Raw genomic sequence first — 57,477 nt, 5'->3', positions numbered from 1 at the left:
TCATCGACGAGCCGGCTCATCAGCCTGCCGAGCCGTTCATTGCCGGCCTCGACCTCGCGCAGCGCCTGGAGAATCTGCGGCTCGAGCTGGGTGAGCTGGGTGGGATCGCCCTGCACGCGGAGCTGCTTCAGCTCCCTCGCCGAGCGCTCGATACCGTCGAGCACGGGCCTCAAGCGTCCCGCGCCCAGCGAGACCTGGTCGGCGGTGGCCTTCAGCTCGTTGGCGATGACGACGAAGGCGCTGCCGCGGCTGCCGAGATGGCTGGCCTTGAGGCCGGCATTCATGCCGATCAGCGTGATGTCGACGGTCGCCTCGGCGAGCCCGGCGATCGCCTGGCGGAATTTCGTCAGCGTGTCCTCGACGATCGCGAGCGCCTCGTCGACCGAGCGGCCGGCGCCTTCGCAAGTCATGATCAGCGTCGAGGCGTGCGCCAGCGTCTGCTTGATGCGCGCCAGGAACGTGGACGAGCTGCCGTCCTCGCCGCCAAACAACGTGCGGCCGTGGCCGACGACACTGCCCGCGTCGTGCAGGATGGCGGTCAGCGCGCGAACGATCTGGCCGATGTCGCCGCCGAACTCGCGTTGGGCATCCCTGAGCTGGGCCGCCTGCAATTGACAGATCGTGCGCGCGCCGTCCTCGCTCGCGACAGGTTCGGGAACGAGGCCCGGGGCAGGCCCCAAAGCGAGGCTGAGGCCGTGAGCGACATGCTCCAGGCGCTGGCGCGTGCTGTCGCCGGCCTGCAAGGAGATGATCGCGCTGCCGACCGCCTCGGCGATCTTTCTGGTGCTGGCGCTCGCGAGATCGGCGAGATGGCTGCTGCTGCTGCGCTGATCGCGCAATCCGGCATAGGCGGAGCCGAGCTCGGCGCTCTCCGCCGCCAGTTGATTGCGGTAACGGCCCTCGAACTCCTTCTGCCGGCCAGATGCGGTGGCGACCGCCTCGGACAGCCGCTGCTGATCGCGCGCGCAGCCCTCGATCGCGCCCTGCACCGCCTTGCCGAGATCGTAGGCCTCCTGCGTGAAGGCGAGGAAGCCCTCGCGATCCCCGTCGAGCGAGGCCGCCTCGATCCGCGCGCTGCGGGCGATGATGGTGATCATCTGGATGTGCTTGAACAGCGGCTTGAGCAGAGCAGACGCCTCCGCCGTGCTCTTGCCGATGGTCTCGAGCAGGGCGGTCTCGGCCGGCAGCGCCTGCGCCAGCTTGCTGAGCCGCGCAGCGATCTCCTGCAGCGCCGTCGCGGCGCCCTCGATCTCCGCGCCGGAGAGCTCGGCGGAAAGCGCCGCGAGACCCTGGTTCAACTCCTTGAAGATGAGATGGCCGCGTCCGAGCTCGTGGCCGACGCGCGCGAACACGTCCTCGATGCGCGAGGAGACGCCCTCGATCCCTGCGATCGCCTCGGTGAGCGTATTGGCTGGCATGAGCGACATTGCCGTCAGCCTGCCACCGCGGGATGTCCGGCCTGGTACCAGAGCATGATCTCGCGCGGGATCTGGTGCAGCGAGACGACCTTCTCGACACCGCCATGGGCGATGGCTTCCTTGGGCATGCCGAATACCACGGAGCTGTCTTCATCCTGCGCGCGCGTCGCGGCGCCGAGCTTCTTCATCTCCAGCATGCCGCGCGCGCCGTCATCGCCCATGCCGGTCATGATCACGCCGAGCGCGTTGGCGCCGGCATGCTGGGCGGCGGAGCGGAACAGCACGTCGACGGAGGGGCGATGCCGCGACACCGGCGGGCCGTCCTTGATCGCGATCTGGTAGCGCAGGCCGATGCGCTGCAGCAGCATGTGCCGCGCGCCGGGTGCGATATAGGCCCAGCCCGGCAGCACCGGCTCACCGTCCTCGGCCTCCTTGACCCCGATCTGGCAGATGCCGTCGAGACGCTTGGCAAAGGCGGCGGTAAAGCCCGCAGGCATGTGCTGGACGATGAGAAGCGGCGGGCAATGCGGCGGCAGCATCTCCAGGACATCGTTGAGCGCTTCGGTGCCGCCGGTCGATGCGCCGATACAAACGATGCGTTCCGTGGTCGGCCGCACCTTGCCCTGCACCGGCGGCGGGATGATGGCATCGGCGGTCAGCTTCTTCTCGATGGCACGGCGCTCCGCCCGCGGGCGCACCCGCGCGCGCGCAGCCGACTTCACGGCCTCGCGCAGCCGCGTCGAGCATTCGAGCAGCGCCTGCCGCGTGTCGATCTTCGGCTTCGGCACGATGTCGACGGCACCGGCCTCGAACGCCTCGAACATCACGTTCGAGCCCGCTTCCGTCAGCGAGGAGCAGATGATCACCGGGATCGGATGCTGCGCCATGATCTTGCGCAGGAAGGTCAGGCCGTCCATGCGCGGCATTTCGAGATCGAGGATGATGACGTCGGGCAGCTCCTTCTCGAGCCGCCTGGCTGCAACGAACGGGTCGGACGCCGTCGCCATCACCTCGATCTCGGGATCTTCGGACAGGATCGTCAGCAGGATTTGGCGCACCGACGCCGAATCGTCCACGATCAGCACGCGAACTTTCTCCCTCGGCATTGTGGTTGCGCTCCGCCTAGACCTGGAAGATGGTTGGCTGAACCTGCTTCAGCCCGGGCACCGCACTGTGAATCATCGACTCCGAATGCCCGACCAGCAGGTAGCCGCCCGGACGCAAATGGCCGCACAATTGCTCGACCACCTTGCGCTGGGTCTCGCGCTCGAAATAGATCAGGACGTTGCGGCAGAAGATGATGTCGACGTCACGATCGACGGGATAGGACTTGTCCATGAGGTTCATCCTCATGAAGTGCGTCACGCGCCGCAGCTCGGGTATGATCCGCACTTCGCCGCGCGATTTGTCGCGCGAGGACGAGAAATAGCGCTTCACGAACGGCTCCGGCACCGGCGCGAGCACGTCGCGGGTGTAGATCGCCGTCCTGGCGAGGCGTAGCACCGCGGTCGAGATGTCGGTGCCGAGGATACGGTACTGGAAGCGCGAGCCGTTCCGCGTCATGTCGTCCAGCACCATCGCGGTGGTGTAGGCCTCCATGCCGGTGGAGCTCGCCGAGCTCCAGATCTTCAGGTTGGCATCCTTGCGTCCATGCGATCTGAGCAAAGCGGGGACCGCGACGTCCCTCATGAACGTGAAGTGCTGCGGCTCGCGGAAGAAGTCGGTCTTGTTGGTCGTCACCACATCGATGAGATGGGTCAGCTCGGTCTCGAAATGATCCACCTCGAACAGGTTCTCGACATATTCGTTGAGGCCGGAGAAGTTCAGCGCACGCACGCGCTTGTGCAGCCGCCCCTCCAGCATCAGCCGCTTGCCCTGCGGCAACTTGATGCCGACCTGGCTCTCGATCAATTCGGCGATGGTCCGGAAATGGCGGTCGGACAGATGCACGGCCGTATCCTGCAGGGCGGGCATCATGGCCACACCCTCCGGTCCAGGATGACCGCCTGCACTGAATGTAGGGCCGAACGGGCCATCTTGAATCCTACACGTCTACGCAATGACTGAAGACAGATCGGCCCCCAATTGGGAGGCCGATCCCACAAAGACAATCAGCGCTGGAAATCGGCGTCCCGGTCGTCTTCGCCGTCGTTCATGTCGAAAGCGAAGCCGCCGCCGCCGGCGACCTTCAGCGCGCGGGCCGGCTTGGCCTGCGGCTTCTTGGCCGGACGCTCGGCCGCCGCCATGGTAGCCGCCATGGTAGCTGCCTTGGCGCGCAGCTGGTTGACCGCGCGGTCGATCGGCGCGGCCGCCTGGCTCTTTGCGCCCTGCTCGATGCGGAAATAGGCGATGGTCGACTGCAGCTGCTCGGCCTGCGAGGCCAGCTCCTCCGAGGTCGAGGACACCTGCTCGGATGCGCTGGCATTCTGCTGGCCGACCTTGTCGAGCTGCTGGATCGCCTGGTTGATCTGGGCCGAACCGACGTCCTGCTCGCGGCAGGCCGCGGTGATCTCCTCGACCAGCTCAGCCGTCTTCTTGATGTCGGGAACGAGCTTCGCCAGCATCGCGCCGGCCTCCTGCGCGACCTTCAGCGTGTCGGTCGAGAGCGTGCCGATCTCGGCCGCAGCCGCCTGGCTGCGTTCGGCGAGCTTGCGCACTTCGGAGGCGACCACTGCAAAGCCCTTGCCGTGTTCGCCGGCGCGCGCGGCTTCGACCGCCGCGTTGAGCGCGAGCAGGTCGGTCTGGCGCGCGATCTCCTGCACGATCGTGATCTTCTCGGCGATGGTCTGCATCGCGTTGACGGCGCGGCCCACGGCGGCGCCGGAAGCTTCCGCGTCCTTGGCGGACTGCGCGGCGATCTTTTCGGTCTGGTTGGCGTTGTCCGCATTCTGCTTCACGTTGGAGGCCATCTCCTCCATCGAGGGGGAGGCCTCCTCGGCGGACGAGGCCCGCTCGGTCGCACCCTGCGACAGCTGCTCGGCGCTGGCGGAGAGCTCCTGGCTGCCGGCGGAGACGTTCTGCGCCGCGGTCAGCGCTTCCGACACGATCTGCCGGAGCTTCTCGACCATGCGCTCGAGCGCGAGACCCAGCGTGTCCTTGTCCGACAGCGGCTTGGCTTCGACCATGAGATTGCCTTGTGCGATCTCGTTGGCGACCGCCGCCGTGGCATTCAGGTTCACCGTCATCGCATTCAGCGACTTGATGAGGTCGCCGATCTCGTCATTGCCGGAGGACTCGATCTTGCGGCTGAGATCGCCGATCGCAACTGCATCGGCAAGCCCGACGGCCTGCCCCAGCGAGCGGCTGATATTGAGCGCGATCCAGGTCGCCGCAACGGCAGCGATCACGAGCGAGGCGAGAACCAGGCTCATCAGTATGATCTCCGCGCGGGAGCCGTCCTGTCTGGCCTGCTCGGCCTGTTCAGCCATGTTCTTCTTGACGTTCAGGATGTAGGCGTTGGCCGCGTCCAGCGCGTCCGCGACAACCTTGCGGCCGTCATGCATCGAACGATCCATCGCCTTGGCCTTGTCGGTCCTGGCCAGCTTGACCGTCTCGTCCTGATAGGCGTTCATCTTGGAATACGCAGCAGAGAAGCCGTCGATCAGCTTCTTGCCGTTTTCCGAGGCCGCGGCGTGGATTTCCTCCTTGAGCTTCAGCAGCTGCTCACGGGTCTTGGCGAGGTCCGCGACGAACTGGTCATATTCGGCGTCCGAAGCCAGGATGGAGTTCTTCTCGGCGCGAAGCTGAAAGAGGATACCCTCCTTGAGCCCGGAGGCCTTCTCCATGCGGCCCGCGCGGCTCACCAGACTTTCGGTGGTGCCGACCATGTCGGCCAGCTTCATGTAACCGACCGCGCCGGCGATGATGGATAACAGGATGACGACGCCGAACGCGCTGGCAAGCTTGGCTTTGACGGTGAATCTCATGTCAGTCTCGTTGGTTCGAATTGGGGTGCTTACGCTTGACCACGCTTCACTCTTGCAAACTCAGGCGGCGCGAGGCGCGTCCGCACCGGCGTCGCGCCCTTCCGGAATCTTGTCGTTCGCCATCAGCTTGGCGAGGTCGAAGATGACGACGAACTTCTCGCCCTTGCGGCCGATGCCGGCGGCGTAATCGGATTGCCATTTGCCGCCGACCTCGGGGATGGGCTCGATCGCCTGCTCGTCGATGTCGGTGACCTCGAATACGCAATCGGCGACGAAGCCGACGCCGACCAGGCGGTCCTTCATCGGCACGTCGAGGATGATGATGCGGGTGGCTTCGGTGGCCGGCACGCTCGGCAGGCCGAGCTTGGTCCGGAGGTCGACGATCGGATAGCCGCTGCCGCGCACGTCGATCATGCCGAGCAGGAAGTTCGGGGCGTGCGGAAGCCGCGAGATCGGCCGCATGTCGAGGATCTCGCGGACATTGCGGATGCTGATGCCGAACGTCTCGCCGGCGAGCCCGAGCGTCAGATATTGCGAGGTTGCGGCCATGATGCAGTCCAGGGATCCGATGGTTGCAAATGAATGCGGTCCGGCATGAGAGCCGGACCGGCTGATCAGCGTTGGAACTCGGCGTCGCGCTCGTCCTCGCCGTCGTGCATGTCGAAGGCGAAGCCACCGCCACCGGCGACCTTCATCGCACGGGCCGGCTTGCGAACGGGGGCCGGCTTCCTGGTGCCGCGATCCGCCGCCGCCATGTGCGCGGCTTTGGCCCGCAGCTGGCTGACGGCGCGGTCGATCGGCGCGGGCGCAGCAGCTTCCTCCCGCCCGGCATGCTCGATGCGGAAGAACGAGATGGTGGACTGGAGCTGCTCGGCTTGCGAAGCGAGCTCCTCGGAGGTCGAGGATACCTGCTCGGAGGCGCTGGCGTTCTGCTGACCGACCTTGTCGAGCTGCTGGATCGCCTGATTGATCTGGGCCGAGCCGACGTCCTGCTCGCGGCAGGCCGCGGTGATCTCCTGCACCAGCTCCGCGGTCTTCTTGATGTCGGGCACGAGCTTGGACAGCATTTGTCCAGCCTCCTGCGCGACCTTCACGCTCTCGGTCGACAGCGTGCCGATCTCGGCGGCCGCGGCCTGGCTGCGCTCGGCAAGCTTGCGCACCTCGGAGGCGACGACGGCAAAGCCCTTGCCGTGCTCGCCGGCGCGCGCGGCCTCGACCGCGGCGTTGAGCGCGAGCAAATCGGTCTGCCGCGCGATCTCCTGCACGATCGTGATCTTTTCCGCAATCGTCTGCATGGCCTCGACCGCGCGGCTCACCGCAGCGCCGCTGGCTTCCGCGTCCTTCGCCGACTGACCCGCAATCTTCTCGGTCTGGTTGGCATTGTCGGCGTTTTGCTTGACGTTGGACGCCATCTCCTCCATCGAGGACGACGCCTCTTCCGCCGAGGAGGCCTGCTCGGTCGCGCCCTGCGACAGCTGCTCGGCGCTTGCCGAGAGCTCCTGGCTGCCGGCGGAGACGTTCTGGGCGGCTGTGAGCGCCTCGGATACGATCTGCCGAAGCTTCTCGACCATGAGGTTGAGCGATTTGACGAGATCTCCGATTTCGTCGTTGCTGCCGGTGTTGATGGTCTGGCTCAGATCTCCCGCCGCGACCGCGCCGGCGAGACCAACCGCGCGGCCAAGCCCGCGGGCGATGCTGACGGAGATCCAGACTGCGGCGATGATGCCGATCGCGAGCGAGCCGAGAACGAATGCGATCAGCATGAACTGCGCTCTGCTGCTCTCCTCGCGGGCATGGGCCGTCTGCTCGTCCATCGCCGTCTTCACGTAAGCGATATAGGCCTCGGCAGCCTCCATCGATTCCCCAACGGCGCTGCGGACGGACGTCATCGACAGCTCCGTCGCCTTGACCTTGTCGGTCTTCGCGACCTTGAGCGTGTCGTCTTCCACCACGTTCATGCGGGCGTAGGCGGTGCCGAACCGTTCCAGAAGCTTCTTTCCTTCCGGCGTCGCCACCGCGTAAATCTCGTCCTTCGTCTTGAGGACACCACTGCGCAGTTTGGCGATCTCCGCGAGGAACCTCTCGGATTCCGACTCGGGCACAAGGATCGCGTTCTTTTCCGCGCGGACCTGGAACAGGATGCCTTTTTCAAGGTCGGCGGCATGCGCTATTCGTGAAGCACGCGAGACCAGCCCCTCTGCGGCGACGATCATGTCGTTGAGCTTCACGTACGCAACGCCGCCTGCGGCCATGGACAGCACCAGGACGACGCCAAACGCGCTTGCAAGCTTAGCCTTGACCGTAAATCGCATGTGCAGCCCCTCAATCTTTGCGATTGGATTTGCTTTCAATTCAGAATGCGTTCCATGTTCGGAACGATGACGAACTCTTCACGCCACTTCGCGATGAAGCGGATGAATTCCGGCTTCCAGTGCATGCCGACGCGCGGCGTCTGCTGCACGTCGGTCTGCGAGATCTCCGTGACCTCGTAGACCTTGTCGGCGGTGACGCCGACCAGAACCGGCTCGCCGTCCAGCTCGAGCTCGATGACGACGATGCGCGTGTCGGCCGAGTTGTCGAGCTGCGGCATGCCGAAGCGAATGCGCAGGTCGGCGAGCGGAATGACGTTGCCGCGCACGTTGATCACGCTGGGAACGAAGGCGCGCGCGCCGGCCACCTTGGTCACGGGGACGGGATCGATGATCTCGCGCACGAGACCGGCGTCGAGTGCAAACTTCTCCTCACCGAGGCCGATCATCACGACCTGCATCGCGCCGGACTGATGCTCGCCCGCCAAACCGTCGTTCATCACGCCGCCTCGCTGATATGCTGCTTCTCGACCTTCGACTGCGCCATTGCGACGAGCTGCGCGACGTCGAGGATCAGCGCGGCCGTGCCGTCACCCAGAATCGTCGCGCCGGAGAAGATTGTGACGTCGGAGTGCAGCTTGGAGAGCGACTTGATCACGGTCTGGTGGTTGCCGATGATCTGGTCGGCGACGAGGCCGACACGGGTCTCGCCGGTCGAGATGATGATCGTCTTCTGATGCCGGTCCGGCGCGCCGGAGGCGGCCATCAGCTCGCGCAGGCGCAGGAAGGGCACGAGATTGCCGCGCACGTTGAGGAAGTTGCGGCCGCGCGAACGCTCGTCCTCGGCCGTCAGCTCGACGCATTCCTCGACCGCCGACAGCGGAATGATGTAACGGCCTTCGCCGACGCGGATCAGGAGGCCCTCGATGATCGCGAGCGTGAGCGGCAGCCGCAGCGTCACGGTGGTGCCCTGGCCCGGGCGGGTCGACAGGTCGATCGAGCCGCGCATGTTCTCGATGGTGCGCTTGACCACGTCCATGCCGACGCCGCGGCCCGACAGCGCCGAGATGGTCTGCGCGGTCGAGAAGCCCGGGTGGAACAGGAATTGGTGAATCTCGTGATCGCTGAGCACGGCACCGGCTGCGATCAGCCCCTGCTCTTCCGCCTTCGCGCGGATGCGCGCGGTATTGAGACCACCGCCATTGTCCTTCACGGTGACCAGCACCTGGGCGCCGGAATGCACGGCGGCGAGCTCGATCCGGCCCTGCTCGGTCTTGCCACTGGCGGCGCGCGTGGCGGTGTCCTCGACGCCGTGGTCGATGGCGTTGCGGATCAGATGCACCAGCGGATCGGCCAGGGCCTCGATCATGGTTTTGTCGAGCTCGGTATCCTCGCCCGAGGTGACGAATTCGACCGGCTTTGACAGATCCCGCGACAGATCGTGCACGAGGCGGCGGAAGCGGCCGAACAAGGAGCCGATCGGCACCATGCGCGCACCCATCGTGGTGTCGCGCAGGGACGAGGCAAGGCGCTCGATCTCCTCGGCGATCATCTTGATCGAGAGATCGGAGCCGGAGGCGGCGAGCTGGGTCAGCCGCGCCTGGGCGATGACGAGCTCGCCGACGCGGTCCATCAGCTCGTCGAGGCGCTCGGCCTGGACGCGAACGGTGGCGATGCTACGCTCTTGCTTGGCGTCCTCGCGGCGGGCGGGTGCCGCCTCGCGCTTGACCTCCGACTTGACGTCCGGCTTGACGTCCGACTTGGCCTCGAATTCGGGCCCGGCCTTTGCGGCGGGCAACTCGGCGACGGCCTCCACCACGGGCGCAGCCATTTCGGCGATCGCCGGCTCTTCGTCGAGCAGCTGGAACAGCGGGGCCGGCGCGGGCGCTTCGACATGCTCCAGAGGCGAGAGCGTCAGCTTCATCTCGTCCTCGACGAACATGAAGACGTCGGCGATCGCATCCTTGTCGCAGGCCGCGTGCAGCTTGACGTCCCACTTCAGATAGCAGTCTTCCGGATCCATCTCGTCGAGGAACGGGATGCCGTCGGTGACTGGCACGACGAAGCAGGGACCGAGCTTGCAGAGGTCTTCCAACAGGTCGAGCGGATTCGAGCCGTTGCGCAGGATGTGGGATTCGAACTCCAGATAGAGGTGCCAGCCGGCCTGCTTGCTCTCGGCAGGCGCCAGCGGAGGGGCCTCGACCTCAAGGGCGACGGGCATGTCGGCCGCGACGAAGCGCTTGAGGTCGTCGAGGATGGCTTCGCCGATGATGTCGTCGGTCGACTGCGGATCCTCGATCAATGCGCGGATGTAGTCCTTGGCGGCGAGCGCGACCGAGATCAGCTCCTGCGTCGGCTTAATCTCGCCCTTGCGGACGCGGTCGAAGGCGGTCTCGAATTCGTGGGTGAAGGAGGCGACCTTGTCGAAGCCGAACATGGCGCCCGACCCCTTGATCGTGTGCAGGGCGCGGAAGGCGGAATCGACCAGCTCGCGGTCGTCGGGACGCTGGCCGAGATCGAGCAAGGCGCCTTCAAGAACTTCGAAGAGCTCGCTGGCTTCCTGACGAAAGACCTCGGTCGGGTCCATTGCGCTCATGTGCGCACCAGCTTGCCGACCACGGCGAGCAATTGTTCAGGCTTGAAAGGCTTGGTGATCCAGCCGGTGGCGCCGGCGCTCTTGGCTTCCTGCTTCACCGTATCGTTGGATTCGGTGGTCAGGAACACGATCGGCATGCCGACCGCACTCGGCAGCTTGCGCAATGCGCGGATCAGCTCCAGCCCGTTCATGACGGGCATGTTGAGGTCGGTGATGACGAGGTCGAGCTTGCCGGCCTGCGCCTTGGCGAGCCCTTGCGCGCCGTCGCCGGCCTCGATCACGTTGTGACCGGCCGGCTCGAGCACGACCTTGATCATTTGCCGAATGCTGGGAGAATCATCGACGGTCAAAATCGTGGCCATCAGGTGCCATCTTTCTTTTGCGGGAAATGCTGATCGATCATCGCCTCGCTGGCGAAGCCGGCGCGGCGAAGGGTGTTGCGCAAAGATTGTGAAAAGGAGGTCAGGACCACCGGACGGCCCTGGGCCTCGCCGGTCTTGGCGGTCGACAGCAGAAGCTGGATCGAGGTCACGTCGGCCTTGTCGACGCTGGAGCAGTCGATCTCGAGCCGCTCCTGGCGGCCGAATGCCTCGCGAATGAGATCATAGACATTGCGGATCGCCGCAATGCTGCAATCGGCGGGCAACCGCAACGACCACTTCGGCTCCGTGGGATTGAGCGACATCGCTGCATCCGCCTTTGCTAAAATTCCACTACTCGTTTGACGCGAATCCGGTGAGCAAACTCCTAACGCGGGTATCCGTACAACTACGGGTCACATTTTTCCGGAATTCGCGCAACCGCATGCAGACGTGCACAACCTGCCACATTGTGGGCTGGACACGCACATCCGCGTCGAATTTGCTTGGTGTTAAATCCGCTTCGGTAATGGTTTGGGTTCGTGCCTTTGCCAGCGAACGGAGCCCGATGCTCACCCAAGCGCTCCTGGTTGACGACAGCCGCTCCGTCCTCAACTTCCTGAAACGCCACATCGAGGCTGAAGGTCTGGTCGAGGCCACCACCTTCCTCGATCCTGTGGAGGCGCTGGCCTGCGCCCAGGAGCGCGCCTTCGATCTGGTGCTGGTCGATTACGAGATGCCGCACATGGACGGCATCAGCTTCATCCGCACCTTCCGCAGGCTTCCCGGCCGCGCCGACATCCCGATCGCGATGATCACCTCGCGTCAGACCGATGACGTGAAGATGGAAGCGCTGCAGGCCGGTGCAACCGATTTCCTGCCCAAGCAGCCGCAGAGCGTCGAGATGACGGTGCGCCTGCGGAATTTGGTTCAGCTTGGTGCAGCCGTACGCAAGCTGAACGACCGCGCCGCGCATCTGGCCAGCGAAGTCGCGGTCGCGACACGAAAGCTCGGCGAGCGCGAGGAGGAGATCATCCTGCGGCTCGCGCTCGCGGTCGAATACCGCGACAACGACACCGGCGAGCACACGCTGCGGGTCGCTCGCTACAGCCGCATCATCGCCGAGCAACTCGGCCTGCCGGCCCGGCTTTGCCGCGACATCTATCTCGCCGCCCCCCTGCACGACGTCGGCAAGGTCGCCATTCCCGACAAGATCCTGCTCAAGCCGGGCAGGCTCACCGAGGCGGAGATGGCGGTGATCCGGACGCATGCGACGATCGGCGAGCGCATCCTGGCCGATTCCAGCTGCGAGTTGATCCGGCTCGGTGCACAAATTGCCGCAGGCCATCACGAGCGCTGGGACGGCGCCGGCTATCCGAGCGGCCTGAAGGCGGATGAAATCCCGATCGCCGCGCGCGTGGTGGCGGTCGCCGACGTCTTCGACGCCCTGACGACGCGGCGGCCGTATAAGGAGCCGATGCCGCTCGAGGTCGCGCGCGGCTACCTGGTCGAGAACGCGGGGCGCCAGTTCGATCCGGCCTGCGTGACGGCCTTCCTGTCGCGCTGGGACGAGGTGGTCGAGATCGCCGGCGCTCCGCGAACGATTCCTTTGCCGAGCGCCGAGGCCCTTCTCGCTCCCAGTCAGGAGAGTGCGGCGGAAAGCTCTTCAGACGAGGACACCCCGACCGAGGCCGTCCCGACCGCCTGAGCCGATCAATCCGCCAACATCTTGCCGCGGCTTGACATTTTTCTCCGGTCGCCGGCTTGAACCTGTTCCTGCTAAAGTGGCACCAAGACCTATGAGTGATTCTGGTCACACTTGCCCCGGCGTCCTGCTGCTAGGCATCGAACCAGGACGGGGCACCAGAGCATCGTCGAATTGGATGAGAATTCCCATGAAAAGCCTGATCGGCGCCTGTGTCGGCGCATTCTGCCTTGCGGTCCCCGCTTTGGCGGAGACTCCCGCTGCGATCGTCGAGGACGTCCAGGGCAAGGTCGACGGCATCGCGTTCATGGACTACGTGGCGCCAGGCAAGATCATCAAGCTCGGGCCCAAGGCGAGCATCACGCTCAGCTACCTGAAATCGTGCCAGCGCGAGACCATCAGCGAAGGAGTCGTCCTGGTCGGCGCCGACCAGAGCACCGTGCAACTGGGCGAGGTCAAGCGGGAAAAGGTGCCGTGCGATACCAACGCGGCAAAACTGTCGGAGCGCGAAGCGAACCAGAGCGCCGCGACGACCTTCCGCACCATGCGCTCGGACGCCAAGGGCGGGCCGGCCAAGCTGCCGACGCTTTACGGCGTCTCGCCACTGGTGCAAGCCAAAGCCGGCGGCACGCTGGTGATCGAGCGCACCGACGGCAAGGAGCCCACGATCAGCGTACCGCTCAAGAGCGACGCCATGGTCGGCGGCAAGTTCTATGATTTCGCCAAGACCGGGAAGACACTGACCCCGGGCGGCAGCTACCTCGCCATTCTCGGTGCCAAACGCTACACCTTCCAGATCGACGCCAGCGCCACCTCCTCGCCGACCCCGATCATCGGCCGCCTGCTGCGGCTCGAATAGGCGGACCTAGCGACGGGGCGATGCGGCGGATCGGGGGACGGGACATCGTTGCGGCGATTCTGATCGCGCTCCTTGCGGGCGCGATCTTCACGTCCCCGCCGCTGCAGACGCTGCAAGGCCTCTCGCTCGACATCCTCACCGCGCTGCGCGGCAAGCTCATCGGCGAGCGCCGCGATCCCGCGACATCGCCGGTTGTCGTCGTGGCCATCGACGGCGAAACCTACGAGACTCCGCCGTTCAAGGGATCGCCGACGCAGACCTGGACGCGCGAGATCGGCCGGGTGCTCGGCAGCATCAGCGACGGCGGCGCCAAGGTGATCGGCTTCGACGTCATCTTCAAGAACTCGATCGAGCAGTCCGAGATTCCCTTTGGCGACACATCGTTTGGCAGCCGTGTGAGGGGATTTGACCGGGACTATCTGATCGCGCTGCGGCAGATCTCGGACAATGGCAAGCTGGTGCTCGGCGAGATCCTGAGCAACGACCATCCAGAACCGCCCTACCGTGCGCAGCAGCTGGCGGTGCGAAACAACGTCCGTGCGCTCAATGTCCACACCGATACGGACGATGTCATCCGGCGGATGCCGCTCACCTTCGACATCGACGGCAAGCCGGTGCCCGCAATGGCGGTCGAGCTCGCCGCCCGCGCGCTCGGCGCCAAGCTCGAGATTGCGCCATCCGGTGCGGCCGAGCTATCCGGCTACGCGATCCCGAGCGCCGTGCCGAACACGCTGACGCTCAACTTCCGCGGCCTCAGCCGCGACGTTCCGACCTTCTCCTTTGCCGATCTGCGCGCCTGCGTCGAAAAAGGCGATCGCGATTTCTTCCGGCGCGCCTTCGAGGGCAAGGTCGTTCTGCTCGGGACCGTCCTCAACTTCGAGGATCGCAAGCTCACCTCGATGCGACTGTCCGGCGGCCATGACGGCACACCGTCGGCACGATGTGCCCTGCCCGCGCCCGCCAGCACCGCGCAAAAGGCCCGCAGCGACGTCGCCGGTGTGTTCGTGCACGCCGCTGCGGTCCGAAACCTGATCAAGCGCGATGCCGTGACCGAGCTCGGCTTCCCCGCGCGGACCCTTCTCACGATCGCGTTCGCGGCCATCATCGCCTGCGCGGCCGGCATGCTCGCACCGAGTGGCGCGCTGATCGCCTGGCTCGGCCTCACCATCGTCTACCTGGTCGTTGCCGTCGGCGCATTCGTCCACGCCTTGGCGCTGCCGCTGACCGAGCCGGCGCTCGCCAGCCTTGCCGCGCTCGCGATCATGATCGGCTATCGCTTCGTGCTGGCCGACCGCGACGAGCGCTTCCTGCGCAAGAGCTTTGCCCTTTACCTCGCGCCCGAGGTGATCGAGACCATGGTCGCCTCCGGCAAGATGCCGGCGCTCGGCGGCGAGACTCGCAACGTCACGATGTTCTTCTCCGACCTCAGCGGATTCTCGTCGATCGCCGAGACGATGACGCCGGGCGAGTTGGTGACGCTGATGAACGAATATCTGTCCGCCATGACCGACATCATCGAAGGCCATGGCGGTTACGTCGACAAATATATCGGGGATTCCATCGTCGCCATGTTCGGCGCACCGGTCGACGATCCCGCTCACGCGCGCAACGCGGTGCGTGCCGCGCTGAAGTGCCACGACAAGCTCGCCGAGCTCAATGCCGGCCATCCCGCCTTCGCCGGTCACGGCCTGTCGCACCGCATCGGGCTCAACAGCGGCGAAGCCGTGGTCGGCAATATCGGCTCGCGGCGCCGCTTCAACTATACCGTGATGAGCGACACCGTGAACGTCGCCTCGCGCCTCGAGGGCGCCAACAAATATTACGGCACCGCGATCATGGCCTCCGAAACCACGATGGCGCAGACCGGCGATAGCTTCGCCTGGCGCGAGCTCGATGCGATCAGGGTGCAGGGCCGCGGCGAGGCGATCAGGGTGTTCGAGCCGCTGGCGGAAATCGGCGCGCAAAGCGCCGAGCAGGCGAAGGTAGCCGCAGCATATGCGGAAGGGCTGGCGTGCTGGCGGGCACGGGAGTTTGCGAAGGCGGCCGATGCGTTCGGGCGGACGGCGGAGAGCGATCCTGCGTCAGCACTTTTTGCGAAGCGCGCCCAAGCATTCACTGCCAGTCCGCCGCCGCCGGACTGGACACCCGTGAATGCGCTGGAGGGAAAGTAGCGGTTCTTACCCTCCCCTGGAGGGGCCCCTCCAGGGGAGGGTGAAGAGAGGCCGCGTTAAAACGGCAGCCCCGTGTAATTCTCCGCAAGCAGCCGCTGCGCCGTCTCGGACGAGAGCAGATAGTCGAGCTCGGTCTGCTGCAGCCGATCCTCATATTCGATGCGGTCGGGGAAGCGGTGCAGCATCATCGTCATCCACCAGGAGAAGCGTTGTGCCTTCCAGATCCGCGCGAGCGCCTTGGCGGAATAGCCCTCGAGACCGGCATCGTCGCCGCTCTGATAATGCGCGAGCAGCGTGTGATAGAGATAGTAGATGTCGGACGCGGCGCTGTTCAGCCCGCGCGCGCCGGTCGGCGGCACGATGTGCGCGGCATCGCCGGCGAGGAACAGGCGGCCATAGCTCATCGGTTCGGCGACGAAGCTGCGCAGGGGTGCGATGCTCTTCTCGATCGACGGGCCGGTGATCAGGCGGCCGGCGACCTCGTCCGGCAGGCGGCGCTTCAGCTCGGCCCAGAACGCATCGTCGCTCCAGTCCTCCACCTTGTCCGTCAGTGGCACCTGGATGTAATAGCGGCTCAGCACCTGCGAGCGCAGCGAGCACAGCGCAAAGCCGCGCTCGTGCTTCACATAGATCAGCTCGGGCGATACCGGCTTCGTGCGCGACAGCACCCCGAGCCAGCCGAACGGATAGACCTTCTCATATTCGCGCAGCACGTCCTTCGGGATCGACTTGCGGCTGACGCCATGGAAACCGTCGGCGCCGACGACGTAGTCGCAATCGACGCGGATCGTCTGCCCGTTCGAGCGATACGTCACATATGGCCGATCCGACGTCAGATCGTGCGGCGTGACGTCCTCGGCATTGTGCACGACCTTGCCGCCGACCCGGTCGCGCGCCTCGTAGAGATCGCGCGTCAGCTCGGTCTGGCCGTAGACCAGCACCGAATTGCCGCCGGAATGCTTGTGCAGGTCGATATGCGACAGCACGCCGTCATGGGCGATCTCGAACCCGTTGTGGATCTCGCCCTCGCGGTCCATCCGCTCGCCGCACTGCGCCTCGCGCATCAGCTTCGCAAAGCCGTGCTCGAGCACGCCGGCGCGGATCCGGGCCAGCACGTGGTCGCGGCTGTATTTCTCCAGCAGGATGGTGTCGATGCCCTTGAGGTGCAGCAGCTGGGACAGCAGCAGCCCGGACGGCCCGCCGCCGATGATACAGACCTGCACTTTCATTTTTGCGTCCTCCCGTCGGCATTTTTTTGCATATTCTACGCCGCAGACCGATGGAGGGTTTCGCCTTTGTCTTGTACTATTCGAACATGAGAAGCGCGGTCCCCGCCCCGGCGATCCGGGTCTACAATCTGTTCGGCGAGTCCGGCGATCTGCCTGACGTCGTGCATTGCGAGACGATCGCGTCGCGTTCGGTGCTGCACGACTGGACGCTGGCCGTGCACCGCCATGCCCGCTTGCACCAGGTGCTGCTGATCGAGCGCGGTGGCGGCGAGGCGACGCTCGACGGGCGCGTGGTGCCGCTGAGGCCGATGCAGATCGTCAACGTGCCGGTCGGCCACGTCCACGGCTTCCGCTTCGAGCCCGATACGCAAGGATGGGTGTTGACCATCGCCGCCGAGATTCTCGATGAGGCGCTGCTGGCCGCCGAGGGCCTGCGCGGTGCGCTGTCGCGGTCGGCGGTGGTGCGCGGCACGCCGCAGATCCGCGCCACCATGAAACAGATCTTCGCCGAGCACGCCGCGCGCGACTTCGGCCGTGCGCATGTGCTCCGCGCCCTGTCGTCGGCCATGATCGGGCTGGTGGCGCGCGCGCTCACGGGCGAGAGCGGCGGCAACGGCACCGCGGAAAGCGGGTTGTTCCGCCGCTTCGAAGCGCTGCTGGAGCAGCATCATCTGGAGCGCTGGAGCGTCGCCGGCTATGCCAGGGCGCTGTCGGTGACACCGACGCATCTCAACCGGATCACGCGGGCGGCGACCGGGGACACCGCCTCGCATCTGATCCTCAACCGCCTGATCCGCGAGGCGCGGCGCAACCTCGTCTACACCAACCTGCCGGTCTCGACGATCGCCTACGCCCTCGGCTTCGACGACCCCGCCTATTTCAGCCGGGTCTACGCCGCCGCCACGGGCGTGTCGCCACGCGCGTTTCGCGCGCGGCTCCATGGCGGCGAAGGCTGACGCGCCGCGGAACCGCGATATCTCTCGTTGCCACTACCTTCGTATATAGCGCCCCATCCTTTGGATAGAGGCGCCTTACCTCCGTACAATTGAGCGGGGCATGCCCAGGCCCTAGCGTGACGGCATTCGGCGCCCTGGCGCTGGTGGCATGCAACCTCCCTACCCTCGGCGCAAGGCGGCCAACCCTGTCCGGTCGTCTGCGCCGCTTTTTCGGCAAGCCATCGGCGCGCTGAGGTATTTTCCTGCCGACACGCCGCGCCATTTCGGCTGGACGGTCGGCTTTCGCGCCGAACCCGGGAGTTGTGGATAATGTCTTCGCTTGGGAAGAGCGCGCTCTTCATCGACGGCTCCAATTTCCATGCCACCGCCAAGGCGCTCGGCTTCGAGATCGATTACAGACGCCTGCTCTGTGAATTTCAAAGCCGAGCTACGCTGTTACGGGCTTTCTACTACACGACCATCATCGAGGATCAGGAATATTCGTCGATCCGCCCCTTGATCGATTGGCTCGACTACAACGGCTTCACCGTCGTCACCAAGCTCACCAAGGAGTTCATCGACGCCACCACCGGCCGCCGCAAGGTGAAGGGCAGCATGGATGTCGACCTTGCCGTGAGCGCGATGGAGCTCGCCCAGCACGTCGATCAGATCGTGTTGTGCTCGGGCGATGGGGACTTCCGTTCGCTGGTCGAGGCCTTGCAACGCCGTGGTGTCCGCGTGACCGTCGTCTCCACACTCTCCACTCAGCCGCCCATGGTCGCCGACGACCTGCGCCGGCAGGCCGACGCATTCATCGATTTGGTGGAGCTGAAACCAAAAGTGGGGCGCGATCCACCCGATCGGCCGGGATCGCGCGAGGTGCGGCAGCCGCCGCAATTCCTCGCGCGCGGAACGATCAAGCGCGACGACCAGGTGGAATGATCGGAGGACGGCCGCCCCGGCGCCTCACACGTCGAAGAACACCGTCTCCTCCGGCCCCTGCAGATTGATCGTGAAGGCGTACACGGTCTTGCCGGCACGCTCGCTGCGGGTTGCGATCAATGTCTTGCGGCGCGCCGGCTGCTCGATCAGGTTGAGCACGGGATCGGCGGCGTTGGCCGCATCTTCGTCCGAGAAATAGAGCCGCGTGTTGAGGCCGATGTTGATGCCGCGCGCGACGATCCAGATATTGACGTGCGGCGCGCATTTGCGGCCCGTCCTGTCGGTGATCGCGCCCGGTTTGATGGTCTCGAAGGTGACGAGGCCGCTGTCGAAGTCGGACCCGGCGCGGCCCCAGCCGCGAAACTCGTCGTCCAGCGCGCCGGCCGAGCGATCGGCCGGATGGTTGTAGCGGCCGGCCGCATTGGCCTGCCAGATCTCCAGCAGCACGTCGCGCAGCGGCGTGCCGGCGCCGTCGAGCACCTTGCCCTCCAGCGTGATGCGTTCGCCCCTGGTGTTCGGCGTCACCAGCACGTTGGAGAAGTTCTTCTCGAAGATGTCGAAGCCGGCCATGGCCGGGATCAGGCCGATATGGACGTAGGGCCCGGCGGTCTGCGAGGCGGTTTCCTTGAGGTAGTTGAGCGGCTGCGGCATGGGCCTAGTTCCCCGCGGTGCGATTTTCGAAATAGGTGGAGCGCTGGCCGCGCAGCACGATGTCGAAGCGGTAGGCGAGCGAGTCGAACGGCGTCGAGGCGTTGAGGTCGAGCGGCGCGACGAGGCGGTCGAGCGCGTCCTTGTCCGGAATCGTCGTTAGGATCGGGCAGACCGGGATCAGCGGATCGCCCTCGAAATACATCTGCGTGATCAGCCGCTGCGCAAAGCCCGAGCCGAACACCGAGAAGTGGATATGGGCGGGGCGCCAGCTGTTGACGTAGTTGCGCCAGGGATAGGGACCCGGCTTCACGGTGCGGAAATAATAGTACCCGGTGTCGTCGGTGAGCGCACGGCCGCAGCCGCCGAAGTTGGGATCGATCGGCGCCAGATAGGTGTCCTTCCTGTGCCGGTAGCGGCCGCCGGCATTGGCCTGCCAGAACTCGACCAGCGTGTTCGGAATGCCGCGACCGGTCTCGTCCAGCACGCGGCCGTGGACGATGATGCGCTCGCCGACGGGATCGCCATCCTTGGCGTAATTGCGGATCAAATCGTTGTCGAGCGGGCCGAGATCATTATGCCCGAACACCGGCCCTGACATCTCCGAGATCGAGTTCTCAAGGGACAGCAGCGACTGGCGCGGCGAGCGCAGCACCGAGGACTTGTAGCCTGGCGCATGTGCCGGCGGATGGATCGCGCGGTCGCGCTGGAAGAAGCCGCCGTCGCCGAGCGGCGGCGTGAACGGCTCGGGACGGTTGAGGCGGGGATCCCGCAAGGCTGGCGCCTGGGCATTCATCGGCGTTGTCTCTCCCTGGGAGCCCGGGGTCGGGCCCGGCTTATCGGGAGAGCATGAGCCACCCTATTCTCAAGATAAATAGATGAATTATAATGAATTACATGAAGGAAATCGATCATTTGGCCCTCGACGGCCACGCCCTCGAACTGTTCCTGGCCGTGCTGGAGGAGGGATCGGTCACCGCGGCGGCGACGCGGCTCGGCCTGACGCAATCGGCCGTGAGCCACGCCCTGAACAAGCTGCGGCGCATTGCCGGCGATCCGCTGTTCGCCAAGTCCGGCCGCGGCATCGTCGCGACGGCTCATGCCCAGGCGCTGGCCGGCAAGGCACGCGCGCTGATCGACGAGATGCGCAGCTTTGCCGGCGGCGTCAGCTTCGCGCCGGAGGAGGCTCAGCTGTCGCTGACGATCGCCGCCAACGACTTCCAGCGCGACCTGCTGCTGCCGCGGTTCTTCGATCACGTCGCCGCACGAGTGAAGAGCCTGAACCTGCGCGTGATCCCCTCGCAATCGCCCTCGCCGGCGATGCTGCGCGAGAACCGCTGCGACCTCCTGATCACGCCGCTGCCGCCCTCCGGCGTCGACATCGTGCAGAAGCGGCTGCTGAGGGATGACTACGTCTGTTACTACGACGCAAAGGCACGTGCCGCGCCGGCCAGCCGCAATGCCTATCTCGCGGCGCGTCACATCACCGTGGTCTATACCGACAATGAGCGGCTCGACTTCGACCGCCGGCTGGCGGCGAACGGGCTTCATCGCGACATCGCGATCTCGGTGCCGAGCTTCTCCGGCGTGCCGTCCTTCCTGCGCGGCTCGCAGATGCTGGCGAGCATGCCGAGCCTGCTCGCCTCCGCCGTGATGCGCGGCTTTGCGCAAACGCCGATCCCGCTGGCGTCCCGCACGAAGACCCTGGCCGAGCTGCCGATGTTCATGGTCTGGCACCAGCGCTACCAGAAGGACCCGGCCCATCGCTGGGTCAGGAACCAGCTCGAGGCCGTCGCTGCGACGGCCGCCAAGTCCTGACCTCCAGTTCTCAAGTCCTGATATTCTCAAGAGTCCTGATATCAGGTTCCGCGCTTCGTGGGGACTGCCCTTCCCAAACCCACTGGTTGCGCCGGGGGAGCCGCGCTAAAATCCCCTCATGACAGTGACTGACATTGCGAGCCGGACCTACAATCACAGCTGGCGGCTGGATCCCATCATCCGCAGCCTGCTCGATACCGACTTCTACAAACTATTGATGTTGCAGATGATTCGGGAGGATTACCCGGATCAGCAGGTGACCTTCTCGGTCATCAACCGCTCGCGCCATGTGCGGCTTGCCGAGATCATCGACGAGGGCGAGCTGCGCGCCCAGCTCGACCATGCCCGCACCATCCGCTTCACCAAGAAAGAGCTGATCTGGCTGGCCGGTAACACCTTCTACGGCAAAACCCATATGTTCTCGGCGGATTTCATCCGCTGGCTGGCGGAATTCCGCCTGCCCGAGTACGAGCTGCGCAAGGTTGAGGGCCAGTACGAGCTGCATTTCCACGGCCCCTGGACCCACACCACGATGTGGGAGATTCCGGCACTTGCGATCCTCAACGAGCTGCGTTCGCGTGCGGCCATGAAGGGCCGCGGCCGCTTCGAGCTCGACGTGCTCTACGCCCGCGCCAAGGCCAAGCTGTGGACCAAGGTCGAACGGCTGCGCCAGCTCGAGGGCCTGCGGCTCTCCGACTTCGGCACGCGCCGCCGTCACGGGTTCCTCTGGCAGCGCTGGTGCGTCGAGGCGGTGAAGGAAGGCCTCGGCCCCTCCTTCATCGGCACCTCCAACGTGCTGCTCGCCATGGACAACGATCTCGAAGCCATCGGCACCAACGCGCACGAGCTGCCGATGGTGGCGGCCGCGCTCGCCAGGGATGACGAGGAATTACGCTGGGCGCCCTACCGCATTCTCGACCAATGGCGCCAGACCTATGGCGGCAATCTGCTGATCGCGCTGCCCGACGCCTTCGGCAGCAAGGCGTTCCTGCGCGATGCGCCGGAATGGGTCGCCGATTGGACCGGCTTCCGCCCCGACAGCGCGCCGCCGATCCAGGCCGGCGAGGAGATCATCGCCTGGTGGGAAAAGAAGGGCCGCAACCCCAAGGACAAGCTGCTCGTCTTCTCCGACGCGATGGATGTCGGCTCGATCGAGGACACCTATCGCCACTTCGCAGGGCGCGTGCGGCTCTCCTTCGGCTGGGGCACCAATCTCACCAACGACTTCGTCGGCTGCACACCGGACGGCTCGATCAGCCTCGATCCGATCTCGCTGGTCTGCAAGGTCTCGTCTGTCGACGGCCGTCCGGCTGTCAAGCTCTCCGACAATCCGGAGAAGGCGACCGGCCTGCCCTCGGAGATCGCGCGTTACCTGCGCGTGTTCGGCGACGCCGGTCGCGTGCGCAAGCCGGTGCTGGTGTAGCCCCTCGCCAATTCTCTCCATCGGGTAAATCGCGCATGACGAATGCGCGGCAACGTTCGTCGATGCCGCGCCAGTTCCCCGTTCACCGCATTTGAAGCGAGTTGCTGGCGCCTGCTTCACAACGGCTTCACCCTGGTACGGAGTCCTCCGCGCCTTTCAGGTCGAGTTAAGCAACCATCTCGTCTACTTTGCGTTGCAGGCGCAACGCCCCTGCCGGGCGCGTCGATCGACTTGGGGACTAATGTGTTTCGCAGAACAGCGGCGTCGGCGAAGGGCGGCAACTTCCTTCACGTCATCAAGCTCGTCTTGCCTTTCGTGATGGTCGTCCTGCTGCAGGCGGCGATTGCCGGATTCAGCCTCGAGGTGATGTCGTCGGTCCGCGCCTATGTCGCCGGCGAAGCACTCTGGTCACGCTCGCAGAAGAATGCCGTCTATTTCCTCAATCTCTATCTGCATTCGGGCGAACCGAGCCAGTTCGCGCAATATCAGGCTTCACTCGCCGTTCCCATCGGCGACGAGTTCGCGCGCTGGGCGCTCGAGCGCGATCCGGTCGACGTCGAGGCCGCCCGCATCGGCTTTCTGCAAGGCGGCAACCATCCCGACGATGTCCCGGGTTTGATCTGGCTGTTTCGCTATTTCAACCGCGTCAGCTTCCTCCAGGACGCGATCAGGGAATGGGCCGCCACCGACCCCATGCTGCTGGAGCTCAGCGTGTTCGGCGAGGTCATCCGATCCGAGCTGGAGAAAGGTCCCATTCAGGACGACGGCCGCCTGCAATTCCTGTCGTCGCGGCTGTCGGAGCTCAATGCCCAGTTCACGGTGCATGCCAAGCGGTTCTCCACCGTCCTCGGCGAAGGCTCCCGCGCGATCAAGCTGACGCTGACGGGCATCAATGTCCTCACCGCCGCGATGCTGATCCTGCTCCTGATCTGGCATACGCGGCGGCTGGTGCTGCAACGGCAGTCATTCGAAGACGCCTTGCATGCCGAGAAGGAGCGGCTGGCCTGGCAGGCATCGCACGATTGGCTGACCGGCCTTTGCAACCGCCGCGCCTTCGAGGCGCGCCTGCAAAGCGAGCTGGACAATGCCGCAGCGGGTGCGCTCGCCCTCATCCTGATCGACCTCGACCAGTTCAAGAGCGTCAACGACAGCTGCGGCCATCTCGCCGGCGACCGCCTGCTCTGCCAGGTCTCGCGCCTGCTACAACAGGACCGGCATGTGCATGATCTGGTGGCCCGGCTCGGCGGTGACGAATTCGGCCTGATCCTGCCGCGATGCTCCCCCTTCGATGCCGTCGACATCGCCGAGCGCCTGCGCCGGTCGCTGGAGCGTTTCAATTTCACCTGGGACGACCGCGGCTTTGCCGTGACCGCCAGCATCGGGGTCGCCTGCATCGCCGACGGCAACATCACGCTCGAGGATGCGATGCGGCGCGCGGATGCCGCCTGCTACCGCGCCAAGGAAAAGGGACGCAACCGCGTTCAGGTCGAGAGCGGAAAACCGGACGTCGTCGTGGTCGCGCACCGGCCGCGCGAGGTCATCGCTGCAAAGGGCTGATTGCCGCCTAGCCCCCAAATTCATCTCCAGCGCCATCGCAATCAGGTTGAGGTGCCTCAGGCCCACCGAAGGCGCCCCGATCCATCCCGGCGCGCCCGACAATGCGGTGACGCAGCACAGTTGTGACGCTGCGGCCACATCGCTCCGAAAAAGCGGCGCCCTTCGCATTCGGACACGTCGCATTGCGCCCCGGTCCACGATGGCCGGAACCTCCCTCGCTAAGCATGGCTGCGCCCGATGCTGCGGGTGCGAATCCACCCGGATCGCGCCGCGAGAGGAGTTTGGAAGTGCCTTGGAATGATTTGATTGCCCCGCGCAATATCGTCCGCTCAACGACGTCCAGGCGGCGCGCGCTGCTCTTGAGCACTACGATCGGTGCCCTGGGCAGCGCGTTGCCGGGGTTCATCACGCCGGCACAGGCGGTGTGTGTGGTGACCGGGAGCGGCACGCTAACGACGCTTCAATCGGGCGATTCAATTACCTGCGTCGGGAGCAACACCCGGATCAAAACGGCAGCCGTGGTCACCGGCGTCACCGTCAACATCGGGGACGGCACTACCGCGACCACGGTGAGCGATCCCACCTTTGCGAGTATATTTCTTCAGTTCGCATCCAACAGCGCAGTCAGGGTCTTCGGCAACGCGTCGATCACATCGAGCAGCAACGACGGCATCGACGTGAGCGGTGGAGGCAACAACACCATAACGATCGATGCCGGGGCGGTGGTTGCATCGACAGCCTTTCCCTCGTCGAGCATCGCCCTCGCCAATTCGAGCAACAACGTTGTCGAGATCGCCGGCACGGTGGGAAGCGGCGCCCTCGGAGCTATCGGAATCAGCATCGGCGCTGGAGCGGCGAACAACCAGGTGAACATCTCGTCGAGCGGCCTCGTGAAGTCAGGCAATGTCGCTGCCATCGATCTCAGCGGCGCGGCTGACGGCAACGTCATCAACAACGCCGGCACGATCTCGAGCGTCGGCACAGCAATTACGGGCTCGAACAGTCAAGACACCATCGTCAATTCGGGCGCGATCAGCAGCAGCGGGGTCAGCACCGCTGTCGACCTCAAAGACGGGAGCGACGTCTTCGAACTGCGTGCCGGATCGAACGTCATGGGATATGTCAAAGCCGGCAACGGATTGGACACGCTGCGCCTGGGCGGGACTGTCAACAGTACTTTCGACCTCGCCACATTCGGCTTCACCAGCCAGTTCCAGGAATTCGAGGTTCTGGAAAAGACCGGCAGCTCCGCCTGGACGCTGACGGGCATCACGATGGACGCGGCCGCCATGGTCGTCCAGACCGGCACCCTCATCGTCAACGGCTCGATGCCCAACATCGGGACGGTCGTCAGCGGCGGCACGCTCAGTGGCAGCGGCACGATCGGATCACTCACAGTGGTGTCGGGCGGCAGGGTCGCGCCCGGCAATCTCGGTCAGCTCGTCGTCAACACCAATGCGGCGTTCCAGTCAGGGTCGACCTACGCGATCTCGGTCAATGCGGCCGGGCAATCAGACAAGATTGCCGCCGTGAGCGCGACGCTGACCGGCGGCACCGTCGCCGTCACCACACTTGCAGGCGCCTACAACCCCTCGACACAGTATACCATCCTCAGCACGACGGCTGGCCTCACCGGCAGCTTCGCGGGCGTGACCGTCAGCGGATACAATCCGCAGCTGTTCGCGTCCTCCCTCAGCTATGACGGATTCAACGTTTTCCTGACGCTCAACTACAACAACGCCGCGTTCCTCTCCATCGCACAGACGCAAAACCAAAAGGAAGTGGCCGGCGCGCTGAGCGCATTCGGCCCCAATCTGCCCTTCCTCTCGTCTTTCGCAGGGCAAAGCGACGCCCACCTCCGCTACAATCTCGATCAGCTCTCGGGCGAAGCTGCCACCGGCGCGCAGCAGGGCGCGTTGCAGTTCACGAGCCAGTTCCTCGGCCTCATGCTCGATCCGTTCGTGAGCGGACGCGGTACCACGAGCGCCAGCGACACTGCGCTCGGCTTCAGCCCCGAGCGCGCCGCGCTGCCGGAGGATATTGCCCTCGCCTACAACAAGGTTCTGGGCGCCCCGCCGAAGGCGCCGACCTTTGCCGAGCGCTGGACCGCCTGGGGCGCGGCGTTCGGCGGCACCAATCGCACCAGCGGCGACCCGGTCGTGATCGGCAGCCACGACCTCAGCGCCCGCGCGGCCGGCGTCGCGGCCGGCGCCGACTACCATTTCAGCCGCGACGCGCTGGTCGGCTTCGCGCTCTCGGGCGGCGGCACCAAATGGGATCTTGCGCAGGCAATCGGCGGCGGCAAGAGCGAGGCGATGCAGCTCGGCGTCTACACCGCGGTGCGTAGCGGTCCGGCCTATTTCGCGGCTTCGCTCGCCGTGGCCAATCATTGGATGTCGACGGACCGCCTGGCACCGTTCGGCAACCAGCTCACCGCAAAGTTCGATGCTCAGACCGTCGGCGGCCGCATCGAGGGCGGCTATCGCTTCGCCACGCCGATCGGCGGCTTCACGCCCTACGCGGCTGCGCAGGCGCAGGCATTTCGCACGCCGACCTATACCGAGACTGATCCGGCCGGCAGCGGATTTGGCCTGACCTATCAGGGACGCACGGCCTCCCACACGAGGAATGAGTTCGGCGCACGCTTCGACCGGGCGACGCTGGTCTCGCCCAGTGCGGTCCTGACGCTACGGGCTCGCGCCGCGTGGGCCCATGATTGGGTGAGCGATCCGACGCTCGTCGCCGCGTTCCAGGCTCTGCCCGGCGCCAGCTTCATCGTCAATGGCGCGACGCCGGCGAAAGACGCTGCCCTCGCATCCGCCGGTGCCGAGCTGAAATTTTCGAACGGTGTTGCCCTGTCGGCCAAGTTCGACGGCGAGCTCGCGGCTCACAGCACCACTTATTCCGGCACCGCGAGCCTGCGCTACACCTGGTAGCGGCGGCGCCTCATCGAGACAGCCCTGCACCGACCGGCAGAATGCCGAGACCTCTGAGATGGGTGTCGACGAACTGTTCGATCTGCTGGCGCAGCATCTGCGACGGCACCGCCACCATGCGCTCCTCGAGGCCGAGCGAGATGATGCCATGCACGGCGGAAAACAGCGTGCGCGACAGCAGCGCGATCTTCACGTCATCCGCATCCGGCAATAGCCGCACCAAGGGCGGATGCATCAGCGCGAACGCATCCATCACCATCTGGAGGATATCGTCCGGATAGGGGCGATCGTCCTCCATCCGATGCTCGAACAGGGAGCGCAGCAGATTGGCGTGCGCGGCGAAGAAGTCGAGATAGGTCTCGGCGAGCCCATAGAGCTGGCGAACCGGATCCTCGGCAGGAACAGCCCGGAGCCGGGCTGTGAGCGCCTGAACCGTTTCCCGGTTCACCGTCAGGATGACCCCGTCGAAGTCGCCGAACTCGTTATAGATGCTGCCAACCGAGCAGCCGGCCGCCTCCGCGACGTCCCGAACCTTCAATGATCTCAGCCCCTTAGCTGAGATGATGCCGCGCGCAATCTCGACGATCTGGAGCCGGCGCCGAAATTTTTTCTGGTCGCGTCGCGATTCTTCTTGAACATTGTTCATTTTCAAGCTACTCATGTGAACATTGTTCAATCTAACCTGAAGACCTGGAAAATGCAAACCCTTGCTGTCGATCTCGTCACCACCTTCGCCGATGACGCCGCTGCCCTCGCAACCGGGCTCGGCCGCGCCCTGCTGCGGTTCGCCATGGCGCCGATCAATCGCATCGCCACGGCCTGCGACGTTGCGGGCGTGCTCGCCGAGCGCCGGGCGACCTTCCGGATGTGGCGAGCGAGCCGCGCCCGTGCGCGCCAGGAGCGGCGGCGGTTCAGCCTGCTCGGCCGCCTCTCGCCGTTTCGCCACCTCGCCCATCTCACCTGAGGCGCGCGGGTCGGTTCGAATGCAAGCGCCGGCTGCAAGGATGGACTCACCATGTCTGGACCTGCGCGGCCGATCCGGCGGATTTCAGCGATGCGGTTCAGCTTTTCCTTCATCGCCCGGCGCCATATCCGGGCGAGTGAGGCTGCTCCCGCCCGGGTCCGCCGCGACCTCGACCAGATATTTGCGAACCTAACGAGACCAATTGAAGACCAACAGGATCGGAGGGACCGAGGGGACAGAGCAGGCCAGCAACTTCGTTGCCGCGCAATCGTTCGCCCCATGCGCTTCCGGTCGTGACGTTTCACAGACACGCAACAGTCTCAGGCTGCCTTTTTGGAACAGGACTAGTCATGATCAGGGAATTGATGTCGTCACGCCGCTTCGCGCCGTTGTTCTGGGCGCAATTCTTCTCGGCGCTCAATGACAACGTGCTCAAGAACGCACTCGTCATCATTCTGCTGTACAGCGCGGCGACCGGCCATGGCGATGCGCTGGTGACGGTCGCAGGTGCCGTCTTCATCTTCCCCTACTTCATCCTGTCCGGGCTCGGCGGCCAGCTCGCCGACAAATACGTCAAATCCGTCGTCGCAAGGCGGCTCAAATTCGCCGAGATTTTTGCCGCGGCCTTCGCCGCTGCCGGCTTCTTCCTGCATTCGGTGCCGCTCTTGTTCGCCGCGCTCGCGCTGTTCGGCACCATCGCCGCCCTGTTTGGACCCGTGAAATACGCGATGCTGCCGGACCAGCTGGAGCTCGGCGAGCTCGCGACCGGCAACGCGCTGGTCGAAGGCGCGACCTTCATGGCGATCCTGCTCGGCACCGTCGCCGGCGGCCAGTTCGTGGCCGGCTCCGCGCATATGGGCTGGGTCGCATCGGCCGTGGTCGTGCTGGCCGTGTTGTCCTGGGCGTTCGCCTCCCGCATTCCGCAGACGACGCCCTCCGCGCCCGAGCTGCCCGTCGATGCCAATCCCTGGACCTCGACGGTGAGCCTGCTCAGGACGCTCCATGCCGACCATCGCCTCTGGGACGGCACCGTGATCGTCTCCTGGTTCTGGCTGGTCGGCGCCATCGTGTTGTCGCTGCTGCCGGCTCTGATCAAGGAGGTCGTCGGCGGCACCGAGGGCGTGGTGACGCTGTGCCTTGCCATCTTCGCGATCGGCATCGCCATCGGCTCGCTGTTTGCCGCCAGCCTCAGCCATGTTCGCCCGAACCTGGCGCTGGTGCCGATCGGCGCCATCATCATGGGTTTTGCCGGCCTCGATCTCGCCTGGGCGATCGGCGTCACCGCCAAGGGGCAGGACATCACCGCGCTCGGCTTCGCCACCTCGTTCGCCGGCTTGCGCATGCTGGCCGACTTCGTCGCCTTCGCGTTCGGCGGCGGCCTGTTCGTCGTTCCGTCCTTTGCCGCGGTCCAGGCCTGGTCCGAACCTTCCGAGCGCGCCCGCATCATCGCCGCCGGCAACGTGCTGCAGGCCGCCTTCATGGTGGTCGGCTCGCTGTTCGTCGCGCTGCTGCAGGCGGCCGGTCTCCATGTCGGCTGGATCTTCTTCGGCCTCGGCGTCGCCAGCTTCGGCGCGGTGTGGTTCGTGCTGACCAAGTGGGGCAAGGAAGGTGTGCGCGATGCCGGCGGGCTGCTGTTCCGCGCCCTGTTCCGTACCGAGGTGCGGGGGCTCGAAAACCTGCCGCCTCCGGGAACGCGCATGCTGATCGCCCCCAACCATGTCAGCCTGATCGACGGCCCGCTGCTGCACGCCGTGCTGCCGATCGACGCGAGCTTTGCGGTCGACACCGGCATCGCCAAGGCTTGGTGGGCCAAGCCGTTCCTGCGCGTCGTCAAGCACTACACCATGGACCCGACCAAGCCGCTGGCTGCGCGCGACCTGATCAAGCTCGTCGCCGCGGGCGAGCCTGTCGTGATCTTCCCGGAAGGACGGATCACCGTCTCAGGCTCGCTGATGAAGGTGTATGACGGCACCGCGATGATCGCGGACAAGGCCGACGCTGTGGTCGTACCCGTCCGCATCGAAGGCGCGCAGCGCTCCTATCTCAGCTATCTCAACTCCAGCCAGATCAAGCGGTCCTGGTTTCCGCGCGTGACGGTCACCATCCTGCCACCGGTCAAGCTTCCGGTCGACCAAGCGCTCAAGGGCAAGGCACGCCGCAACGCCGCCGGCGCCGCGCTGCAGGACGTCATGATCGACGCTCTCGTCAAGAACGCCATGCTCGACCACACGCTGTTCGAAGCCCTCGGACACGCCTATCGCGACCGCGATACCGGCAAGGTCATCATCGAGGACGCGCTCGGCACCAAGCTCACCTATCGCAAGCTGATCCTGGGCGCGCAGGTGCTGAGCCGGAAGCTGGAGAGCGGCACAGCAATCGGCGAGAATGTCGGCGTGCTGCTGCCGAACTCCGCTGGCGTCGCGGTCGTCTTCATGGCGCTGCAGAACCTCGGCCGGGTGCCGGCGATGCTCAACTTCTCGGCCGGCCCGGTCAGCGTGCTCGCCGCCATGAAGGCTGCGCAAGTCAAGACGGTGCTGACCTCGAAGGCCTTCATCGAGAAGGGCAAGCTCGACAAGCTGATGGCTGCGATCTCGGCCGAAGCGCGCGTGGTCTATCTCGAGGACGTCCGCGCCTCGATCGGCACCGCCGACAAGATCAAGGGCCTGCTCGCCGGCACGACGCCGCGGGTGCCACGCCAGGCCAACGATCCCGCCGTCGTGCTGTTCACCTCGGGCTCGGAAGGCACGCCGAAGGGCGTCGTGCTGTCCCACCGCAACATCCTCGCCAACGCGGCGCAGGCGCTGGCCCGGGTCGATGCCAATGCCAACGACAAGGTGTTCAACGTGCTGCCGGTGTTCCACTCCTTCGGGCTGACCGGCGGAATGATGATGCCGCTGCTGGCGGGCATTCCGATTTACATGTATCCCTCGCCGCTGCATTACAGGATCGTGCCCGAGCTGATCTACCAGACCGGCGCGACGATCCTGTTCGGCACCGACACGTTCCTCACCGGCTATGCCCGCTCGGCGCACGCTTACGACTTCCGCACCCTGCGCCTCGTGATCGCCGGCGCCGAGGCGGTCAAGGACCGCACGCGGCAGGTGTTCATGGAGCGCTACGGCATCCGCATCCTCGAAGGCTACGGCGTCACCGAGACGGCGCCGGTGCTGGCGATGAACACGCCGATGGCCAACCGCCCCGGCACCGTCGGCCGTCTCTCGCCGCTGATGGAAAGCCGCCTCGATCCGGTCCCCGGCATCGAGGACGGCGGACGCCTCTCGGTGCGCGGCCCGAACGTGATGCTCGGTTACCTCAGGGCCGAAAATCCCGGCGCGCTCGAAGTGCTCCCCGACGGCTGGCACGACACCGGCGACATCGTTTCGATCGACCCGGCCGGGTTCATCACCATCAAGGGCCGCGCCAAGCGCTTTGCCAAGATCGCGGGCGAGATGGTCTCGCTGTCGGCCGTCGAAGCCATCGCGGCGGCGCTGTGGCCGCAGGCGAGCTCGGTCGCGGTCTCGATCCCCGACCAGCGCAAGGGCGAGCGCATCGTGCTGCTGACCACGGAGAAGAATGCCGAACGCAGTGCGATGCAGGCCCAGGCCAAGACCATCGGCGCGTCCGAGCTAACCGTGCCTGCGACGATCATGGTGGTCGACAAGGTGCCGCTGCTCGGCACCGGCAAGACCGATTACGTCACGGCGACGGCAATGGCCCGCGAGCAGGCGTCAGCGCCAGAGCGCGACGTGGCGTAGGAGGTTCACCGGGCCCCGAGACGGGCGGTGCGCGGGTCACGCCGCCGTCCGCCGCTCCTGCGCGTAACGCACCAGCGCGGCAAAGCGATAGATGCCGTGCACGAACTTGCCGTAGGGCATGGTGATGAACAATGCGAACACGGCGCCGAGATGCAGCGCGAGCAACGGTCCCATCGCGGCGGTCTCGCGCAGCACCAGCAGCAGCACGCCCGTGACGCCCGTCAGGAACAGCATGGCGATGAAGCCGACATCCATGCCGTAGCTGAACTCGTCGAGCAGCGCGGGATCGTGCCGCATCTTGGCGGCGAACAGGCCGATCGGCCCGACGATCAGGCCGATGCCGCCGAGCGTGCCGAGCACCACGGGCAGGTCCCACCACGGATACGGCGCCTCGCGGCCGAGCAGATAGTGATAAAGCGTCGCAACAGAGGTCGCTGCGAAGCACAGGATGAAGCCGTAGAAGGTCAGGTGGTGATAGAGCTTGCGCCGGTCGGTGGGCTTGTCGTCCTCATTGTAGCAACCGACGCCGCCGCCATGGAGATAGCGCAGCTCGCCGGCATCGCGGATCGCCTGAAAGATCGAGCCGCCATCGGCACGGTTGCCGATGGGCGCGCCGATGTCGCGCCAGAACGCGCGTACGCTCATGACGAGGGCGATGATCGCGTACAGGAATGCGGCGCCAAACAGTGCGGCCATCGCGTTGTGCGGCATCAGCTTGTAGAAGGCGCCGGGCCCGGTGTGCACGCCGAACAACACGCCGCGGTCATTCAAGGCGGCAAAGCCGAGAATGAAGGCCGCCATGCTGAGCGCGGCGACGATGCTGATGACGAGGCCGTTGCGTGCGAAGGCGCCGGAGAGCGCCTGCGGCCAGGCATAGGCGGCGTAGGACTCGGCACGCGCGACAGCAAGCGTCTTTGGGACGTTAACGTTGAACTCGTGCGGCGGCGAGAACTGGCAGTCGACGTAGCAGGCGCCGCAGGCATGGCAGAGATTGGCGAGATAGTTGAGATCGCCGTCGGAGAAGGCGCGGCGCATCTCCATGGCGGGAAACACCGCGCACAGGCCCTCGCAATAGCGGCAGGAATTGCAGACCGTCATCAGACGGTCGGCTTCGTCCAAAATCCTAGTTCCGTGCATGTTTCGCCGCTTCCCGTCCTGCGATCCGCCCGAACACGCTGCCAATGGTCATGCCCATGCCGGCGGCGTATCCCTTGCCGAGCACGTTGCCGGCCATGATCTCGCCGGCCGCGAACATGTTGGCGGACGGCTTGCCGTCCTTCATCAGCATGCGCGCCTCCTTGTTCACCCGCGTGCCGAGATAGGTGAAGGTGATGCCGGGCCGCACCGGATAAGCGAGAAAAGGCGGCGTCTCGATCCGGCGCGCCCAGTGCGTCTTGGGGGGTGTGATACCCTCCGTCACGCAATCATCCAGAATGGTGTGGTCGAAGGTCCCGGGCCGCACCGCGGCGTTGAATTCGGTGATGGTCTTCTCCAACGCGACCGGATCGAGCTCGAGCTTGCCGGCGAGCTCCGCGATCGTCTGCCCGGCAATCGGCGGAAACAGCGTCGGCATGAAGCTGGTGACGACGGTGGAATCAAAGATGATGAAGGCGATCTGGTCGGGCTGCGCCGCGACCAGGCGTCCCCAGATCGCGTAGCGCTTCGGCCAGATGTCCTCGCCCTCGTCGTAGAAGCGCTGCGCGTGCTTATTGACGACGATGCCGAATACCACGGAGTCATGGCGCGTGATGATGCCGCCGTCGAATTTCGGCGCGCGGGCATCGATCGCGACCGCATGACATTGGGTGGGATCGCCGACCTCCTGCACGCCCTTGTCGAGCAGCATCTTCAGGATCGAGCCGCGGTTATAGGGCGTGCCGCGGATCAGGAAATTGTCGGCGGCCTCGCCCCAATATTGCTTGAGCCATTCGATGTTGGCCTCGAATCCGCCGGCCGCGGCAACCAGCGAGGCGGCGCGGATCTCGGTCTCGCCCCTGATCGGCCGCTTGAGGCGCGCGGCGAGGAACATGCCGTCCTCGATCACGAGGTCGGTGACCTCGGCGTCGTATTCGACGGCGACGCCGAGCCGCTCCGCGGTGAGATACAGCGCGTTCAGCATCGCCCGGCCACCGCCGAGGAAGAAGGAGTTGGTGCGGCCGAGGCTCAGCGTACCGCCGAGGGAAGGCTGCCAGCGCACGCCCTGCTCCACGATCCAGTTGAGGATGTCCTTGGATTCGCGGATCATGTGGCGCGCCAGCACCTCGTCGGTCTGCCCGCCGGTGACGCGCAGCAGGTCCTCCCAAAACTCCTCCTCGGTGTAGGGGCCGGTCAGGATTTCGGTCGCCGCGTCATGGGCGCAGCGCATGTTGCGGGTGTGGCGGGTGTTGCCGCCGCGGTAGAATTTTGGCGCGCCTTCGAGCACGAGCACGGACGCGCCGCCGCGCCGCGCGCTGATCGCCGCGCACAGGGCCGCATTGCCGCCGCCGATCACCAGCACGTCGTATTTGCTGCTCATCCCGTCTGCCCGATGCGGCGAAGTTGGAGACATTCTGCCCGCCGGCGGTCTCGATCGCGCCGATCCGCCATTGCGTACCTTTGTATACAAAGATATACATAGATCGCGCAAGCGGCATCTGCATGGGCAGGAGACGCATCGAGGGACAATGGCCAGACGCCCGGCAAATTCAGGTGGGACGATCACGCGCGGCGGCGGCGTTGCGCTCGGCGAAGCCGTGTTCCGCTCGCTGTGCGAGGCGCTCCAGGCCGGCAGCTATCGCGCCGGCGACCGTCTGCGCGAGGAAGAGGTCGCCCAGCGGCTGAAGGTCAGTCGCACGCCGGTGAGGGAGGCGCTGGGCCGGCTCGCCGCGCGCGGCTTCGTCGCGCCTGCCGGCGGCCGCGGGCTGATCGTCCGCAATCTCGACATCTCCGAGGTGCTCGAGCTCTACGCCATGCGCGAGATCATGGAAGGTGCCGCCGCGCGCCTCGCCGCCGAGCATGGCTCAGCGCCGGAGATCGACGCGCTCCGCGATATCGAGCAGGCCTTTGTCGAGGCATCCGCGACCGACGCCGCCGAGATGGCAAAAGAAATGGCAAGGCTCAACCGCGCCTTCCACGAGGCCATATGCCGCGCGGCGCGCAACCGCTATCTCGACAACGCCTCGCGGGAATTGCAAGATTGGATCGCCCTGCTCGGCCCGACCACCTTCACGGTCACAGGCCGTCCCAAGACGAGTCACGGCGAGCACCAGGCCATCATTGCAGCCATCGCCGGGCGCGACGGCGACAAGGCTGAGAAGTTGGCGCGTGCGCATATCCGCGAGGCGCTGCGCTGCCGGCTCAAACTGTTGCAGAAGCAATAGCCGATCGCCGACGCGATCACGCCTCGAACACACGCCTCAGCAGCCAATATCCGCCCAGAAGACCGATCCCGCCGGACATGGCGTACACCACCCCCGCCGCCCGCACCGGCTGCTCCCGGCCGACCGCGGTCAGCCTGTCCAACACGCCGAGCGCCGGCAACATCAGCGCGACGATCGCGATCTGCCCGATCTCGACGCCGACATTGAAGGCGGCCAGCGCCGGAACGATCGCATCAGGCGGCAAGCCGATCTCGCGAAGCGCGCCGGCGAAGCCGAAGCCGTGGATCAAGCCGAACAGAAAAGCCACCCGCCAACGCCTGTCGACGTCGCGCGAAAAGAAGTTCTCGACGGCGACGAACACGATCGAAGCCGCAATCGCGGGCTCCACGATGCGGCTCGGGATGACCAGGATGTTCAACGCCGCCAGCGACAACGTCAAGGAATGCGCGATGGTGAAGGCGGTGACGATCTTGATGACCGGAACGAGCCTCTGTGCCCACAGGACGACTGCAACCAGAAATGCGATGTGATCGTAGCCGAGGAAGATGTGCTCGATCCCCGTCACGAGATAGCGCTGCGCGGTCGAGACCAGCGATGGTGGCGCGGTGGAGAGCGTGACCGTCGTCGCGGTGGCGTCGAGCAAGGCCTGAGCCTCGGACTTTCCTTGCGCGATCAGCACCACCTGGCGCGCCGTCTTGTCCTGCTCGGTCAGCACCGTGGAGCGATAGACGATGTCGCCGGTCACGTTCGCGCAGGCAAAGCTGTTGCGATAGACGATGCCGTCACCGTCCGCCAGGATCGCTGCATTTCCGGCGGAGCAGGCCCTGGCACCTCCTGTAACAGCCAGATGCGTGCCCATATAGGCGAGGATCGCGGGCTTGGCCGCTTCGACGGCGGCGGGATCGACCGCATCCCGCCTCGCATCATAAATCTTCGTGCCGAACAGGCGGTCGACATCGCTGCCCTTCAATCCGAGCTCGGCGCTCACCGTGCGATCGGGACTCAGCGCCACCCGTGCCGTGATGAGGTTGACCTCATGTGCCTCCGCCGGAAGCGCGAGGCCGAGCAGCACCGCGAGCCACGCCAGGAGCGGCCGCCTCATGATCCCGCTCCATCGCGCTCACGCCAGCACATCCGCCACGGCCGCCTTCAGAACATCCCGCACATCGGTAGGCTTCAGCCGGACCTGCAAGCCGCGCTGGCCGCCATTGAGATAGACCAGGTCATGGGCGAGCGCGCTCTGCTCGATCACGGTGCGCACAGGCTTGCGCTGCCCGAACGGGCTGATGCCGCCGACCTTGTAGCCGGTGACGCGCTCGGCTTCGGGCGGCTTCATCATCTGGGCCGACTTGCCGCTCGCCGCCGCCGCCAGCTTCTTCATCGAGACCTCCTGGTCGGACGGCACGACCACGCAGACCGGCTTGCCGTCGACCAGCGCCATCAGCGTCTTCAGGACGCGCGCCGGATCCTCGCCGAGCGCGGCCGCTGCCTGGAGCCCGATGCTCTCGGCGTCGGGATCATAGTCATAGGTGTGAACGGTGAAGGCAACACCGGCGGCTGCGAGTGCGCGTGTGGCGGGGGTGACTTTGGACATGGACGGTATTTAGCACCGTCATTGCGGGGAGCGAAGCGACGTGGGAAAGTCGGCACCACACATTCCCTGTCATCGCCCGGCTTGACCGGGCGATCCAGTACCCCGAGACTTTGCGATTGAATCGATGGGCCGCGGCGTACTGGATGCCCCGGTCAAGCCTGGTCAAGCCGGGGCATGACATCGGTTTGTGTGGCAAGCCTCGTGGGCGATGACGAGGCTTTTCCCTACTCCGCCGCGTCCCGCATCTCGGCGCGCTCGGCCCGTGCTGCGCAGAACTTGAACTCCGGGATCTTGCCGAACGGGTCCAGTGCCGGGTTGGTGAGCAGGTTCGCAGCCGCTTCGGCGTAGCAGAACGGCATGAACACCATGTTCTCCGGCACGTCGCGGTCGGAGCGGACCTTGACCTCGACGGCGCCGCGGCGGGTCTCCAGGCGAATGAAATCACCGGGCACCAGCTTCTTCTTGCGCATGTCCTTGGGTGACATGAACGCGACCGCCTCCGGCTCGATCTGGTCGAGCACCTGGGCGCGGCGGGTCATCGAGCCGGTGTGCCAGTGCTCCAGCACGCGGCCGGTCGAGAGCACCATCGGATATTCGTCGTCGGGAATCTCGTCCGGCGGGACGACCTTGGCCGGCACGATCTTGCCGCGGCCGCTCGCGGTCGGGAAGCCCGTGGTGAAGATGATCTCGTTGCCGGGCTTGTTCGGATCGTCGACGGGATAAGTGACCGCGCCTTCGCGCACCAGCCGCTCCCAGGTGATGTTCTTCAGCGACGGCATCAGCTCTGCCATCTCGGTGAAGACGTCGCCGGGACCGGCATAATTCCAGGGCAGGCCCATGCGCTTGCCGATCTCCTGGATGATCCAGAGATCCTGACGCGCATCGCCGGGCGGCTTGATCACCTGACGCGCCAGCTGCACGCGGCGATCGGTGTTGGTGAAGGAGCCGTCCTTCTCGGCGAAGGCCGAGGCCGGCAGGATCACGTCGGCATGGAACGCGGTCTCGGTGACGAAGAGATCCTGCACCACGAGATGATCGAGCATGGCGAGCGCATGGCGCGCATGCTGGAGATCGGGATCGGACATCGCGGGGTTCTCGCCCTCGATATACATGCCCTTGATCTCGCCGGCGTGGATCGCGTTCATGATCTCGACCACGGTCAGGCCGCGCACGGGATCAAGATCCTGCTGCCAGAGCTTTTCGAAGCTGCCGCGCAAGTCATCGCGGCCCACCGGCTGGTAGTCCGGCAGGAACATCGGGATCAGGCCGGCATCGGAGGCGCCCTGCACGTTGTTCTGGCCGCGCAGCGGATGCAGGCCGGTGCCGGGACGGCCGACCTGGCCGGTGATCAGGGCGAGCGCAATCAGGCAGCGCGCATTGTCGGTACCGTGGACATGCTGGCTTATGCCCATGCCCCAGAAGATGATCGACGATTTTGCCCGCGCATAGGTGCGGGCGACCTCGCGCAGCGTCTGCGCCGGGACGCCGCAGATCGGCTCCATCTTCTCCGGCGTGAACTCCTTGATCTTCTCCTTGAGGTCCTCGAAGCCCTCGGTGTAGCCGGCGATGTACTGGTCGTCGGTCAGGCCCTCGGTGATGATCGTGTTGATCATCGCGTTCAGCATCGCGACGTCGGAGCCCGGCTTGAACTGCAGATGCCTGGTCGCGTGACGCGACAGCGACTGCCGGCGCGGATCCATCACGAACAGCTTCGCGCCGTTCTGCTTGACCGCGTTCTTGATGAAGGTCGCGGCGACCGGGTGGTTCACGGTCGGATTGGCGCCGATCACGACGATGACCTCGGCGTCCATCGCGGCGGAGAACGGCGCCGACACCGCGCCCGAGCTCAGGCCTTCGAACAGCGCCGCCACCGACGAGGCGTGGCACAGGCGGGTGCAATGATCGACGTTGTTGGAGCCGAAGCCGGTGCGCACCAGCTTCTGGAACAGATAGGCCTCTTCGTTCGAGCCCTTGGCCGAACCGAAGCCGGCCAGCGCCTTCACGCCCTTCTCGTCGCGGATCTTGACGAGACCCTTGGCGGCGATGTCGAGCGCTTCCTCCCAGCTCGCCTCGCGGAAATGCGTGAACGGATTGGCTGGGTCGACCTGGTCGTTGGCGTCCTTCTTCGCGTTCGGCAGCCGCACCAGCGGCTTCGTCAGGCGATGCGGATGATGGATGTAGTCGAAGCCGAAGCGACCCTTCACGCAAAGACGATTGTGGTTGGCGGGGCCGTCGCGGCCTTCCGCATAGATCACCTTCTCGTCCTTGACCTCGTAGGTGACCTGGCATCCGACGCCGCAGAACGGGCAGAGCGAATCCACCTTCTTGTCGGCATAGGTGACGCGCGTCTGGTTGTCGTCGAGCATGACGGCCGGCATCAACGCGCCGGTCGGACAGGCCTGCACGCATTCGCCGCAGGCAACGCAGGTGGACTCGCCCATGGGGTCGTCGAAGTCGAACACGATCTTGGCGCCGGCATTGCGGTACGCCATGCCGATGACGTCGTTGACCTGGACCTCGCGGCAAGCGCGCACGCATAGGCCGCACTGGATGCAGGCATCGAGATTGACGCGCATTGCTGGATGGCTGGCATCGGTCGCCCAGCGCTCGGCGGCGGGAAACCGGCTCTCGGTGACACCAGTGGTCTCGGCCCAGTGCCAGAACTTCGAGTCCGGATCGTGCGAGGTCTCGCGCGCCGGCTGGTCGGCGACCAGCAGCTCCATCACCATCTTCTGCGCCGCCGTCGCGCGGGCGCTCTCGGTCTTCACCTTCATGCCGACCGACGGCGTGCGCTTGCAGGACGCGGCGAGCACGCGCTCGCCCTCGATCTCGACCATGCAGGCGCGGCAATTGCCGTCGGGGCGATAGTCCGGCGCCGGCGAATAGCAGAGATGCGGAATGTCGCGGCCCTGGCGTTTTGCGACCTGCCAGATCGTCTCGCCGGGCTTGGCCTCGACCTGCTTGCCGTCGAGCTCGAACGTAATCTTCGTCATTCCGCCGCTTCCTTGAACTCGTCAGGGAAATATTTGATCACGGAGGACAGCGGATTCGATGCCGCCTGTCCGAGCCCGCAGATCGAGGCATCGCGCATCGCCTGGCTCAATTCTTCCAGCAAGGCACGGTTCCAGACCGGCCTTTGCATCAGCAGCGCCGCCTTCTGGGTACCGACGCGGCACGGCGTGCACTGGCCGCAGCTCTCGTCCTCGAAGAACTTCATCAGGTTCAATGCGGCAGCGCGCACGCTGTCCTTGTGCGACAGGATCACGATCGCAGCCGAGCCGATGAAGCAGCCGTATTTCTCCAGCGTGCCGAAATCGAGCGGAATGTCGTCCATCGATGCCGGCAAAATGCCACCGGACGCACCGCCCGGCAGATACGCGTAGAACTGATGGCCGTCGGCCATGCCGCCGCAATATTCCTCGATCAGCTCGCGCACGGTGATACCCGCGGGCGCGAGCTTCATGCCGGGATTTTTGACGCGTCCCGAAACCGAGAAGCTGCGCAGGCCGTGACGCTCGTGCCGGCCATGGCCCTTCCACCAATCGGCGCCCTTCTCGACGATGTCGCGCACCCACCACAGCGTCTCGATGTTGTTGATCAGCGTCGGCAGGCCGAACAGGCCGACCTGGAACGGGTATGGCGGCTTGTGCCTGGGCAGGCCACGCTTGCCCTCGATGCTCTCCAGCAGCGAGGATTCCTCGCCGCAGATGTAAGCGCCGGCGCCGCGGCGCATGTGCAGCGTCGGACCGCCCGGCGGGAGCTTTGCGATCTCGCGCTCGAGGATCTCGCGCGAGGCCGGATATTCGTCGCGCAGATAGATATAGACGTCGCTCGCCTGCACCACATGGGCGCCGATCAGCATGCCCTCGATAAAGCGATGCGGATCGGTTTCGAGATAATAGCGGTCCTTGAACGTGCCGGGCTCGCCCTCGTCGCCGTTGATCGCCATCAGCCGCGGCCCGGGCTCCCCGAGCACGGCGCGCCATTTGCGCCCGGTGGGGAAGCCGGCGCCGCCGAGCCCGCGCAGAGAGGCGTCGTCGAGCGCCTTCAGGAGATCGTCCTTCGACAGTTCGCCGGAGCGCAGGCGATTGAGCAGCTTGTAGCCGCCATCGGCGACGTAGGCATCGTACTCGGTATATGTGGGCAGATGCGCGTGCGTGTCGCCGGCCTTCGCCGTCGCCATGACGTTGCCGACCGTCGCGTGGTCGACGAAATTGTGCCCGACCTCCGCTGCCGGCGCTGTGTCGCAGCGGCCGACGCAGGGCGCGCGCACGACGCGGATGCCGGGACCTGACGCGCTCTGCAGATCCTCGAGCAGCTTCTCGCCGCCAAGCATAGCGCAGGTGAGCGAATCGCAGACGCGGATCGTCAACGGGGGAATGTCGGGCTCACCTTCCTTCACCACATCGAAATGCGCGTAGAATGTCGCGGTCTCGAACACCTCGGCGAAGGCGAGCTTCATCTCGTCGGCGAGCGCGGCCAGATGCGCCGCCGAGATCTGGTGGTACTTGTCCTGGATCAGGTGCAGATATTCGATCAAGAGATCGCGCCGCCGCGGCCTGTCGCCGAGCAACAGCTCGATCTCGTGCGCGGCCGTGGGATCGACCTGCCGCCCCTTGGGGGTCGCCTTGGCGCGTCGGCGTCCCTCACCGGGATGCTCGAAGGAGCGGACCTTGTGCACGTCCTCGTGGCTCATCGATTCGTCTCGATCTCGTCCTTATCAGGACTCCACTTCTATCCTCTGGCATGCCAGATGCCAAGCGAATTGTGATGTTCGCGGAAGCGGTTAAGCGAAACCCAGGGTAGACGTGACTGCCCAGACACGGCCTGCGTTTCGTCCCAACGGGCCATTGATGGAGCGAAGCCCGAATTGGTCGGGAGATCAATAAAGGTGTCCCGTGCTGCGATAGCGAAGTCCTATCGAATGCCCGGTCCGAGGCCACGGCGGGAGCACAAAGGCCGCCGCCGTGGACGTTCGCCCTTCTACGGGGCGTCACTCTTTTCGACCAGGAACACGATGCGCGCCTCGTTGCGCTCGGTGATCTCGACCTTGTCGCCGGTCTCGCGGATCAGATTGGGAATATCGATCACCGAGAGCGGATCGGTGCAGTGAACTTCGAGCTGGTCGCCTGCCTTGAGCGGCTTGAGCGCCTTGCGCGTCTTGAGCGCCGGCAGCGGGCATTTCAGCCCGGTGAGATCGAGTGTCGTCCTGGTCATGGCTGCACCATGGCGGCGTGGAACGGCTGCGTCAACGCGGGGAGGCCTCAGATCAGGCTGGCGTAGGGCAGGAAGCCGACATCCTGCCCCGGCTCGACATTCGTGATGTCCTCGCCGAGCTCGACGAGGCCGTCGGTCTCGACCAGCGAGGACAAGAGCCCGGCCCCTTCGCGCGGGAACTTGATCGCCTCGAGCCCGCCGTCCTGCGCGCGCCGCAGCGAGGCGCGCACATATTCACGTCGCCCGGCCTTCTTCTTGTAGGTGAACGCAGCACGCACTGGAATCGGCAACAGCGGCTCCGGCAGCCCACCCGCCAGCGCCAGCACCGTCGGCCGCACCACATGGACGAAGGTGACAAAGCTCGCGACGGGATTGCCGGGCAGTCCGATCAGCGGTGCGCCGTCGATGATCCCCATCGCCACGGGACGGCCCGGCTTGATCGCCATCCGCCACAGCACCAGCGAGCCGATGCTCTCCACCGCCGCCTTGACGTGATCCTCCTCCCCGGTCGAGACGCCGCCGGTGGTGAGGATCAGGTCATGGTCGCCTGCAACCTGCTTCAGGCCGCTCGCCAGCGACGTTCGCTCGTCGCGCAGAATGCCGAGATCGCTGACCTCGCAGCCGAGCCGCCGCAGCATCGCCATCAGCATGAATCGGTTGGAATCGAACAGCTGCGAGGCGGCGCGCGGCTCGCCGGGCGTGGCGAGTTCGTCGCCGGTCGAGAACACGGCGACACGGATGCGCCTGACGACGTCGAGCCTCGTCAGGCCGAACGCGGCGGCAAGCGCGACATGCTGCGGCCGCAAGCGCTGGCCGGCGCGGAGCGCGACGCGTCCTTGGGGAATGTCCTCGCCTGCGGGGCGCACATTGGCGCCGGGCTTCAGCCCCGGCGGCAACACGATCCTGCCGGACTCATCGATGCGGACGTCCTCCTGCATGAAGACGGTCTCCGCATCCGGCGGCATCGGCGCGCCGGTGAAGATGCGCGCGGTGTGGCCGGGCTTGATCGGCGCTTGCGCAAGGCCGCCGGCCTGGATGCGACCGTCGAGCGGGAACGCCTGCTCTGCGCTTGCCGGAAGGTCGGCGTTGCGCACGGCGTAACCGTCGACGGCGGAGTTGGTGAACGGCGGCAGCGGCAAGGGCGCTGCAATATCGCGCGCGAGCACGCGCCCGTCGGCATCGACCAGCGCCACGGTCTCGAGATCGGCAATCGCGTTGACGCGCGTCGTGATGAGGCCAACGGCCTCGTCGACCGACATCATCGGTCCGCCGAAGGCAAAGCAATCGTCCGACAGTTGCGCCATGGTGCCTCGTCAGCGTATCGCGGCGCTTCTTGCCACCGCTTCCTCGACCGGCATCGCCGCACGCAGCAGCAGCGCGGCCACAGCGGGGATATCATCGAGATGGACGGTCGGCAGCCGCGTTTCAATGGCGGTGTCGGTCGCGATCCCGGCAATTCCGGGATCGTCGGGAAACAGCAGCGGCTTGCCATTGGCGGCGCGATGCACCTCGATCTTGCGATGCGGCTCGCGTTTGAATCCCTCGACCACGACGAGATCGACCGCGGAGAGCTTCTCGAGCAGCTCCGGCAGCCGCGGCTCCGCCGCCCCGCGCAGCTCATGCATCAGTGCCCAGCGTTTCGACGAAGCAACCAGCACCTCCGCCGCGCCGGCCTCGCGATGGCGCCAGGAATCCTTGCCGGGCACGTCGACGTCGAACTGGTGATGCGCATGCTTGATCACGGAGACGCGCAGGCCTTGCGCGTTGAAATGCGGAATCAGCCGCGTCAACAGCGTGGTCTTGCCCGCACCGCTCCATCCTGCAAGGCCGATGACTTTCATTCCAGCTCCGTGTCCGCGAACGACCCAGGTCCCTTCTGGAACCGCGGCCCCCTCCGCGTCATTGCGAGCGCAGCGAAGCAATCCAGACTGCCGCCGCGGAAGGATTCTGGATTGCTTCGCTCCGCTCGCAATGACGAGCGGAGGCATTTTGCCCATTCCCGGCCATGCTTATATCGGCTTGACCCGAATGTCATGCTAACCTCGCCGCCATGATGAAGATCGACAAAGCCCCGGTGCCCCTGATCGTCCCCAATCCGGACGATCCGCGCCTGACCCAGAGCGTGACCGGCACCGACCAGACCGGCGCCAGGGTCGAGATCAAGGTGCCGATGGAGCGGCCGCTGACGCTCTATTTGAACGCCCAGGAGATCGTCACCATGATGACGATCGGCGACTATCCGGAATATCTGGCGCTCGGCTACCTGCTGAACCAGAACATGCTGAAATATAATGACGTGGTCACCGAGGTCGAGTACGACGACGACCTCCAGGTGGTCGTCGTGCGCACCTCACACCACACCAATTTCGAGGCCAAGCTGAAGAAGCGCACGCAGACCTCCGGCTGCGCGCAGGGCACCGCCTTCGGCGACCTCCTGGAGGCGGTCGAGAGCGTCGCGCTGCCCAAGGCGGAGCTGCGCACCTCCTGGCTCTACCAGATGACGCAGACCATCAACACCATGCCCTCGCTTTACCTGGAGGCCGGCGCGATCCACGGCTGCGTGCTGTGCAAGGAGGGCACGCCGCTCTGCTACACCGAGGATGTCGGCCGCCACAACGCCGTCGACAAGATCGCGGGCTGGATGTACCGCCACGGCGTCGACGCTTCCGACAAGATCCTCTACACCACCGGGCGCCTCACCTCGGAGATGGTGATCAAGACCGTGCGCATGGGCATTCCGATCCTGGTGTCGCGCTCCGGCTTCACCGCCTGGGGTGTCGATCTCGCAAGACAGGTCGGCCTGACGCTGGTCGGACGCACGCGTGGAAAGCGCTTCATCGCGCTCGCAGGCGAAGAGCGTATCGTCTACGACCAGAACCTCGCTTATGTCGAAGAGGAATCGGCCAAGCACAAGCGCAAGGGTGAAGGCGGTGACGACTGAGATGTCCGCGGCGCGCGTTCCGCCGACCCTCGGCGTGCTGCTCGCCGGCGGGCTCGCGCGGCGCATGGGCGGCGGCGACAAGCCGATGCGCACCATCGGCGGCCGCACCATTCTGGAACGCGTGATCGCGCGCCTTTCGCCCCAGTGCAGCGGGCTGATCCTCAACGCCAACGGCGATCCCGCCCGCTTTGCCGCGTTCGGCTTGCAGGTCGTCGCCGACGACGTGCCCGGCTTCCCCGGCCCCCTCGCCGGCATCCTCGCGGCGCTCGACTGGACCGCGGCGAACCGGCCGGGAATCGAATGGGTGCTCAGCGCCGCCGGCGACTGCCCGTTCCTGCCACGCGATCTCGTCGCGCGCCTGCATGAGGTGCGCGCGCGTGAGAACGCGCAGCTTGCGGTCGCCGCGTCAGGCGCACAGTCGCATCCGGTGATCGGCCTGTGGCGTGTCGCCTTGCGAGAGGAGCTGCGCCACGCCCTCGTGGTCGAAGACCTCCGCAAGATCGACCGCTGGACCGCGCGCTATCCGCTCGCGACGGTGACGTGGCCGACCGAGCCGGTCGATCCGTTCTTCAATGCGAACACGGTCGAAGACATCGCCGAGGCCGAGCGGCTGGCTGCGCTGGACGACGCGTCCTAAGCCGGTGCGTTGAGCTGCTGGCCGTGAACCCGGCCGGGCAAGGGAACGACCAATGATTGGTATCTTGCTCCGGGATGAACCATGGCCGACTCTCTCTTGGATGTCGTCTTCGATGTCGTCGATCTTGCGCTCGATGTTTCGGATGTGATCGATCGCACGAAGCAGCTGAGCAAGCCTGACACCGTCGAGGTCCCGCCCGATCCGAAGCCGTTGCCGGCCGCCGCGCAGCGTGCGCTGGCCGAGGCCGAGGAACGGAAGCGCAGGCGCGAGCAATCCGATCAGGCCGCCAGCGCCACCGACCAGGCGTCGCAACCGTAGCCCTCGCTGATTTCTACGCTGGCCGGAAACCCGCGCGCTCGAGTGCGGCGCGCGCTGCGCTCGAGCCGAGCGCATCAAGAAAGGCCCGCACGGCCGGCCGGTCTTTGCGCGCGGTCACCAGCGCGAAATCGTAATGCTCTTCGGCCAGCGGAATGAAACCGAGGCCCGCGGCGTGGGCGACCGGCGCAATGGTCATGCCCCAGTCGGCGCGATGCTGCGCCACGGCCGCCGCCACCGCATTGTGCGAACGCGGCTGGTTCCAGTAGCCTTCCGGACGCGCCCCGCCGAGCAGCCGGTCGATCAGGATGCGCGTGCCGGCGCCCTGGTTGCGGTTGACCATGATGCAGGTGGGGTCGGCGAGCGCAGCCGCAACAGCCTCCTTTGCGCTCAGGCCCTCGAAACGTTTGTCGCCCTTGCGGAAGACAATGCCCTGCATCCGGCGCCAGCCGGCGACGAGCTCGAGTCCTTCGACGAGATAGGGCGTGTTGTAGGTCTCGCTGCGCTCGTCGAACAGATGGATCGGCGCGAGATCGCATTCGCCGCGCTTTGCCGCCGCCAATCCTCCAAGGCTGCCGACCGCGATCGAGCGCACGGTCAGGCTGGCATGCGCGAGCTGTGCGGTGACGAGATCGAGGCCGGTGCAATGGCTGCCGACGATGACGAGATCCGGCACGCGCACATGCGGCGTGAACAGCGTCACCTCCGTTTCGGTGCCGGCCGGCATCTGGTCGGCAAGTGCGTCGATGCGCAGAAAGCCGTCCGCCTGCGCAAAGGACGTGATCGCACCGGACCCTTTGCCGGTGGGGTAGGCAATGAGGCCCGCCCTGCCCTCGACCAGCGAAACCATGACGAATTCGGTGCGGCCGAGCTCGGAGGCGATGCGCACTGGCACGGTCGCGTTCACCTTGGCATCGGAGCGCGGCGGTAGTCCGGCCATCCTGCGCAGCACCGGCACGATCATGTCGTGGAAGGTGAACATCGCCGAGGTTGGAAAGCCCGGCAGGATCACCACCGGCTTGCCATCGCACACCGCAAGACACAGCGGCTTGCCGGGCTTGAGGGCAACGCCATGGGCGATGATGCCGGGCGCGCCGAGCCGGCCGATGATGCGATGAGAGAGGTCGCCCGCGCCTTTCGACGTGCCGCCCGACAGCACCAGCATGTCGGCATCCGCAAGCGCGTTGCGCATGGCGGCTTCGAGCTTGGCTTCGTCGTCCGGAATGGCGCCGAGGAAGACGGCCTCGCCACCGTTTTCGTCGATCGCGGCCGCGACGATGGCGCCGTTGGTATCGTAGATCTCGGCGGGCCCGAGCACCTGGCCGGGCTGAACCAGCTCGTCCCCGGTGGAGATGACGGCAACCCGCGGTCTGCGCACGACACTCACCTCGGCGATGCCGCAAGCCGCCAGCATGCCGATCTCGCGCGAGCCAATGATGGTGCCGGCGCGCAGCAGCGCCTCGCCGCGCGCGATGTCGGATCCGGCATAGGAGACGAATTGCCCCGGCGAGACGGCGCGACGGACATCGGTCGCATCCTGGCCGGCCGGCTGAGTGTGCTCGACCATGACCACGGCATCGGCGCCGCGCGGCAGCGGACCGCCGGTGGCGATCGCCGTTGCGGTTCCGGCCGCCACCTGCAGTATCGGCGCGGTCCCGCAATGAATGGTCTCGCCATTCAGCGCGAGGCGCACGGGCGCGCCCTCGCCGGCCGCCGCAAGGTCGGCGGAGCGCACGGCGAAGCCGTCGACATTGGAGCGGTCGAACGGCGGCACGTCGATCGGCGCCGTGACATCTTCGGCGAGGGCCGCGCCCAGCGCAGCTGCGAGCTTGCGCGTTTCGGTTCGAAGCGCGCGCGGGAACAAGGCCGCCTCGAACCGGCCCAAGGCCTCCTCGCGCGACAGGATCTTGAGGAACTGCTCCTGCTCGAGCGCGCTGCGATCTGGTGATTTCGGGATCATCGTCATGTCAGAACCATATCACGCCGGCATCAGATCGGCATCGATCGGTGTACCTGCCGCAAATCCCTCGTCGCTGGCGGAAATCAGCAGCCATGCATCCGCACGGGCGATCGCCTGGAGCGGCCATTCGCCCACGGCAAGCGGCATCCAGGCACGATGTTCCTCGGCCAGCAAAGCGATCTCCGTCAGGCCGACGCTGGAGGCGATCTTTCGCGCGAGCGGCAGCGACGCTTTTCGGCGCGGCCGACGCGCCGACAAACGCTCGACGAGCGGCAGCACGAGTGCAAGCCAAGCTGCAAGCGCATGATCGGGCGAGCCGGGCAAGGCAATCACGGGAACCTGTCCCAACCGTCCGACCGCCGCGGTGCGTCCCGGCTGCAGCGCAAGGCCGTGCGCCATCACCTCGCCGCGCCTGGCGAGGGCCGCGATGGCAGCGTCCTGGCGGCCGACGCCGCTACCGCCGATGGTCAGCAGAGCATCGCAAGACGACGCATCGAGCGCATCGGCGATCGACGCTTCATCGCGCGCACGCGCTTGACGCGTTTCCACATCCAGTCCCGCCGTGTGCGCGATCCCGGCAATCATCTGCGCCGTGACCGTTCCACTCGGCACGTTGACGATGCGCAGCCGCGGCCGCCTGACGGCGAGTTTCTCCACGCCCGCCACGCGCGCGAGCAGCAGGTCCGCCGCACCGATGGGATGGCCCGCGTCCCCCACGGCCCCGCCCGCGGCAATGTCACTGCCTGCGCGCCTGACACCCTGCCCCGGCGTGCCCTCTGCGAGCACCTGGGCAAGCGGCCCAGACATCTCCACGGCGTCGGCATCGAGCACGCAGTCGCATCCCGCCGGCATCGCGTCACCGGCCTCGACCCATGCAGGGGCCGTGGTCAGCGGCACCGGCGAATAAGCGGACGCGCCGACGAGATCGTTGGCCGATAGCGCCCAACCGTCTACGGCCGCAATGTCGCGCGAAGGATGGGCGGCGAGCAGCTGATCGCCAGTCGCGATGCAGCCGATCGCCTCCGCCAGCGGCACCTCCACCGGCGCGACGGGATCAACGCCCCGCAGCAGCGCGGCGAGCGCGGTGTCGAGCGGCGTGAGCGAGGGCGGCAGGCGCTGGGTCATGCGCCATGAGGACCATGCATCGTCCGGTTTGGCAACCGCCGGCGATGCCGGCTTCAGCCGCCCGACCTGTCCGAATTGGGGAAGAACAGCTGCTGCGCGTCGACCTTGTAGCCGGCGATCGCCGTCTGACCCTCCGGCGACGTCAGCCAGTCGACGAAAGTCTGCGCGAGGTCCTTCTTCACGTTCGGGAACTTCGCAGGGTTCACCAGCATCACGCCATATTGGTTGAGCAGCCGCCGGTCGCCTTCGACGACGATGTCGAGATCGCCGCGATCCCTGAAGGCGATCCAGCTGCCGCGATCCGCCAGCTCGTAAGCATTGGCGGCGCGGGCGGCCTCGAGCGCCGCGGCCATGCCGGGCCCGGCCTCGCGATACCAGGCGCCCTTGGCGCCGGCGATGTCGATGCCGGCCACGATCCAAAGCGCGAGCTCGGCGGCGTGGGTGCCCGAGCGATCGCCGCGCGTCACGAACGGGGCGCCCTTGGCTTCGATCGCCTTCAGCGCCGTCGCGATGTCCTTGCCCTTCACGCCCGCGGGATCGCTCTTCGGCCCGATCAGCACATAGTCGCTGTACATCACGTCGTAGCGCTTCACGCCGAAGCCGTCGGCAACGAACTTCTCCTCCTGTGGCCGCGCGTGCATCAGCACGACGTCGACCTCGCCCCGCCGCGCCCCATCGAGCACCTCGTCGGCGCGCCGCGCGATCACGGTGACGTCGATGCCGGTCTTGTCGCGGAAGATCGGCAGCAGATAGTCGAGCAGCCCGGACTCCTGCGTCGCCGTCGTCGAAGCGAGGACGATTCTGCGCTCCTCCGCGGATGACGCCGCAATGCCTGCGGCAAGGCCGCAGAGGAGCGCAAGTGCAACGGACAGGCGGCCCATGATCGGGTTCCCTCAGGTTTGACGCGATCATGATGATGATCGATTGCGCCGCACTCGTGACGCGTTTTGCGCTGCCAGTCGGGAAATTTCGGCAATTTCATCGAGACGTAGCGCGCGAACGATCGCTTGGGATCGTTCACCAAAGCGAAAATCGCGCGTGCGGATGTGTTGCAAAGCAGCGAGATGATCGGGCATGGTTCCCGCGACAAAAATCTGAAATGCAGAATTCCACCTGCGTCGGACGTCAAAAAGAAGCAAGAATTTGCATAGGAATGCAGGATGGAATTCCTGACCACCAGCGAAGCCGCCGACTACCTTCGGCTCGGCGAACGCAAGCTCTACGAACTCGTCACCACCGGTGCGATCCCCTGCAGCAAGGTGACGGGGAAATGGCTCTTCCCACGGCACGAGCTCGACCTCTGGGTCCTGTCGGGCCTGGCGCGTCCGGCCGGCATGTTGATCGCCGAGCCGCCGCCGGTCGTCGGCGGCAGCCAGGACGAGCTCTTGGATTGGAGCCTGCGCGAATCCGGCTCCGGGCTCGGATCGATGAGCGAGGGCAGCGCGCGCGGGCTAGAGCGCTTGCAGCGCAACGAGGTGATGGCCGCGGCTGTGCACTTCCACGCCCTGGATGCCTCCGACAATCTCGCCGGCGATGCCAGTATGGAAGCGCTGCGGACCACGCCGGACCTGCATGATGCGGTGCTGGTCGCGTTCGTCCGCCGCGAAGAAGGCCTCGTGCTGCCGCACGGCAATCCCCAGCACCTGCACAGCCTGACCGACGTGCTCGCAGCCGGCGCCCGGATGGCGACGCGGCAACAGGGCACGGGCGCGCAGATGCTGCTCGACGTGCTGCTGAAGCGTGCGGGCGCCTCGATGCGGGACCTGCGCCGCATCGAGACGCCGGCTTTGACCGGCCCGGATCTCGCCGAGTTGGTTCGCGCCGGCCAGGCCGATTGCGGCATCGCGACGCGCGCCGCGGCGCGCTCGGCCGGCCTCGATTTCGTGCCGCTGGTCTGGGAGAATTTCGATCTTGCGATGCGGCAGCGCAGCTATTTCCGCCCCGCCATGCAGGCCCTGCTCCGCTTCATGAACGAACGCCGGCTGCGGCAGCGCGCGGAGGAGCTGACCGGCTACGATCCCTCGCCCGCAGGACTGATCCGCTTCGCAGCCTGACATTGACGCCTGCCCCCTATTAGTTGCAAAAGAAACCAATTCAGCCGGGCCATACCCGGAACAAGCAACACCGGCCAACGTGCCGGATCAGGGGAGGAGAAACGTGTATCCAACGAGATTTGGACTGCCGGTCGCGGCTGCACTTGCGGCAGCGCTGCTGCCGGGCGCGGCCACGGCGCAGGTTTCCGACGACGTCGTCAAGATCGGCGTTCTCACCGACATGAACGGCCCGGCCTCGGCGCCGACCGGCCAGGGCTCGGTGACCGCGGCGCAGATGGCGATCGACGATTTCGGCGGCAAGGTGCTCGGCAAGCCGATCAGCGTCGTGATCGGCGACCACCAGCTCAAGGCCGACATCGGCGGCACGATCGCGCGGCGCTGGTACGACGTCGACCAGGTCGATCTGATCGTCGACGTGCCGGTCTCCGCGGTCGGGCTCGCGGTGCAGAACGTCGCCAACGAGAAGAAGCGGCTGTTCATCACCCACTCCACCGGCACCGCGGATTTCCACGGCAAGTTCTGCTCGCCTTACGCCATCCAATGGGTGTTCGACACCCGCGCGCTCGCGGTCGGCACCGCGGACGCCGTCGTCAAGCGCGGCGGCGACAGCTGGTTCTTCATCACCGACGATTATGCCTTCGGCCACTCGCTGGAGCGCGACGCTTCCGCCGTCGTCACCGCCAATGGCGGCAAGGTGCTGGGCTCGGTGCGGCCGCCATTGGCAACGCCCGATCTCTCCTCCTTCGTGCTGCAGGCGCAGGCCTCCAAGGCCAAGATCATCGGCATTGCCGCCGGTCCCCCCAACAACATGAACGAGATCAAGACCGGCGCCGAGTTCGGCGTGTTCAAGGGCGGCCAGCAGATGGCGGCGCTGCTCGCGCTGATCACCGACATCCACGGCCTCGGCCTGCAGGCGGCGCAAGGCCTGCTGCTGACCACCTCGTTCTACTGGGACATGGACGACAAGACGCGCGAATGGTCGAAGCGCTATTTCGCCAAGATGAACAGGATGCCGACGATGTGGCAGGCCGGCGTCTATTCCAGCGTGATGCACTATCTCAACGCCATCAAGGAGACCGGCACCGACGATCCGCTGAAGGTGGCCGCCAAGATGCGCGAGAAGCCGATCGAGGATTTCTTCGCCCGCAACGGCAAGCTTCGCGAGGACAATCTGATGGTGCACGATCTCTGGCTGGTGCAGGTGAAGACGCCGGAGGAGAGCAAATATCCGTGGGACTATTACAAGATCCTCACGACCATCTCCGGCGACAAGGCGTTCGGCCCGCCCGACCCGGCGTGTGCGATGGTGAAGAAATGATGATCGCTTAAAGCGATCGTCATCCCGGGGCGGTGCGGAGCACCGAACCCGGGATCTCGAGATTCCGGGTTCGCGTCTTCGACGCGCCCCGGAATGACGGTCGCCTCAAGCGACCGTCACTTCACCACCCCGATCTCGCGAAAATACTTCATCACACCAGGATGGATCAGCTCCACCTTCGGCGCTGCCGCGACCGTGTTTGCGGCGGTGGTCTCGCAGCCCTGGGCGAGCTTCTTGCAGAATGTCGCCTCATTGCCGTGCAGCGTCTTGGCGAGGCGATAGGCGACCTCGTCGGGCAGATCCTCGCGCGTGAGGATGAAGCTCCAGGAGCCGAGCGAGGCGATCGGCTCGGTCTGCTTCGGGTAGGAGCCGGCCGGCACCGTCAGCGGCTTCAGGAACGCATGCTTGGCGCGGATGCGCGCAATCTCGTCCGCTACTGGCGCGATGAAGCGCGCGCCTGATGCGCTCGATGCGACCGCGGCAAAGCCGGGCCAGCCGATGCCGGCGCCCCACAGCGCAGCGACGCGGCCGTCCTCGACCATCGCGGGGCCGTCGCCGGCGCGGTCGAGATAAACAGCCTTGAAGTCCTCGTCCTGCTTCAGGCCGAGACCATCGAGCACATAGCGCGCCAGGATCGGCAGGCCGGAGCCCTTGGCGCCGAACGCGACGGGCTGACCGACGAGATCGCGGATCGTCGTGTAGGGGCTGTCGGCGCGCACCACGAACATGCCGGGGTTGGAATAGATCGCGGTGAGGATCTTCAACGCGACCTTCGCACGGCCGATGCCGGCGAAGGCCTCGTAGGCCGGCTCGCCCGCGACCAGCGCGAGATCGAGCTCGCCCTTCTCCAGAAGCGGAATGTTCTCGTTGCTGCCTTTGGTGTTGCGCGGCGCGATGGTGAGATGCGGATCGGCCGCATTCATCACCTCCGCGAAGGCGTTGCCATAGAGCGGGAAGCCGCCGCCGGGCGTCGCCGTACCCAAGCTGATCGTCGTGGTCGGAATGTCCGTGCCTCCGGTCTGGGCGGCGGCGGGGCTGGCGAGCAGCGCCGCGCTGATGATGATCATCGCGAATCTCATGGTCACTCCTGACGGACCTGCGTCAACACCGACTTGCGGCGATGTAGGCAGTGACCTGATTTTGTGAAAGCATGCCGCGCAAAGACAATAGAACAATGGGAGATGTCATGTTGCGAATTTTGCGTAAGGGTGTTTTCGGCCTCGCAGTCCTCTTGGGTCTTTTCAGCGCCACCCCTCCCGCAGCCGCCGCCTATCCCGACCGTCCCGTGCACTGGCTGATCGGCTTTGCCGCCGGCGGCCCGGTCGACATCGTGGCGCGGATCATGGCGCAGTGGCTGTCGGACCGGCTCGGCCAGCAATTCATCGTCGAGAACCGCACCGGCTCGGGCGGCAACATCGCCGCCGCGGCCGCGATCAATTCGCCGCCGGACGGCTACACGCTGCTGTTCGTCGCGCCCAACAACGCGATCTCGACCTCGCTCTACAAAAAGCTGCCGTTCGACTTTTTGCGCGACACCGTGCCGGTCGCGAGCATCATGCAGCTCACCAACATGCTGGTCGTCTCCAACGCGTTTCCGCCGAAGACGGTCCAGGAGTTCATCGACTATTGCAAGGCCAATCCCGGCAAGATCTCCTATGCCTCCTCCGGCAACGGCACCTCGGTGCACATGTCGGCCGAGCTGTTCAAGGTGATGACGAAGTGCGACATGGTGCACGTGCCCTATCGCGGCTCGGCGATCGCCTTCCCCGACATCATCTCCAACAAGGTGCAGCTGATCTTCGACAATCTGCCCTCGGCGATGGAGCAGGTGAAGGGCGGCAACGTCCGCGCGCTCGGCGTCACCTCGCCGCAGCGCTGGCCGAGCGTCCCCGACGTGCCCGCGATCGCCGAGACCGTGCCGGGCTTCGAGTCGGTCGGCTTCTACGGCATCTCCGCGCCGAAGGGCACGCCGAGCGAGGTGATCGAGATCCTCAACAAGGCGGTCGGCGAAGCCTTGAAGGATCCGAAGCTTGTGGCGCGCCTCACTGAGGTCGGCGGCCTGCCCAAGCCGATGACATCGGCCGAGTTCGGCAAGCTGGTCACGGACGAAACCGAGAAGTGGCGCAAGGTGGTCGAGTTCGCCGGGGTCTCGGTGGACTAAGGCGGGGGCCTGCCGCCCGGCGCGGCTGCACCACGAGGGGGCCGACAGGCCCTCTCAAGCAAAGTTGCGAAAACAACCCCATGCACAGTAGACGAGGCCAGGGATTTCAATGGGTTAGCGCCCACCTCGAAAAAACCTCCGAAAAGGCGGTTTGCTTCGTCGGGCAAAACAGGGTTATACAGGCACCATCGCGAATTTCGGGTATTCGAAAATGATCCGTGATGCCGTGCCGTTGCTCCCAATCCCCCGAGCCAGCATTGCACCCCCGCCTCAGGCCCTGTAAACGAACCGCGCACCGTTGCCGGCCGCGCTCAAAGCGGCCGCCTCGCGGCGGGGCCTGTAGCTCAATGGTTAGAGCCGGCCGCTCATAACGGTCTGGTTGCAGGTTCGAGTCCTGCCGGGCCCACCAAAGAAATCAGTGACTTAGGACGAGCCGTTTCGCCTCATCGGGATGACCGCACCAGATATCGCACCAGATACGTGCATCTTTCGTTCGCCGGCTGGGTCCCGTTTGGCGATCTTCGCGACTGCGTCAGACAAGTAGTCAGGATGATGGTGACCATAGGTGTTGAGCAACACCTCAAGTGACATTCCAAAATAGCCTGCTGCCTGCCAAGGATCCGCCCCTCTCTGCATGAGCCAAGTCGCTGCGGTATGCCGCAATGTGTGAGGGGAAATGCCTGGTCCAAGCCCCGCGAGTCTTACGGCACTTTTGAATGCCGTCTTGACTGAGTTAACCGGCTTGCCGTTGTATTCAACGAAATGCTTCGCCTCAGGATCGATTCGATGCCAACGCCGCAGGTGAGCAAGCAAGCGCAAGGGAATGGGAACCGTTGGCTGCCGCTTATTGGTCTGCGAGGCCCCCTGCTTCAGACGGTAGTAGCGGCCGCGCTCCAGATCAACATATGAGCGACCAAGGGCGGGCACAGGAGATGCGGCTGCGATGGCGCCGGCGCGGGTGCCGCTGTAGATTCCCAACAAGATGAAACGAGCAAGATGCCGGAGTGGACGTTTGCTCGTCGGCAACTTCGTCTCATCCGACGACCGACGTGAACCCTTCTGCATTTCGCGATAGCGCCAACAGGTCCAGATCAGTTTAGCCGCATCGCTGCGCGTCAACCACTTGTCTCGCGGCTGGCCCTTCTCGGGCAGGGAGACCTTCACGATCTCTCTATGGTATCCCTCGGCTGCATGGTGGCCGATGGCAGCACGGAGATCTTCCAGGTCGCGGCGAGCCCCACCCTTTCTTTGACGTCTCTTGGTGTAGGACCGGCATGCCTCGCCATTGACTTCGCCAAGCATTTTTCCGCCCCACCAATCGTTCAGCCGTTCGATCCGCTTCTTGAACTTTCGGATGTCCGAAATGGAGTCTTCGTTTTCGGCGTCGACGCTGAAGCGACTGCGAAGTTTGTCTAGTTGGGCATCCAAGTAAATCGACAGGACATCCGCAATCGGGATATCGTCTATATGGCGAATTCTTCGCTTTGGTTTGTGCTTTGAGGTGATGTAGTCCCTTAACTTTTCCTCCGCGGCTGCAATTTCACCTGCAGCGCAGCCTGTGCCGACATCCCGACCGTTGTCTCTGATGATCCAGGTTGCTTGATGGGTAATCTTTCCATATTTGTTTCGACGGGCGGCTTTGAGCTGAAGTCGAGCCCCCTTGCTTCTCCGCGGCATAGCTCTCGCATCCGTTCAATGTGCGCCAGCGTCGTGAATTCCTTGCCGGCGATTTTCTCAATGACTAATCGGTTGCGATCGCGCTCACGGCGTAGCCCCGCGACCGTCATCCCTCCCAAAGGAAACGCAATCTTCACGGCATCAGCAAGGCGAAGCGGCGTGTCTGGCAAAATTTCTGGTTGTGTATTACAAGTCATCGACGCTCGGAATTTTGCGATAGGACCTGATGGTCATGGTGGTAAGGTCTCGTTGCGTAAAGGCACCAACCTTCTCCTGGGAAGGATCGGCGGTCATATCGCAAAATCGGGAAGCCACTGAACATGATAGCCCAGACGCATATCCAAATCGTTTGAGCTACCGGTCTCGTGAGGATAGACGGCCTCGCGTAGCACAGCGTGTGGAAAGACCGACGCCCAGCCTCTCTACCGGCGTGTCGTCGTGAACGTGCTGATCTCGAATGCCGACGACCACCCGCGCAACCACGGCCTCCTATGGCTCTGAAAGGCCAGCTGGTCGCTGTCTCCGGCCTATGGCCTCATTTCAGTGCCAAGCGATGTAAAGGCTCGCGTGTTGACCACAAACATTGATCTGGATGAATGCGCTGCTCGCTCGACCTGCTCGAGGCGGCATCAGAACATTTCGGGCTGACGCTGGCGCAGGCTCGCACGATCATTAGAAAAGTCGCGAAGGTTACCGCCACATAGCGCAGCGTCGCCAAGTCAGCCGGTGCCCTTCGTCCGAGATCAACCTCATGGCAAGCGTTTGAGCATGGCGGTCTTGGGCGAGCGCTGGCGCTGGACCAAACGTCTATTCACCGATTTATCCACCAGCGGCAAGACGGCCTTTACCTTCGCGGTGAATTCGTCCTGCCGCACCTGGTTAGGTTTCTGAGGGTATTCGTAGTCAAAGCCGACAAGGCAAATCCCCCTCCATGAAACTCTGTTGAACGCTGCAGAGTGAGGATTGATGGAGTCGAGGATCAACTTCTGCAGTTCAGAGTCTGCCAAGTCCATGTAATGATCAAGCAGTGCGAGCTCTCGGCGCTTATCTGAATCTCCCGCTCCTGCCGACAACAGAAAAGGTTTCAGACCATCAAACGCTTCGGATAGAGCTCGATCTAGATCTTTATGAACTTTCGACTCACACCAGTAGATTGCCAGCTCATCGGGCCCGCTTCCTGGTCCGCAATGGACACCATCAAGGCCATGAAAATGCATCTCCCTATCCGTTTTGAGGTCCATTTTGCAGAGGAGCTGCGGTAGCTTGAGCAGGCTTTCGGCCAAAACGAAGAGAAGCATCTCTCCTTGTTCTCCAGACATGCCATAAGGCTTGAAGGTGTCGATCGCTTGCCGGCGGAGGCGTTCGTTTTTTAGTCGAGCTTCTTGTTGATTTGACGAACTCGCAGCCATCAAAAGCCTGCGAGGGGTCACATAGACGAGCAGCTCTCGGGCAGATAAGCTTGCGCGACAGGCCTTCTGTGACACAGAAGTTGCCTTTCCTTGCATTGACCTGCCACTGCATTTTCATCCAGCGGCAGTTAGAGTCTCGGGTTTTGTACGCCAAGTGGCG

At 65.3% G+C, this 57,477-nt stretch carries 48 protein-coding genes and 1 tRNA gene (1 of these 49 only partly in view); 19 read left to right on the top strand and 30 right to left on the bottom strand.

From position 1 onward, the window contains the following. The 10 genes from XI05_RS12925 to XI05_RS12880 all read right to left on the bottom strand — a co-directional run. On the bottom strand, positions 1-1,427 hold the 5' portion of the coding sequence (locus XI05_RS12925) for a chemotaxis protein (protein WP_271502022.1). Its footprint begins 301 nt before the window's first position; 1,427 of the gene's 1,728 nt are visible here — the first part of the coding sequence; it begins with the start codon at positions 1,425-1,427; the stop codon falls past the left edge of the window. Positions 1,428-1,432: 5 nt separating this feature from the next. Next, positions 1,433-2,524 carry a protein-glutamate methylesterase/protein-glutamine glutaminase gene (locus tag XI05_RS12920; RefSeq protein ID WP_271502019.1) on the bottom strand — a complete coding sequence of 364 codons (1,092 nt, stop codon included), beginning with the start codon at positions 2,522-2,524 and terminating at the stop codon, positions 1,433-1,435. A gap of 16 nt (positions 2,525-2,540) precedes the next feature. Beyond that, positions 2,541-3,395: a CheR family methyltransferase gene (locus tag XI05_RS12915; protein WP_271502018.1), complete on the bottom strand. Its 855-nt coding sequence runs from the start codon at positions 3,393-3,395 to the stop codon at positions 2,541-2,543. A 134-nt stretch (positions 3,396-3,529) separates the two neighbouring features. After that, positions 3,530-5,344 (bottom strand): methyl-accepting chemotaxis protein, encoded by a 1,815-nt coding sequence (locus tag XI05_RS12910; RefSeq protein WP_271502016.1) that lies wholly within the window; start codon positions 5,342-5,344, stop codon positions 3,530-3,532. A gap of 60 nt (positions 5,345-5,404) precedes the next feature. Further along, complete coding sequence (locus XI05_RS12905) at positions 5,405-5,893, bottom strand: chemotaxis protein CheW (RefSeq protein WP_100231558.1); 489 nt, start codon at positions 5,891-5,893, stop codon at positions 5,405-5,407. Between the two features lie 65 nt (positions 5,894-5,958). Continuing rightward, positions 5,959-7,656 (bottom strand): methyl-accepting chemotaxis protein, encoded by a 1,698-nt coding sequence (locus tag XI05_RS12900; protein ID WP_271502009.1) that lies wholly within the window; start codon positions 7,654-7,656, stop codon positions 5,959-5,961. A 35-nt stretch (positions 7,657-7,691) separates the two neighbouring features. Next, positions 7,692-8,153 (bottom strand): chemotaxis protein CheW, encoded by a 462-nt coding sequence (locus XI05_RS12895; RefSeq protein WP_172785725.1) that lies wholly within the window; start codon positions 8,151-8,153, stop codon positions 7,692-7,694. Then, the gene (locus tag XI05_RS12890; protein WP_271502008.1) at positions 8,153-10,249 is read right to left on the bottom strand and encodes a chemotaxis protein CheA; all 2,097 of its coding nucleotides are present in this window, start codon (positions 10,247-10,249) and stop codon (positions 8,153-8,155) included. The genes XI05_RS12895 and XI05_RS12890 overlap by 1 nt, the downstream gene beginning before the upstream one ends. Further along, positions 10,246-10,611 carry a response regulator gene (locus XI05_RS12885; RefSeq protein ID WP_100231554.1) on the bottom strand — a complete coding sequence of 122 codons (366 nt, stop codon included), beginning with the start codon at positions 10,609-10,611 and terminating at the stop codon, positions 10,246-10,248. The genes XI05_RS12890 and XI05_RS12885 overlap by 4 nt, the downstream gene beginning before the upstream one ends. Next, complete coding sequence (locus XI05_RS12880; protein ID WP_271502006.1) at positions 10,611-10,934, bottom strand: STAS domain-containing protein; 324 nt, start codon at positions 10,932-10,934, stop codon at positions 10,611-10,613. Before XI05_RS12880 ends, XI05_RS12885 begins: the two co-directional genes overlap by 1 nt. A gap of 242 nt (positions 10,935-11,176) precedes the next feature. Here XI05_RS12880 and XI05_RS12875 point away from each other — a divergent pair, with 242 nt between their 5' ends. The 3 genes from XI05_RS12875 to XI05_RS12865 all read left to right on the top strand — a co-directional run bounded on the left by XI05_RS12875 (position 11,177) and on the right by XI05_RS12865 (position 15,343). Further along, on the top strand, positions 11,177-12,316 hold the full coding sequence (locus XI05_RS12875) for an HD domain-containing phosphohydrolase (protein ID WP_271502005.1): 1,140 nt from the start codon (positions 11,177-11,179) through the stop codon (positions 12,314-12,316). Between the two features lie 187 nt (positions 12,317-12,503). After that, on the top strand, positions 12,504-13,172 hold the full coding sequence (locus XI05_RS12870) for a hypothetical protein (protein ID WP_271502003.1): 669 nt from the start codon (positions 12,504-12,506) through the stop codon (positions 13,170-13,172). Between the two features lie 20 nt (positions 13,173-13,192). Beyond that, complete coding sequence (locus XI05_RS12865; RefSeq protein WP_271502001.1) at positions 13,193-15,343, top strand: adenylate/guanylate cyclase domain-containing protein; 2,151 nt, start codon at positions 13,193-13,195, stop codon at positions 15,341-15,343. Between the two features lie 56 nt (positions 15,344-15,399). On the opposite strand, the gene pobA is transcribed toward XI05_RS12865, so the two are convergent. Continuing rightward, the gene (gene pobA, locus XI05_RS12860; RefSeq protein ID WP_271501999.1) at positions 15,400-16,572 is read right to left on the bottom strand and encodes a 4-hydroxybenzoate 3-monooxygenase; all 1,173 of its coding nucleotides are present in this window, start codon (positions 16,570-16,572) and stop codon (positions 15,400-15,402) included. 50 nt (positions 16,573-16,622) lie between these two features. Here pobA and XI05_RS12855 point away from each other — a divergent pair, with 50 nt between their 5' ends. Both XI05_RS12855 and XI05_RS12850 read left to right on the top strand, forming a co-directional pair. Further along, positions 16,623-17,528: a helix-turn-helix domain-containing protein gene (locus XI05_RS12855; protein WP_271501997.1), complete on the top strand. Its 906-nt coding sequence runs from the start codon at positions 16,623-16,625 to the stop codon at positions 17,526-17,528. Between the two features lie 309 nt (positions 17,529-17,837). After that, positions 17,838-18,449, top strand: coding sequence for a LabA-like NYN domain-containing protein (locus XI05_RS12850; RefSeq protein ID WP_271501995.1), 612 nt, complete (start codon positions 17,838-17,840; stop codon positions 18,447-18,449). Positions 18,450-18,473: 24 nt separating this feature from the next. Here the strand turns inward: XI05_RS12850 and pcaG are convergent, their stop codons facing one another. Both pcaG and pcaH read right to left on the bottom strand, forming a co-directional pair. After that, positions 18,474-19,100, bottom strand: coding sequence for a protocatechuate 3,4-dioxygenase subunit alpha (gene pcaG, locus XI05_RS12845; protein WP_271501993.1), 627 nt, complete (start codon positions 19,098-19,100; stop codon positions 18,474-18,476). A 4-nt stretch (positions 19,101-19,104) separates the two neighbouring features. Beyond that, entirely contained in the window at positions 19,105-19,893 is a 789-nt protein-coding gene (gene pcaH / locus XI05_RS12840; RefSeq protein ID WP_271501992.1) for a protocatechuate 3,4-dioxygenase subunit beta, read from the bottom strand. A gap of 92 nt (positions 19,894-19,985) precedes the next feature. On the opposite strand from pcaH, the gene XI05_RS12835 reads away from it, so the two are divergent. From XI05_RS12835 to XI05_RS12820, 4 genes are all read left to right on the top strand, one after another. After that, positions 19,986-20,915: a LysR family transcriptional regulator gene (locus tag XI05_RS12835; protein WP_271501991.1), complete on the top strand. Its 930-nt coding sequence runs from the start codon at positions 19,986-19,988 to the stop codon at positions 20,913-20,915. Between the two features lie 118 nt (positions 20,916-21,033). Then, positions 21,034-22,338: a nicotinate phosphoribosyltransferase gene (gene pncB / locus XI05_RS12830; protein WP_172785713.1), complete on the top strand. Its 1,305-nt coding sequence runs from the start codon at positions 21,034-21,036 to the stop codon at positions 22,336-22,338. Between the two features lie 243 nt (positions 22,339-22,581). Continuing rightward, positions 22,582-23,895 (top strand): GGDEF domain-containing protein, encoded by a 1,314-nt coding sequence (locus XI05_RS12825; RefSeq protein ID WP_271501990.1) that lies wholly within the window; start codon positions 22,582-22,584, stop codon positions 23,893-23,895. 359 nt (positions 23,896-24,254) lie between these two features. Continuing rightward, entirely contained in the window at positions 24,255-26,831 is a 2,577-nt protein-coding gene (locus XI05_RS12820; protein ID WP_271501989.1) for an autotransporter outer membrane beta-barrel domain-containing protein, read from the top strand. A gap of 10 nt (positions 26,832-26,841) precedes the next feature. Here XI05_RS12820 and XI05_RS12815 read toward each other — a convergent pair whose 3' ends face one another. Continuing rightward, positions 26,842-27,477 carry a TetR/AcrR family transcriptional regulator gene (locus tag XI05_RS12815; protein ID WP_271502071.1) on the bottom strand — a complete coding sequence of 212 codons (636 nt, stop codon included), beginning with the start codon at positions 27,475-27,477 and terminating at the stop codon, positions 26,842-26,844. A gap of 668 nt (positions 27,478-28,145) precedes the next feature. Between XI05_RS12815 and XI05_RS12810 the strand changes: the two genes are divergently transcribed. Next, positions 28,146-31,550, top strand: coding sequence for an acyl-[ACP]--phospholipid O-acyltransferase (locus XI05_RS12810; RefSeq protein ID WP_271501987.1), 3,405 nt, complete (start codon positions 28,146-28,148; stop codon positions 31,548-31,550). Positions 31,551-31,586: 36 nt separating this feature from the next. On the opposite strand, the gene tcuB is transcribed toward XI05_RS12810, so the two are convergent. Together tcuB and tcuA are read right to left on the bottom strand one after the other, a co-directional pair. Next, positions 31,587-32,687 (bottom strand): tricarballylate utilization 4Fe-4S protein TcuB, encoded by a 1,101-nt coding sequence (tcuB, locus tag XI05_RS12805; protein WP_271501985.1) that lies wholly within the window; start codon positions 32,685-32,687, stop codon positions 31,587-31,589. After that, on the bottom strand, positions 32,674-34,065 hold the full coding sequence (gene tcuA / locus XI05_RS12800) for an FAD-dependent tricarballylate dehydrogenase TcuA (RefSeq protein ID WP_271501983.1): 1,392 nt from the start codon (positions 34,063-34,065) through the stop codon (positions 32,674-32,676). The genes tcuB and tcuA overlap by 14 nt, the downstream gene beginning before the upstream one ends. A gap of 148 nt (positions 34,066-34,213) precedes the next feature. Between tcuA and XI05_RS12795 the strand changes: the two genes are divergently transcribed. Further along, complete coding sequence (locus XI05_RS12795) at positions 34,214-34,909, top strand: GntR family transcriptional regulator (RefSeq protein WP_271501982.1); 696 nt, start codon at positions 34,214-34,216, stop codon at positions 34,907-34,909. A 16-nt stretch (positions 34,910-34,925) separates the two neighbouring features. On the opposite strand, the gene XI05_RS12790 is transcribed toward XI05_RS12795, so the two are convergent. The 7 genes from XI05_RS12790 to mobB form a co-directional block, all read right to left on the bottom strand. Further along, complete coding sequence (locus XI05_RS12790) at positions 34,926-36,011, bottom strand: HupE/UreJ family protein (protein ID WP_271501981.1); 1,086 nt, start codon at positions 36,009-36,011, stop codon at positions 34,926-34,928. Positions 36,012-36,029: 18 nt separating this feature from the next. Beyond that, on the bottom strand, positions 36,030-36,503 hold the full coding sequence (ybaK, locus tag XI05_RS12785; RefSeq protein ID WP_271501980.1) for a Cys-tRNA(Pro) deacylase: 474 nt from the start codon (positions 36,501-36,503) through the stop codon (positions 36,030-36,032). A 224-nt stretch (positions 36,504-36,727) separates the two neighbouring features. Continuing rightward, positions 36,728-39,496 (bottom strand): formate dehydrogenase subunit alpha, encoded by a 2,769-nt coding sequence (gene fdhF / locus XI05_RS12780; protein ID WP_271501979.1) that lies wholly within the window; start codon positions 39,494-39,496, stop codon positions 36,728-36,730. Further along, the gene (locus XI05_RS12775; RefSeq protein WP_271501977.1) at positions 39,493-41,199 is read right to left on the bottom strand and encodes an NADH-ubiquinone oxidoreductase-F iron-sulfur binding region domain-containing protein; all 1,707 of its coding nucleotides are present in this window, start codon (positions 41,197-41,199) and stop codon (positions 39,493-39,495) included. Before XI05_RS12775 ends, fdhF begins: the two co-directional genes overlap by 4 nt. Positions 41,200-41,486: 287 nt before the next feature. Further along, entirely contained in the window at positions 41,487-41,720 is a 234-nt protein-coding gene (locus XI05_RS12770) for a sulfurtransferase TusA family protein (protein ID WP_036011410.1), read from the bottom strand. 47 nt (positions 41,721-41,767) lie between these two features. After that, positions 41,768-43,024 (bottom strand): molybdopterin molybdotransferase MoeA, encoded by a 1,257-nt coding sequence (locus XI05_RS12765; protein ID WP_271501975.1) that lies wholly within the window; start codon positions 43,022-43,024, stop codon positions 41,768-41,770. 9 nt (positions 43,025-43,033) lie between these two features. Next, positions 43,034-43,561, bottom strand: a complete 528-nt coding sequence (mobB, locus tag XI05_RS12760) for a molybdopterin-guanine dinucleotide biosynthesis protein B (RefSeq protein ID WP_271501973.1) — start codon at positions 43,559-43,561, stop codon at positions 43,034-43,036. 209 nt (positions 43,562-43,770) lie between these two features. Here mobB and fdhD point away from each other — a divergent pair, with 209 nt between their 5' ends. The 3 genes from fdhD (at position 43,771) to XI05_RS12745 (ending at position 45,616) form a co-directional block, all read left to right on the top strand. Continuing rightward, the gene (gene fdhD, locus XI05_RS12755; protein ID WP_036011418.1) at positions 43,771-44,661 is read left to right on the top strand and encodes a formate dehydrogenase accessory sulfurtransferase FdhD; all 891 of its coding nucleotides are present in this window, start codon (positions 43,771-43,773) and stop codon (positions 44,659-44,661) included. 1 nt (position 44,662) lies between these two features. Further along, positions 44,663-45,298 (top strand): molybdenum cofactor guanylyltransferase MobA, encoded by a 636-nt coding sequence (mobA, locus tag XI05_RS12750; protein WP_271502070.1) that lies wholly within the window; start codon positions 44,663-44,665, stop codon positions 45,296-45,298. 81 nt (positions 45,299-45,379) lie between these two features. Further along, a complete protein-coding gene (locus XI05_RS12745) occupies positions 45,380-45,616 on the top strand; it encodes a hypothetical protein (protein WP_172785699.1) in 237 nt (78 codons plus the stop codon). A 13-nt stretch (positions 45,617-45,629) separates the two neighbouring features. Here the strand turns inward: XI05_RS12745 and XI05_RS12740 are convergent, their stop codons facing one another. Genes XI05_RS12740 through XI05_RS12725 form a run of 4 tightly spaced genes read right to left on the bottom strand, consistent with a single transcriptional unit; the run spans position 45,630 to position 49,774 of the window. After that, entirely contained in the window at positions 45,630-47,579 is a 1,950-nt protein-coding gene (locus XI05_RS12740; protein WP_271501971.1) for a molybdopterin biosynthesis protein, read from the bottom strand. 12 nt (positions 47,580-47,591) lie between these two features. Further along, positions 47,592-48,698 (bottom strand): molybdopterin-binding protein, encoded by a 1,107-nt coding sequence (locus XI05_RS12735; protein WP_271501969.1) that lies wholly within the window; start codon positions 48,696-48,698, stop codon positions 47,592-47,594. A gap of 53 nt (positions 48,699-48,751) precedes the next feature. Next, positions 48,752-49,579, bottom strand: a complete 828-nt coding sequence (locus XI05_RS12730) for a substrate-binding domain-containing protein (protein ID WP_271501967.1) — start codon at positions 49,577-49,579, stop codon at positions 48,752-48,754. 27 nt (positions 49,580-49,606) lie between these two features. Further along, on the bottom strand, positions 49,607-49,774 hold the full coding sequence (locus tag XI05_RS12725; RefSeq protein WP_271501965.1) for a hypothetical protein: 168 nt from the start codon (positions 49,772-49,774) through the stop codon (positions 49,607-49,609). A gap of 84 nt (positions 49,775-49,858) precedes the next feature. Between XI05_RS12725 and XI05_RS12720 the strand changes: the two genes are divergently transcribed. Beyond that, positions 49,859-50,752 carry a helix-turn-helix transcriptional regulator gene (locus tag XI05_RS12720; protein WP_271501963.1) on the top strand — a complete coding sequence of 298 codons (894 nt, stop codon included), beginning with the start codon at positions 49,859-49,861 and terminating at the stop codon, positions 50,750-50,752. A gap of 103 nt (positions 50,753-50,855) precedes the next feature. Further along, the gene (locus XI05_RS12715; RefSeq protein WP_271501961.1) at positions 50,856-52,070 is read left to right on the top strand and encodes an ABC transporter substrate-binding protein; all 1,215 of its coding nucleotides are present in this window, start codon (positions 50,856-50,858) and stop codon (positions 52,068-52,070) included. A gap of 116 nt (positions 52,071-52,186) precedes the next feature. Here XI05_RS12715 and XI05_RS12710 read toward each other — a convergent pair whose 3' ends face one another. Then, positions 52,187-53,149, bottom strand: a complete 963-nt coding sequence (locus XI05_RS12710) for a TAXI family TRAP transporter solute-binding subunit (protein ID WP_271501959.1) — start codon at positions 53,147-53,149, stop codon at positions 52,187-52,189. Between the two features lie 107 nt (positions 53,150-53,256). On the opposite strand from XI05_RS12710, the gene XI05_RS12705 reads away from it, so the two are divergent. Together XI05_RS12705 and XI05_RS12700 are read left to right on the top strand one after the other, a co-directional pair. Continuing rightward, positions 53,257-54,231, top strand: a complete 975-nt coding sequence (locus XI05_RS12705; protein ID WP_271501957.1) for a Bug family tripartite tricarboxylate transporter substrate binding protein — start codon at positions 53,257-53,259, stop codon at positions 54,229-54,231. 333 nt (positions 54,232-54,564) lie between these two features. Further along, positions 54,565-54,640 (top strand) — tRNA-Ile (locus XI05_RS12700). Between the two features lie 14 nt (positions 54,641-54,654). On the opposite strand, the gene XI05_RS12695 is transcribed toward XI05_RS12700, so the two are convergent. Then, complete coding sequence (locus XI05_RS12695) at positions 54,655-55,908, bottom strand: tyrosine-type recombinase/integrase (RefSeq protein ID WP_271501956.1); 1,254 nt, start codon at positions 55,906-55,908, stop codon at positions 54,655-54,657. Between the two features lie 438 nt (positions 55,909-56,346). On the opposite strand from XI05_RS12695, the gene XI05_RS39775 reads away from it, so the two are divergent. Then, the gene (locus XI05_RS39775; protein WP_442869269.1) at positions 56,347-56,409 is read left to right on the top strand and encodes a hypothetical protein; all 63 of its coding nucleotides are present in this window, start codon (positions 56,347-56,349) and stop codon (positions 56,407-56,409) included. A 248-nt stretch (positions 56,410-56,657) separates the two neighbouring features. Here XI05_RS39775 and XI05_RS12685 read toward each other — a convergent pair whose 3' ends face one another. After that, positions 56,658-57,413, bottom strand: a complete 756-nt coding sequence (locus XI05_RS12685) for a HamA C-terminal domain-containing protein (RefSeq protein ID WP_333939870.1) — start codon at positions 57,411-57,413, stop codon at positions 56,658-56,660. Positions 57,414-57,477 lie beyond the last annotated feature (64 nt).

It is taken from the genome of Bradyrhizobium sp. CCBAU 11357 (assembly GCF_028128865.1).
Lineage (GTDB): Bacteria > Pseudomonadota > Alphaproteobacteria > Rhizobiales > Xanthobacteraceae > Bradyrhizobium.
This window is presented reverse-complemented; position numbering and strand designations above follow the sequence as displayed.

Excerpts from the sequence above, each read along its gene's own strand:
- XI05_RS12920 (WP_271502019.1), bottom strand. The coding sequence starts at position 2,524 with ATGCCGAGGGAGAAAGTTCGCGTGCTGATCGTGGACGATTCGGCGTCG.
- XI05_RS12915 (WP_271502018.1), bottom strand. The coding sequence starts at position 3,395 with ATGATGCCCGCCCTGCAGGATACGGCCGTGCATCTGTCCGACCGCCAT.
- XI05_RS12910 (WP_271502016.1), bottom strand. The coding sequence starts at position 5,344 with ATGAGATTCACCGTCAAAGCCAAGCTTGCCAGCGCGTTCGGCGTCGTC.
- XI05_RS12905 (WP_100231558.1), bottom strand. The coding sequence starts at position 5,893 with ATGGCCGCAACCTCGCAATATCTGACGCTCGGGCTCGCCGGCGAGACG.
- XI05_RS12900 (WP_271502009.1), bottom strand. The coding sequence starts at position 7,656 with ATGCGATTTACGGTCAAGGCTAAGCTTGCAAGCGCGTTTGGCGTCGTC.
- XI05_RS12895 (WP_172785725.1), bottom strand. The coding sequence starts at position 8,153 with ATGAACGACGGTTTGGCGGGCGAGCATCAGTCCGGCGCGATGCAGGTC.
- XI05_RS12890 (WP_271502008.1), bottom strand. The coding sequence starts at position 10,249 with ATGAGCGCAATGGACCCGACCGAGGTCTTTCGTCAGGAAGCCAGCGAG.
- XI05_RS12885 (WP_100231554.1), bottom strand. The coding sequence starts at position 10,611 with ATGGCCACGATTTTGACCGTCGATGATTCTCCCAGCATTCGGCAAATG.
- XI05_RS12880 (WP_271502006.1), bottom strand. The coding sequence starts at position 10,934 with ATGTCGCTCAATCCCACGGAGCCGAAGTGGTCGTTGCGGTTGCCCGCC.
- XI05_RS12875 (WP_271502005.1), top strand. The coding sequence starts at position 11,177 with ATGCTCACCCAAGCGCTCCTGGTTGACGACAGCCGCTCCGTCCTCAAC.
- XI05_RS12870 (WP_271502003.1), top strand. The coding sequence starts at position 12,504 with ATGAAAAGCCTGATCGGCGCCTGTGTCGGCGCATTCTGCCTTGCGGTC.
- XI05_RS12865 (WP_271502001.1), top strand. The coding sequence starts at position 13,193 with ATGCGGCGGATCGGGGGACGGGACATCGTTGCGGCGATTCTGATCGCG.
- pobA (WP_271501999.1), bottom strand. The coding sequence starts at position 16,572 with ATGAAAGTGCAGGTCTGTATCATCGGCGGCGGGCCGTCCGGGCTGCTG.
- XI05_RS12855 (WP_271501997.1), top strand. The coding sequence starts at position 16,623 with ATGGAGGGTTTCGCCTTTGTCTTGTACTATTCGAACATGAGAAGCGCG.
- XI05_RS12850 (WP_271501995.1), top strand. The coding sequence starts at position 17,838 with ATGTCTTCGCTTGGGAAGAGCGCGCTCTTCATCGACGGCTCCAATTTC.
- pcaG (WP_271501993.1), bottom strand. The coding sequence starts at position 19,100 with ATGCCGCAGCCGCTCAACTACCTCAAGGAAACCGCCTCGCAGACCGCC.
- pcaH (WP_271501992.1), bottom strand. The coding sequence starts at position 19,893 with ATGAATGCCCAGGCGCCAGCCTTGCGGGATCCCCGCCTCAACCGTCCC.
- XI05_RS12835 (WP_271501991.1), top strand. The coding sequence starts at position 19,986 with ATGAATTACATGAAGGAAATCGATCATTTGGCCCTCGACGGCCACGCC.
- pncB (WP_172785713.1), top strand. The coding sequence starts at position 21,034 with ATGACAGTGACTGACATTGCGAGCCGGACCTACAATCACAGCTGGCGG.
- XI05_RS12815 (WP_271502071.1), bottom strand. The coding sequence starts at position 27,477 with ATGAACAATGTTCAAGAAGAATCGCGACGCGACCAGAAAAAATTTCGG.
- XI05_RS12810 (WP_271501987.1), top strand. The coding sequence starts at position 28,146 with ATGATCAGGGAATTGATGTCGTCACGCCGCTTCGCGCCGTTGTTCTGG.
- tcuB (WP_271501985.1), bottom strand. The coding sequence starts at position 32,687 with ATGCACGGAACTAGGATTTTGGACGAAGCCGACCGTCTGATGACGGTC.
- tcuA (WP_271501983.1), bottom strand. The coding sequence starts at position 34,065 with ATGAGCAGCAAATACGACGTGCTGGTGATCGGCGGCGGCAATGCGGCC.
- XI05_RS12795 (WP_271501982.1), top strand. The coding sequence starts at position 34,214 with ATGGCCAGACGCCCGGCAAATTCAGGTGGGACGATCACGCGCGGCGGC.
- XI05_RS12790 (WP_271501981.1), bottom strand. The coding sequence starts at position 36,011 with ATGAGGCGGCCGCTCCTGGCGTGGCTCGCGGTGCTGCTCGGCCTCGCG.
- ybaK (WP_271501980.1), bottom strand. The coding sequence starts at position 36,503 with ATGTCCAAAGTCACCCCCGCCACACGCGCACTCGCAGCCGCCGGTGTT.
- fdhF (WP_271501979.1), bottom strand. The coding sequence starts at position 39,496 with ATGACGAAGATTACGTTCGAGCTCGACGGCAAGCAGGTCGAGGCCAAG.
- XI05_RS12775 (WP_271501977.1), bottom strand. The coding sequence starts at position 41,199 with ATGAGCCACGAGGACGTGCACAAGGTCCGCTCCTTCGAGCATCCCGGT.
- XI05_RS12770 (WP_036011410.1), bottom strand. The coding sequence starts at position 41,720 with ATGACCAGGACGACACTCGATCTCACCGGGCTGAAATGCCCGCTGCCG.
- XI05_RS12765 (WP_271501975.1), bottom strand. The coding sequence starts at position 43,024 with ATGGCGCAACTGTCGGACGATTGCTTTGCCTTCGGCGGACCGATGATG.
- mobB (WP_271501973.1), bottom strand. The coding sequence starts at position 43,561 with ATGAAAGTCATCGGCCTTGCAGGATGGAGCGGTGCGGGCAAGACCACG.
- fdhD (WP_036011418.1), top strand. The coding sequence starts at position 43,771 with ATGATGAAGATCGACAAAGCCCCGGTGCCCCTGATCGTCCCCAATCCG.
- mobA (WP_271502070.1), top strand. The coding sequence starts at position 44,663 with ATGTCCGCGGCGCGCGTTCCGCCGACCCTCGGCGTGCTGCTCGCCGGC.
- XI05_RS12745 (WP_172785699.1), top strand. The coding sequence starts at position 45,380 with ATGGCCGACTCTCTCTTGGATGTCGTCTTCGATGTCGTCGATCTTGCG.
- XI05_RS12740 (WP_271501971.1), bottom strand. The coding sequence starts at position 47,579 with ATGACGATGATCCCGAAATCACCAGATCGCAGCGCGCTCGAGCAGGAG.
- XI05_RS12735 (WP_271501969.1), bottom strand. The coding sequence starts at position 48,698 with ATGACCCAGCGCCTGCCGCCCTCGCTCACGCCGCTCGACACCGCGCTC.
- XI05_RS12730 (WP_271501967.1), bottom strand. The coding sequence starts at position 49,579 with ATGGGCCGCCTGTCCGTTGCACTTGCGCTCCTCTGCGGCCTTGCCGCA.
- XI05_RS12725 (WP_271501965.1), bottom strand. The coding sequence starts at position 49,774 with ATGCCCGATCATCTCGCTGCTTTGCAACACATCCGCACGCGCGATTTT.
- XI05_RS12720 (WP_271501963.1), top strand. The coding sequence starts at position 49,859 with ATGGAATTCCTGACCACCAGCGAAGCCGCCGACTACCTTCGGCTCGGC.
- XI05_RS12710 (WP_271501959.1), bottom strand. The coding sequence starts at position 53,149 with ATGAGATTCGCGATGATCATCATCAGCGCGGCGCTGCTCGCCAGCCCC.
- XI05_RS12705 (WP_271501957.1), top strand. The coding sequence starts at position 53,257 with ATGTTGCGAATTTTGCGTAAGGGTGTTTTCGGCCTCGCAGTCCTCTTG.
- XI05_RS12695 (WP_271501956.1), bottom strand. The coding sequence starts at position 55,908 with ATGCCGCGGAGAAGCAAGGGGGCTCGACTTCAGCTCAAAGCCGCCCGT.
- XI05_RS12685 (WP_333939870.1), bottom strand. The coding sequence starts at position 57,413 with ATGCAAGGAAAGGCAACTTCTGTGTCACAGAAGGCCTGTCGCGCAAGC.